General features: G+C 46.3%; 41 protein-coding genes, 11 tRNA genes, 2 rRNA genes, 1 pseudogene and 1 riboswitch (1 of these 56 cut by a window edge). Of the genes and pseudogenes, 19 read left to right on the forward strand and 36 right to left on the reverse strand.

What is annotated here, in order from left to right:
- On the forward strand, positions 1-603 hold the 3' end of the coding sequence (locus gpAD87_RS22660; protein WP_064640654.1) for a sugar efflux transporter. It extends 612 nt beyond the left edge of the window; the window shows 603 of its 1,215 coding nt (coding positions 613-1,215); its start codon lies beyond the left edge, outside the window; it ends in the stop codon at positions 601-603.
- Positions 604-730: 127 nt separating this feature from the next.
- Here gpAD87_RS22660 and gpAD87_RS22665 read toward each other — a convergent pair whose 3' ends face one another.
- The 3 genes from gpAD87_RS22665 to gpAD87_RS22675 all read right to left on the reverse strand — a co-directional run bounded on the left by gpAD87_RS22665 (position 731) and on the right by gpAD87_RS22675 (position 2,573).
- Entirely contained in the window at positions 731-1,180 is a 450-nt protein-coding gene (locus tag gpAD87_RS22665; RefSeq protein ID WP_064640655.1) for a nuclear transport factor 2 family protein, read from the reverse strand.
- Between the two features lie 39 nt (positions 1,181-1,219).
- The gene (locus gpAD87_RS22670) at positions 1,220-1,627 is read right to left on the reverse strand and encodes an Rrf2 family transcriptional regulator (protein ID WP_063567075.1); all 408 of its coding nucleotides are present in this window, start codon (positions 1,625-1,627) and stop codon (positions 1,220-1,222) included.
- A gap of 109 nt (positions 1,628-1,736) precedes the next feature.
- Positions 1,737-2,573 (reverse strand): AraC family transcriptional regulator, encoded by an 837-nt coding sequence (locus tag gpAD87_RS22675; RefSeq protein WP_063567074.1) that lies wholly within the window; start codon positions 2,571-2,573, stop codon positions 1,737-1,739.
- Positions 2,574-2,691: 118 nt separating this feature from the next.
- Here gpAD87_RS22675 and gpAD87_RS22680 point away from each other — a divergent pair, with 118 nt between their 5' ends.
- Positions 2,692-3,696: a Gfo/Idh/MocA family protein gene (locus gpAD87_RS22680; protein WP_064640656.1), complete on the forward strand. Its 1,005-nt coding sequence runs from the start codon at positions 2,692-2,694 to the stop codon at positions 3,694-3,696.
- A gap of 21 nt (positions 3,697-3,717) precedes the next feature.
- Positions 3,718-4,665 carry an aldo/keto reductase gene (locus gpAD87_RS22685; RefSeq protein WP_063567072.1) on the forward strand — a complete coding sequence of 316 codons (948 nt, stop codon included), beginning with the start codon at positions 3,718-3,720 and terminating at the stop codon, positions 4,663-4,665.
- Between the two features lie 331 nt (positions 4,666-4,996).
- Here gpAD87_RS22685 and gpAD87_RS22690 read toward each other — a convergent pair whose 3' ends face one another.
- Together gpAD87_RS22690 and gpAD87_RS22695 are read right to left on the reverse strand one after the other, a co-directional pair.
- Entirely contained in the window at positions 4,997-6,016 is a 1,020-nt protein-coding gene (locus gpAD87_RS22690; RefSeq protein WP_063567071.1) for a Gfo/Idh/MocA family protein, read from the reverse strand.
- A 27-nt stretch (positions 6,017-6,043) separates the two neighbouring features.
- Positions 6,044-6,820, reverse strand: a complete 777-nt coding sequence (locus tag gpAD87_RS22695; protein ID WP_064640657.1) for a sugar phosphate isomerase/epimerase family protein — start codon at positions 6,818-6,820, stop codon at positions 6,044-6,046.
- Between the two features lie 144 nt (positions 6,821-6,964).
- On the opposite strand from gpAD87_RS22695, the gene gpAD87_RS22700 reads away from it, so the two are divergent.
- The 8 genes from gpAD87_RS22700 (at position 6,965) to gpAD87_RS22735 (ending at position 16,229) form a co-directional block, all read left to right on the forward strand.
- Positions 6,965-7,783, forward strand: coding sequence for a helix-turn-helix domain-containing protein (locus gpAD87_RS22700; protein WP_082935232.1), 819 nt, complete (start codon positions 6,965-6,967; stop codon positions 7,781-7,783).
- 199 nt (positions 7,784-7,982) lie between these two features.
- Positions 7,983-8,687: a response regulator transcription factor gene (locus gpAD87_RS22705; protein WP_064640658.1), complete on the forward strand. Its 705-nt coding sequence runs from the start codon at positions 7,983-7,985 to the stop codon at positions 8,685-8,687.
- 21 nt (positions 8,688-8,708) lie between these two features.
- Positions 8,709-10,151 (forward strand): sensor histidine kinase, encoded by a 1,443-nt coding sequence (locus gpAD87_RS22710; RefSeq protein ID WP_064640659.1) that lies wholly within the window; start codon positions 8,709-8,711, stop codon positions 10,149-10,151.
- Positions 10,152-10,275: 124 nt separating this feature from the next.
- Positions 10,276-11,034, forward strand: a complete 759-nt coding sequence (locus gpAD87_RS22715) for an ABC transporter ATP-binding protein (protein ID WP_064640660.1) — start codon at positions 10,276-10,278, stop codon at positions 11,032-11,034.
- Between the two features lie 3 nt (positions 11,035-11,037).
- The gene (locus tag gpAD87_RS22720) at positions 11,038-13,440 is read left to right on the forward strand and encodes an ABC transporter permease (protein WP_064640661.1); all 2,403 of its coding nucleotides are present in this window, start codon (positions 11,038-11,040) and stop codon (positions 13,438-13,440) included.
- A 139-nt stretch (positions 13,441-13,579) separates the two neighbouring features.
- A complete protein-coding gene (locus gpAD87_RS22725) occupies positions 13,580-13,813 on the forward strand; it encodes a hypothetical protein (RefSeq protein ID WP_017692142.1) in 234 nt (77 codons plus the stop codon).
- 266 nt (positions 13,814-14,079) lie between these two features.
- Positions 14,080-15,045 (forward strand): hypothetical protein, encoded by a 966-nt coding sequence (locus tag gpAD87_RS22730; protein WP_157258509.1) that lies wholly within the window; start codon positions 14,080-14,082, stop codon positions 15,043-15,045.
- A 32-nt stretch (positions 15,046-15,077) separates the two neighbouring features.
- Positions 15,078-16,229, forward strand: a complete 1,152-nt coding sequence (locus tag gpAD87_RS22735) for a PQQ-binding-like beta-propeller repeat protein (RefSeq protein WP_064640663.1) — start codon at positions 15,078-15,080, stop codon at positions 16,227-16,229.
- A 165-nt stretch (positions 16,230-16,394) separates the two neighbouring features.
- On the opposite strand, the gene mmuM is transcribed toward gpAD87_RS22735, so the two are convergent.
- The 7 genes and pseudogenes from mmuM to gpAD87_RS22770 form a co-directional block, all read right to left on the reverse strand.
- Positions 16,395-17,435 carry a homocysteine S-methyltransferase gene (mmuM, locus tag gpAD87_RS22740; protein WP_064640664.1) on the reverse strand — a complete coding sequence of 347 codons (1,041 nt, stop codon included), beginning with the start codon at positions 17,433-17,435 and terminating at the stop codon, positions 16,395-16,397.
- A pseudogene (mmuP, locus tag gpAD87_RS22745) lies at positions 17,413-18,826 on the reverse strand (S-methylmethionine permease). Before mmuP ends, mmuM begins: the two are co-directional and overlap by 23 nt.
- A gap of 94 nt (positions 18,827-18,920) precedes the next feature.
- Positions 18,921-19,023, reverse strand: a riboswitch (SAM riboswitch).
- A 65-nt stretch (positions 19,024-19,088) separates the two neighbouring features.
- A complete protein-coding gene (locus gpAD87_RS22750) occupies positions 19,089-20,288 on the reverse strand; it encodes a Ger(x)C family spore germination protein (protein ID WP_064640665.1) in 1,200 nt (399 codons plus the stop codon).
- Positions 20,285-21,385, reverse strand: coding sequence for a GerAB/ArcD/ProY family transporter (locus gpAD87_RS22755; protein ID WP_072735605.1), 1,101 nt, complete (start codon positions 21,383-21,385; stop codon positions 20,285-20,287). Before gpAD87_RS22755 ends, gpAD87_RS22750 begins: the two co-directional genes overlap by 4 nt.
- Positions 21,386-21,438: 53 nt before the next feature.
- A complete protein-coding gene (locus gpAD87_RS22760) occupies positions 21,439-23,157 on the reverse strand; it encodes a spore germination protein (RefSeq protein ID WP_064640666.1) in 1,719 nt (572 codons plus the stop codon).
- Positions 23,158-23,316: 159 nt separating this feature from the next.
- Complete coding sequence (locus tag gpAD87_RS22765) at positions 23,317-24,267, reverse strand: methyl-accepting chemotaxis protein (protein ID WP_064640667.1); 951 nt, start codon at positions 24,265-24,267, stop codon at positions 23,317-23,319.
- A 304-nt stretch (positions 24,268-24,571) separates the two neighbouring features.
- On the reverse strand, positions 24,572-25,405 hold the full coding sequence (locus tag gpAD87_RS22770) for a MurR/RpiR family transcriptional regulator (protein ID WP_064640668.1): 834 nt from the start codon (positions 25,403-25,405) through the stop codon (positions 24,572-24,574).
- Positions 25,406-25,609: 204 nt separating this feature from the next.
- Between gpAD87_RS22770 and gpAD87_RS22775 the strand changes: the two genes are divergently transcribed.
- The 4 genes from gpAD87_RS22775 to gpAD87_RS22790 are packed head-to-tail and all read left to right on the forward strand — an operon-like array spanning position 25,610 to position 29,999.
- On the forward strand, positions 25,610-26,497 hold the full coding sequence (locus tag gpAD87_RS22775; protein ID WP_064640669.1) for a hypothetical protein: 888 nt from the start codon (positions 25,610-25,612) through the stop codon (positions 26,495-26,497).
- On the forward strand, positions 26,490-28,376 hold the full coding sequence (locus gpAD87_RS22780) for an ABC transporter ATP-binding protein (RefSeq protein ID WP_082935233.1): 1,887 nt from the start codon (positions 26,490-26,492) through the stop codon (positions 28,374-28,376). The genes gpAD87_RS22775 and gpAD87_RS22780 overlap by 8 nt, the downstream gene beginning before the upstream one ends.
- Positions 28,351-29,178 carry an energy-coupling factor transporter transmembrane component T family protein gene (locus gpAD87_RS22785; RefSeq protein WP_064640670.1) on the forward strand — a complete coding sequence of 276 codons (828 nt, stop codon included), beginning with the start codon at positions 28,351-28,353 and terminating at the stop codon, positions 29,176-29,178. The genes gpAD87_RS22780 and gpAD87_RS22785 overlap by 26 nt, the downstream gene beginning before the upstream one ends.
- A 41-nt stretch (positions 29,179-29,219) precedes the next feature.
- Positions 29,220-29,999, forward strand: a complete 780-nt coding sequence (locus gpAD87_RS22790) for a PHP domain-containing protein (RefSeq protein ID WP_064640671.1) — start codon at positions 29,220-29,222, stop codon at positions 29,997-29,999.
- A gap of 89 nt (positions 30,000-30,088) precedes the next feature.
- Here the strand turns inward: gpAD87_RS22790 and gpAD87_RS22795 are convergent, their stop codons facing one another.
- Complete coding sequence (locus tag gpAD87_RS22795; protein WP_064640672.1) at positions 30,089-30,532, reverse strand: VOC family protein; 444 nt, start codon at positions 30,530-30,532, stop codon at positions 30,089-30,091.
- Positions 30,533-30,620: 88 nt separating this feature from the next.
- Between gpAD87_RS22795 and gpAD87_RS22800 the strand changes: the two genes are divergently transcribed.
- Positions 30,621-31,625 carry a helix-turn-helix transcriptional regulator gene (locus tag gpAD87_RS22800; RefSeq protein ID WP_064640673.1) on the forward strand — a complete coding sequence of 335 codons (1,005 nt, stop codon included), beginning with the start codon at positions 30,621-30,623 and terminating at the stop codon, positions 31,623-31,625.
- Positions 31,626-31,730: 105 nt separating this feature from the next.
- On the opposite strand, the gene gpAD87_RS22805 is transcribed toward gpAD87_RS22800, so the two are convergent.
- A complete protein-coding gene (locus tag gpAD87_RS22805) occupies positions 31,731-32,924 on the reverse strand; it encodes an MFS transporter (RefSeq protein WP_064640674.1) in 1,194 nt (397 codons plus the stop codon).
- A gap of 160 nt (positions 32,925-33,084) precedes the next feature.
- Between gpAD87_RS22805 and gpAD87_RS22810 the strand changes: the two genes are divergently transcribed.
- Both gpAD87_RS22810 and gpAD87_RS22815 read left to right on the forward strand, forming a co-directional pair.
- Positions 33,085-33,966 (forward strand): LysR family transcriptional regulator, encoded by an 882-nt coding sequence (locus tag gpAD87_RS22810; protein WP_064640675.1) that lies wholly within the window; start codon positions 33,085-33,087, stop codon positions 33,964-33,966.
- Between the two features lie 22 nt (positions 33,967-33,988).
- Positions 33,989-34,663, forward strand: a complete 675-nt coding sequence (locus gpAD87_RS22815) for a VOC family protein (RefSeq protein ID WP_064640676.1) — start codon at positions 33,989-33,991, stop codon at positions 34,661-34,663.
- A gap of 43 nt (positions 34,664-34,706) precedes the next feature.
- Here the strand turns inward: gpAD87_RS22815 and gpAD87_RS22820 are convergent, their stop codons facing one another.
- Positions 34,707-35,072, reverse strand: coding sequence for a MerR family transcriptional regulator (locus gpAD87_RS22820; protein WP_064640677.1), 366 nt, complete (start codon positions 35,070-35,072; stop codon positions 34,707-34,709).
- A gap of 129 nt (positions 35,073-35,201) precedes the next feature.
- Here gpAD87_RS22820 and gpAD87_RS22825 point away from each other — a divergent pair, with 129 nt between their 5' ends.
- Entirely contained in the window at positions 35,202-35,852 is a 651-nt protein-coding gene (locus gpAD87_RS22825; protein WP_064640678.1) for a nitroreductase family protein, read from the forward strand.
- A 366-nt stretch (positions 35,853-36,218) separates the two neighbouring features.
- Here gpAD87_RS22825 and glmS read toward each other — a convergent pair whose 3' ends face one another.
- The 21 genes from glmS to gpAD87_RS22930 all read right to left on the reverse strand — a co-directional run.
- On the reverse strand, positions 36,219-38,051 hold the full coding sequence (gene glmS / locus gpAD87_RS22830; protein WP_063567048.1) for a glutamine--fructose-6-phosphate transaminase (isomerizing): 1,833 nt from the start codon (positions 38,049-38,051) through the stop codon (positions 36,219-36,221).
- 244 nt (positions 38,052-38,295) lie between these two features.
- Positions 38,296-38,463 carry a hypothetical protein gene (locus tag gpAD87_RS22835; RefSeq protein ID WP_170867960.1) on the reverse strand — a complete coding sequence of 56 codons (168 nt, stop codon included), beginning with the start codon at positions 38,461-38,463 and terminating at the stop codon, positions 38,296-38,298.
- Between the two features lie 330 nt (positions 38,464-38,793).
- Positions 38,794-40,134 carry a phosphoglucosamine mutase gene (glmM, locus tag gpAD87_RS22840; RefSeq protein ID WP_064640679.1) on the reverse strand — a complete coding sequence of 447 codons (1,341 nt, stop codon included), beginning with the start codon at positions 40,132-40,134 and terminating at the stop codon, positions 38,794-38,796.
- A 74-nt stretch (positions 40,135-40,208) separates the two neighbouring features.
- Entirely contained in the window at positions 40,209-41,690 is a 1,482-nt protein-coding gene (locus gpAD87_RS22845) for a CdaR family protein (RefSeq protein ID WP_064640680.1), read from the reverse strand.
- Positions 41,683-42,522, reverse strand: a complete 840-nt coding sequence (cdaA, locus tag gpAD87_RS22850; RefSeq protein ID WP_063567044.1) for a diadenylate cyclase CdaA — start codon at positions 42,520-42,522, stop codon at positions 41,683-41,685. Before cdaA ends, gpAD87_RS22845 begins: the two co-directional genes overlap by 8 nt.
- Before the next feature lie 424 nt (positions 42,523-42,946).
- Positions 42,947-43,561, reverse strand: coding sequence for a zf-HC2 domain-containing protein (locus gpAD87_RS22855; protein ID WP_063567043.1), 615 nt, complete (start codon positions 43,559-43,561; stop codon positions 42,947-42,949).
- A 135-nt stretch (positions 43,562-43,696) separates the two neighbouring features.
- Complete coding sequence (gene sigW / locus gpAD87_RS22860; protein ID WP_017692117.1) at positions 43,697-44,263, reverse strand: RNA polymerase sigma factor SigW; 567 nt, start codon at positions 44,261-44,263, stop codon at positions 43,697-43,699.
- 254 nt (positions 44,264-44,517) lie between these two features.
- Positions 44,518-47,310, reverse strand: coding sequence for a phosphoenolpyruvate carboxylase (gene ppc, locus gpAD87_RS22865; RefSeq protein ID WP_064640681.1), 2,793 nt, complete (start codon positions 47,308-47,310; stop codon positions 44,518-44,520).
- A gap of 575 nt (positions 47,311-47,885) precedes the next feature.
- Positions 47,886-47,956, reverse strand: a tRNA-Gly gene (locus gpAD87_RS22870).
- Between the two features lie 9 nt (positions 47,957-47,965).
- Positions 47,966-48,039, reverse strand: a tRNA-Pro gene (locus gpAD87_RS22875).
- Positions 48,040-48,055: 16 nt separating this feature from the next.
- Positions 48,056-48,132 (reverse strand) — tRNA-Arg (locus tag gpAD87_RS22880).
- Between the two features lie 20 nt (positions 48,133-48,152).
- Positions 48,153-48,227, reverse strand: a tRNA-Gly gene (locus tag gpAD87_RS22885).
- Between the two features lie 8 nt (positions 48,228-48,235).
- Positions 48,236-48,317 (reverse strand) — tRNA-Leu (locus gpAD87_RS22890).
- Between the two features lie 10 nt (positions 48,318-48,327).
- Positions 48,328-48,400: transfer RNA gene (locus tag gpAD87_RS22895), tRNA-Lys, on the reverse strand.
- 16 nt (positions 48,401-48,416) lie between these two features.
- A tRNA-Gln gene (locus gpAD87_RS22900) sits at positions 48,417-48,491 on the reverse strand.
- 10 nt (positions 48,492-48,501) lie between these two features.
- A tRNA-Val gene (locus tag gpAD87_RS22905) sits at positions 48,502-48,577 on the reverse strand.
- Positions 48,578-48,699: 122 nt separating this feature from the next.
- A tRNA-Glu gene (locus gpAD87_RS22910) sits at positions 48,700-48,771 on the reverse strand.
- 10 nt (positions 48,772-48,781) lie between these two features.
- A tRNA-Thr gene (locus tag gpAD87_RS22915) sits at positions 48,782-48,854 on the reverse strand.
- Positions 48,855-48,857: 3 nt separating this feature from the next.
- Positions 48,858-48,933 (reverse strand) — tRNA-Asn (locus gpAD87_RS22920).
- Positions 48,934-49,017: 84 nt separating this feature from the next.
- Positions 49,018-49,134 (reverse strand): 5S ribosomal RNA (gene rrf / locus gpAD87_RS22925).
- A gap of 80 nt (positions 49,135-49,214) precedes the next feature.
- A 23S ribosomal RNA gene (locus tag gpAD87_RS22930) occupies positions 49,215-51,847 on the reverse strand; the annotation flags it as partial.

Consider the following 51,847-nt stretch of genomic DNA (forward strand, 5'->3'; position numbering starts at 1 on the left):
TCTTCGGGTAGCATACACATGAAATTACATCAGGATGCAAGAATCTATATGCCTTTTCTCATTACCACACTTCTGTATATGGCACATTGGATGAATAACCTGAATGCATCTCTGTTCATTATTCATCATCTGGGCGGGGGAACCCGGGAAGTTGGCTGGATCTCCAGTTTATGCGCGGGGCTTGAAATTCCCATTATGCTAGGTTTGGGTCTGCTCGCCTCAAAATATCCCAACCGCTCACTCATGTTATGGGGCTCCTTGATGGGTGCCGCTTATTATGTAATTGTTTTGTTCTCCACGGAACTGTGGCACTTGCTGGCAGGACAACTATTACTCGCATTCTTTGTCGCCGTCATCTCTGCTATCGGGATCAGTTACATGCAGGATCTGCTTCCGTCCATGCCCGGCTATGCGTCAACACTCTATTCCAATGCCTCCACGTTGGGAAGATTATTTGGTAGTCTGGTCGGGGGATGGACAGCCGGAGCGTGGGGGTACCGAAATTCCTATTGGGTATGTCTATTCCTTGTTCTGATTTCATTAGGTATGCTTGTTGTCACACAACAATTATCAAAAGAAAAACGTCAGACCCTTTCACTCTAAGCAGATCCTCGGATGCAAACCTGAGTGAACGTAACAGCTTGAACAAAACAAAGCCCCAAGGACGCAGCTATAGCGCTCTTGGGGCTTTCGTTATTATCGTTTTAATATTCTTATATGAATACAAACATTATTCAAACAGATCCAGACGAAGACGCTTCAGGCTAGTATGCTGGATGAGCCATTGACCATCAATTTTGACAAACGTTTCATGGTAGTGTCCAAATCCGTGAAAGGATTTATTGTCATTGCCTTCAGGAAACGTCACCCAATCTTCCATTGGAGAGATGACTTTGGCTTCATTCTCGGATACAAATTCAACTTCCGCGCTATGTACATGATGCACAGTTACGGCAACATGCACCAAATCCCGGAATACTTGAACTATGGTGTCGCGACCTGTTAATACCGGGATGGGATTGCCTTCTGTACTGAAATCAGCTACGGCATCCGGAGCGAACACTTCACCTAATGTATCCCACTGCTTCGTATCAATATAACGGCAATAGCGAGCTTTGGTGTTCCGAATGTTTTCCAGTGCAAGCAATTGTTCCAGTCCTGTGATGGTTGTTTGGCTCATGTGTTCTCCCTCCAGAAATCTAAGATGTAAGCGAATAAATTATACGGAATGTGCAGCTTTCATCTGGGCAGCCAGCTCAGACATTTTTTTATTGTTCAAATAGCTTTCCATCTCTTCTTCCGCACGAACCATCACCTGCTGAATCAGACAGCCTTCGTTATGATCCTGCGAGCATTCGAACAGGGAAGCCTGTCCTTCAATGGCATGGATAATCTCCAAAAATGAAGGGTCCGGATTCTTCCGGCTAAGCCGATAACCACCATTGGCACCAGAAGTTGATTCGATCATGCCGGCTTTAACCAGCTTGGTCAATATTTTAGATAAGTAGGTTGGAGATACTTTCTGCATCTCAGCTAATTGATGTACACTGACCAGTTGTTCCGGTTCGGTCGCAACCAGAAAAAGCATGGTGTGCAGGGCATAGTTTGTAGCTTTCGAATATTTCATGAGGGCACCTCATTATATACGGATTTAATTTATCTATAATAGACTTGATTGAACGCTCTGTCAAACGTCGAAGATTTCCACAGAATCAAACAAACGGACATCATTACATTTAACTGTGGTAAAGCCCGCGATAATCCGTTGGAGTCATTCCCTCATGGGCTAAGAACTGGCGGTTAAAATAACTGGCATTGGGATACCCCGCCTCTTCTGCGATCTGTCCAATGTTGGCCGTTGGCCGTTCCAGCAGCCACTGCTTCGCCATCTGCAACCGCGAACGGGTTATAAATTCCATCGGGGTCATTTCCACGGCACTCTTGAACATTTTGCAAAAGTAATACGAACTCACACCCGCCATATCTGCCCAATCCTGTAACAAAAACGGTTGGCATGCCTCCTGCTGCATCTGTGGAAGAAGTCCAAGGATACGGCTCTCAGCCTTGCTTGTGCGTGTGCTTTTCAGTGGAACAGCATGCTGCACGAATTCGGCCAGCACAGCGTAGGTCAGGGTAGATAGTTGGGCAGGACGCAGCATCCGGTTCTGCTCGGCTTCATTCAGTAGGGCCATATGTGCTTCTTCCCATGGAGCCTGCTGCCGCAGCGTCCACAACAGATTGCGATGCAACCCCCGCTCAATCATATAATCATGCAGCCGTTCACCGTAAAAATGAACCCACCGCACATCCCATGGATCATCTTCGCTGCTGTAGTAATGCTGACGCTGCTGTGGGAAATACAGTACAGCCTGACCCGCACGAAGCTCATGCACTACCCCCTCCACTTCCACGTACCCCTTGCCCGCAGCAACGTAGTGAATATTGAAGTTGTTAAGTGCGCCAGCCTCTCTTAATACGGTGTGCTCAGGGTGGTCGACATAAAGTCCAACGGATTCTGGATAACAAAAATACGGAATATCCTGTAGGGTTAACAATACAGTCTGTCTCATCATGGCCCATTCTCTTTTCTAAACAATATTGTGTTAACTCATTTCAATATATTATCATTTTAATTCATTCATCTATTACTTATAATCACAATATACATTCATTCATAGGAGGAAACAACAAATGAATTCAGATCAAAAACTGCGCTGGGGAATTCTTGGTAGCGCTAGCATTGCCGTAGGATCCGTTATTCCAGGTTTGCAGCAATCCGAGTTGAATGAAGTGACTGCCATTGCTAGTCGAGATGAAGAAAAAGCAAAACAAACTGCTGACAAACTCGGCATTCCTCAAGCTTATGGCAGCTATGAAGCTTTGCTTGCTGACGATTCCATTGATGCGGTCTACATCCCGCTTCCGAACCATCTGCACCGGGAGTGGACACTTCGTGCCGCAGAAGCTGGTAAACATATTTTGTGTGAGAAACCACTGGCACTGACGGAGCAGGAAGCTCAGGAGATGGTGCAAGCCTGCGAAGACGCTGGTGTGCATCTCGCTGAAGCTCTCATGTACCGACATCATCCACGTTATGATCAGATTAAAGATATTATCGCCAGCGGAGAAATTGGTGAGATCCGCGGCATTCATAGTACATTTTCGTTCAACAGTTCAGGCTCAACAGGTAATGTTCGCTTTCGGCGTGATTGGGGCGGCGGCGCGCTGTATGATATCGGCTGTTATTCCATCAGTGCAGCACGCTTGATACTTGGCCAAGAGCCTTCGGCGGCAACCGTCATTGGTATGTTCTCCCCTGAACATGATCATGTGGATATGATGGCTTCCGGCTTGCTTGAGTTCGACAATCATATTGGCGTCACCTTTGACAGCAGCATGTGGGCAGCCTTCCGCAACACACTGGAGGTACTTGGAACAGATGGGATCATTGAGGTTCCTTCTGCCTTTATCAGCAATAGGGATCGGAGCTCCAACTTCTTCGTAACTGTTGACGGTGAGCGTAAGGAGATTGAAGTCCCACAGGTCAATCACTACTCCCTCCAGGGCGACGATATGGCACGAGCTGTGCTTCAAGGTAAAGCTCTGCGCTTCGATCCATCCGATGCTATAGCCAATATGAAAGTACTCGAAGCTTGTCTTCGTTCAGCGGAAGAACGTGCACGTATTACACTATAAGTAGAGAGGATGAACTGAATTATGGAATACATTGAAATTGCTGGTGCAGGTAAACCTATCTCCCGACTGATTAAAGGAACCGATTATTTTTACCATGATTCCTATGAGAAAGCAGCTACGAACATGGATGCATTCCTGGCGATTGGCGGTAATACCGTTGACTCCGCGCATATTTATTGTGGCGGGCAGAGTGAAGAAGTGCTCGGACGTTATATGCAGGAACGGGGTAACCGTAACGAGATCGTTATTTTGACCAAAGGTGCGCATCATGACCAGAATGGCCCACGCGTTAACGCTGATGCTATCCGCAGTGACCTTCTAACCAGTCTGGAACGGTTGCAAACGGAACATGTGGAGCTATATGCCCTGCATCGGGACGATCCCAACACACCCGTTGGGGTGATTCTCGAAGCATTGAACGAACATATTGAATCCGGCAAAATCGGCGCGATCGGCGCCTCCAACTGGACCTGGCAGCGGCTAGAAGAAGCTAATGCATATGCAGCTGCTAACGGTCTGAAAGGTTTTACATTCAGCAGTCCGAATCTCAGTCTCGCCAAAGCGAATGAACCGTTCTGGGCCGGCTGTGTATCGGCAGACGATGAAACACTGGCATGGCATGAACGCACCAAACTTCCTTTGCTGTCCTGGTCTTCCCAGGCTCGCGGCTTCTTTACCGGAAGGTTTACACCTGAAGTGCGGGATAATGAAGATCTGGTTCGTGTATTTTACAGTGACGGCAACTGGGAACGTTTGCACCGGGCGGAACAATTAGCCGAGTCGAAAAAGACTTCCCCCATCCAGATTGCTCTCGCTTATGTATTAAATCAGCCGTTTCCAACCTGTGCGTTGATTGGTGCCCAGAATCAGGCAGAATTGCTCTCCTGTGACGAAGGTTCTCGTATCACACTAACTCGTGAAGAACTCGATTGGCTGGATTTGGGCAGTAATGTGAAACCAAGCGTGTAAAACTGGCATACACTTTTAATTCAATCCTGATGGTGAAAGGACTGACTCTTCCGCGATGTAGCGGAGTGGTCAGTCCTTTTTGGAATGCCAGCTAATCATTCAACCATTGTAGCCATGCCGCAGGCAGGATCAATAATCGCTTTTCGCTAGGATCAGCATATCGCCAAACTTCGGGTCCAGACTTTTCCTCTATTACGGATTATACCCATCTGGCTGTCATGAAAAAGTAATAAAAAGAGACTACCCACCAGAAATATTTCTCTGGAGGTAAGCCCCTTTTTAATATGAGATAGTCACACTAATTAAAGTAATGACGATGATATCGTTACGATTACAGCTTCACGATCTGACCAGTCTTCTCGGATTCAAATGCTGCCAGAATCACTTGCAGGGAACGCAGACCTTCTTCACCGGAAATGCTTGGAGGTGTTTGCGTTACAATCGACTCGACAAAAGCGTCAATAACGCCGCTTGGTACTTGTTTCTCGTTGGTAGACATTGCGCCAACTTTATATGTTTCAACCGTACCGTTAGTCAGCTCAACGATAACCTCGTCACCATCTACCGTTCCGATCTTCATCACACCATTTTCACACCACAGAACCGTACTGTTATCTCCTGCTCTGTATTGTGTCCAGCTCGCTACCAGCGTACCGATTGCACCGCTCTTCATGCGAAGCAGGCATGTTGCGTTATCGTCCACTTTGGTGTTTTCCTTGTGCAGTGTGCTGATGAAACCAGCAACTTCGGATACTTCATCATCCAGCAAATAGCGGATAAAGTCCGATTTGTGCACGCCCAGGTCACCCATGGCTCCCATAATGGCTTCTTCTTTGCGGAAGAACCAGCTTTCTGCACCGTCTACGCTCCAGCCTTCCGGACCTGGATGACCAAAGGAAGTACGGAAATTCAGGACTTTACCGAGTTTGCCGGAGTCCAGAATTTCTTTGGCTTTTACGTGTGGAGGCATCAAACGTTGGTTGTGTCCGACCATCAGATACACACCGTTTTTCTTGGCAGCTTCAATCATTTGCTCGCCTTCTTCGGTTGTAACCGCCATCGGTTTTTCCACCAGTACATGTTTACCGGCATTCGCAGCAGCAATGGCCATCGAGGCATGCAGGTAGTTCGGCGTACAAACGCTGACCGCATCCACTTCTTCGCTTGCAAGCAATTCTTCGTAGCTAGAGTAAGCTTTACCGCCGTAAGTTTCGGCCATCTTCTCCGCGCGCTCCACGATCGGATCGGCAAAAGCGACAAGTTCTACGTTCTCATTGGCAGCGTACTCTGGAATATGTCTGCGCTCGGCAATGGCTCCACAGCCGAATACAGCAACTTTAATTTTACTCATGTACAAATGTCTCCTTTGACAAATAAATTAGAATTGATTCAAGTAATTCTGCTTCAGCCAGTTATGGCTGTTGGCTACGCTTTCAAGCGGTGGATTCTGGCAAACGTCCTGTTCCACGATCAGCCATTCTACACCTGCACTTGTAGCCGCTTCAATAACAGCTGGCAGATCAACCGAACCTTGTCCCAGTTCCAATGTCTTCATTTGGCCCTGTTCGTCTTTATTGAAGTCTTTCAAGTGAAGCAACGGCAGACGACCTGCATATTTGTTGATATACTCAATCGGATTTTGTCCGGCAAATTGTACCCAACATACGTCCATTTCCACTTGAACCGCTTCAGGTGTCGTTTGAACAAACATTGCATCAAAGGCATTTTCGTCGCCAACCTGACCGTGGAATTCGAAATCATGGTTATGATAACCGAAGATCAGACCTTGTTTAGTCGCTTCTGCACCATATTGTTGCAATTCGTTGAACAGTTTGGTCCATCCTTCTGCATTCTCTGGACGATCTTCAGGCATCAGGTAAGGGCAGATCATATATTGAGCCCCAATAGTTTTGAGGTAGTCGATTTGTTGTTGCAGATCTTCACGCATAGCATGTAATGAAACGTGGCTGCTGAAACCTTTCAGTCCAAGCTCATCCAATAGCGCTTTCATTTCTTCGGCAGGAATGTCACCATATCCGGCGAATTCGACACCTTCATAACCAAGTTCTGCTACTTTGCGCAAAGTTCCACGGAAATCTGCTGCAGTTTCATCACGGAGTGTAAACAATTGCAAACCAATATTAAGTTTTTTCATAATAGATGCACCTCTGCTCTCAAATTTGCTTTCATTGCTCTATCTGGTATCATCCTAACGCAAAACAGGCTAGAATGAACATATACAATATCGTCAGAACATGAACTATCTGATCAAATTTTTAAATTTGGAGGATTACATCTTTTGGAAACCTCAGTACTGATCTGTGACTATTCCTATCACTATAAGGCGTTTAACCATAATATGAAGGGCGAGTTGCAGACTTATCTGTTCCGTCTGCAAACCGAAGGATCTTGCAAGGTATATGTGCAGGATGAAGAATTTAAGATGACTGGTGGGGATTTACTGCTACTCAAACCCGGAGACGACTACTATCTCGTGGTTGAAGAACCTCACAAGGAGGGCCGATTGTCCAGCGGAGACTATTATTTGTTCTGTGAAGGGGATTGGATTGATAGCTGGTGGAAGCGTTACCATCGTTCCACAGTGAGCCACATCGGGCTGGATGATAAATTGGTCAGTCTCTGGCGCAGTATGCTCCTGGAGAAACGCCGTGGACCGCTGGAGGAAAATATAGAACTGAATGACGTACTGCTGCGCGGTTTGTGTCTGTATATCGATCGGGCCATCAAGGAGAATATCCAGACGGATCGTTCTGTTTCCTCGACACTGAAGCTGAAACGATTCATTGAAGAGCATGCCACTGTGACCTTCAAACTCGAAGAAGCCGCCCGCTACGCAGGACTAAGCCTGTCTCGTGCGGTCCGATTGTTCAAGGAGCACTATGGCCAAACGATGATCCAGTATGCGATTGAGATTCGGCTGAACGCTGCCTTGGAGCGTATGAAGTACAGTGATATGACTCTAGAGCATATTGCCGAAACATGCGGTTTTGCAAGCTATTCCTATTTTCACAGGGTATTCCGATCCCACTTTGGAATGTCCCCGGCTGAATATCTCAAATCCCAGGCCCATCAATCCATCGATTTGGAGCACTTATAAGTATAGTTGTGGCTCGATCCTCTTCTTTCTTCATGATGAAAGCAGCTGATTTTCAATCGGCTGCTTTCTTTCAAAAAAACCTCTTCTAGTTCCCATGACTTCACGAAAACAAACCTGTATAGTTAAAATATAGTATTCTTACAGATTCATACATAGATCAATCTTATACTCTACCACTCTACTATTTGGAGAGATTTCAATGGAAACTAAACGTAAAATCTTAATTATCGAAGACGAACATGATATTTCGCGCATTTTACGAGACTATTTGACCAAAAATCAGTATGAAGCCGCAGTGGCCAGCAATGGACAAGACGGGTTGCATATGATGGATATGCTCCAGCCGGATTACATTATTCTAGATATCATGCTTCCAGATATGGACGGGATCGAAGTATGCCGGGAAATTCGCCGGAGAAACAACGTTCCAATTCTCATATTGAGTGCACGAGGCAGTGATACCGACAAGGTGCTCGGCCTGGGATTCGGGGCGGATGACTATATGACCAAACCCTTCTCCCTGAGCGAATTATTCGCACGGATTAATGCCCACTTTAGACGATATGACAGTTTATCTTTAGCGACCGAACGAGACGGAACAAATCTACTACGTTTGGCTAACCTGGAGATTGATAAGAAAGCCTATAAGGTCACTTTAGACGGTAACGAGGTTTCTCTTTCCGCCAAGGAATTTGAGCTGCTGCATTATCTGGCGAGCAATAAAAACCAGGTCTTTTCCAAGTCTCAGTTGCTCGATGCAATCTGGGGATATGCTGCATACGGGGATGAAAATACGGTAACTGTGTATATTCGCAGGCTGAGAGAAAAAATCGAGGCAGATCCCTCCCATCCGTCTGTTCTAAAGACCGTTTGGGGCGTCGGATACAAATTCAATCATGAATAGGCAAAGATCGGAGGAGGCAACATGTCACTGAACACCTGGTCGGCACGATGGCTCAAAGCATCGTTCTTCCTCCTGTTTATTCTGATCGGATGTAGTCTGGTTTTATTTCTTAATCTGCTAGAAAACCGAAATTCGACTGAGTCTACTGTGTCCATCCAGCAAGTTCGTCTCCGGGTTAACCCCATCCTGCTTAACCTGGAACAGAATATTCATCTCCTGCAGGAAACAAGAGTACGAGAAAATCTTCTTTCTATCGTTAAGGAAAACGGGGTAGAGCTTTCTTATGTTGGATTGGATGGGACTATATTGCTGTCCTCTTCTCCCACCTCCGAAGGAAAACAAGTCAATCTGCGATCAGCCCTGCATTATGATATGAATCATGCCGTACAGGCCATGAACGGAAACGATTCGCTTAACATCGCTTTCCCTGTTATGGCTGGTCCCGAAGGAAGCCAGATTGGCAATGCCCTCTTCACGATTCCTAAGGCAATGGTTATGGTGAAAGAAACGGTGATATTCGCTTTTTTTATTTTTTGTATGCTTTTGATCACCTCTATGGTTCTTGGCATTTATCTGGTGCTGATGAAGAGAAAATTTAAGACACAGCTGCTCTCCCCCATTCATCAGTTGAAGCAACATGCTGAATCCATTCTCAAAGGGAAATATAGTGAACCGATACAGTATAACCGCATGGATGAGATGAGCGAACTATACGCCATGTTTGATCTGATGCGTACAGAAATTATGCATTTAAGCGAACTTCGTATCCGGCAGGAAACTGCGCAAAAAGAACTCATCACCAATATTTCTCATGATATCAAAACACCGATTACAACAGTAAAAGCCTACATAGAAGCTATTCTGGAAGGAATATGCTCCGATAAAGAAACTCTGATGGAGTATATGAAAGTCATGCAGACCAATACGGACAAAACAGCCCGTCTTGTCGAGGACCTGCTTGTTCATGCATTGCAAGAGCTGGGCCAGATATCGGTGGAGCCGCGTGAGGTTTACAGCCGTTCGGCATTTGAAACGATGTTGAACCCCATTGGACATAGCGTACGAATGAACGGTCTGAAGTATGAGGAGCCGGAGTACATTCCCAATGTTCTTATCCGAATGGACCCCATACGAATTGAACAGGTTCTGTCCAATCTGGTTTCCAATGCGCTCAAACATACCGTCCCGGGAGATTCTATTCGGATTAACGCGGAACTCGACTTAGGTAAATTGAGGATCAGTATCGCTGATTCAGGGCAGGGAATTCGAGCTCAGGATATGCCTTTTGTGTTTGAACGATATTTTAGGGGGAATTCCTCACCTTCCGCAAGGAATATTCATGAGGGAACCGGTCTCGGTTTGTCCATCTGCAAAAGTATCATTGAAGCCCACGGAGGACATATTTCCTTTTCCAGCAAAGAGGGTCAGGGCACCTTGTTTCAGTTTACTCTTCCAATCTGCTGAGCAGTAAAGTGTATTTTCTATCCATTTACCAATAAGGCTGTAATACTTTATTCATAATTTGATAAGTCTTTCTCAACATCCCCCTATTAGAATGAATCGTAAACTGCCATAGGGAGTGATCTGCTTGACCAAAACATCCATTATCCGCGCTCAAAACTTATGCAAGACATATAATACTGGAAGCGAGCAATATCATGCCATACGCAATGTTGATCTTGATATTTATGAAGGGGATTTTACCGTCATCATGGGTAATTCCGGATCAGGCAAATCAACGCTGCTCTATCTGTTGAGCGGACTGGACCAATTGACAGCCGGCGAGGTTTATTTTCAGGATCAGCGTATTGACGCCTATAGTGAGCGGGAAATGTCCGAATTCCGTACCCGCAGAATCGGCTACATCTACCAAAGTATCAATCTGGTGCCCGATCTTTCCATCCAGGACAACATCGCCTTGCCAGGTTACATTGCCGGAGGCAAAAAAAGTGAGGTCAAGGCACGTGCCACCCAACTCATGAAGGCAATGGATATCGACGGCCAGAATAGCCGTCTCCCCTCCCAAACCTCGGGTGGCCAGCAGCAACGAGCAGCTATTGCACGTGCGCTGATCAATTCACCAGACATCATCTTTGCAGATGAACCCACGGGAAGCCTCAATTATGAACACGGAAAAGCGGTGCTGGATATCCTGACCGATATCAACCGAAAGGGACAGTCTGTTGTGATGGTTACGCATGATATCAAGGCAGCCTGCCGGGCTGATCGTCTGATCTTTATCCGGGATGGCAAGGTTGGAGGTATTCTCGAGTTTGACAAATATGACGAACACCAGATCCAGGATCGGAAATCGATGGTCTTCGCGTTTGTGTCGGAAAAGGAGTAATTTATGGCTGCTATGTTGAAACTGAGCCTTTCCTACCTGAGCAAAAATAAGACACAGAATCTGTTTATCACCCTGCTCATTTTGCTGTCTACACTTCTGGTATCCACTGCGGTTATTATTCTGGCCAACACGGGTAATCTGTTCAACGAAATGCACAGCCGGACCAACGGGTCCCATCAAATATTGACGTTTGATAAAGGACTGAATGACCCTAAAGCCGTCTATGAATGGTGGGCTGAACAGGACGGAGTTGAGGTTTCACCTTTGCTCACGTATCGTACCTTGTCCGGAATCGCCTTCAAAGGCATGGACATTCCCAACCTTTATCTGTACATGATGAATACCCCTCAGCCGCCCTGGGCCGTCGATGAACTGATCTTTTCGAGTGGTGCGCAGAGTTCGGCTCCCGAACAAGGGAGCGTATGGATTCCCACTTCAATGGCGAATGCCTATGATATAGCCGTAGGAGATACCGTTAATTTCAAAACAGGGTCCTCCGCGCTTGATCTTCGGGTATCCGCGATTGTAGTCGATGTTCCTTACGGTGCACCATTCACCAATGCGGCAAGGGTTTGGATGAACGGTATAGACTACCAGAATGACTTCCAGACACTCGCAGGAAAAGATAATTATATGATGGGTATCCATTTTGATGATTATCGAATGAACTCCAGCTATTGGGATCGTTATACCAGTGAGACCAACGTCCCCTTTTTGGAAACGAAGATGGAGTTTGAGAGTATCTCTTCCTTCTATCTGATTATCAATCAGATTATTGGATTCATTATGATTTTCCTGGGTGCTGTCATGATGGTTATCGCTCTCATCACCATTGGATTTACCATTTCGGATGCCATTCTGGCCAACTACAAAACAATAGGGATTCTGAAATCACTGGGATTGACCTCCGGGAGAACAATCGGTACCTATGTTATTCAATATGCTTTACTGTCCATCATTGCCGTTATTCCAGGACTGGCGATGAGCGTGTTTGTATCTAAATTCATTATCAACATTTCTGTGTCTTCTCTGCGAACTGGCAATGGAGATGTACCGATGGAAGGCATCGGAGCAGCCATGTTAGTCGCCATACTGCTGTTTGAGCTGGTAATATTATTCGTTGTGTTATACGCCAAAAAGGCGCGCAGCATCGAGCCTGTTCAAGCCATCCGCTACGGTATGTCGGAAACAGAAAATACCCGGTTGGCCCGACGCATGAATTCGCCTCTAGCCAACCGGGTTGGATTTGCCCGGCTGCCAGTAGCCGCCGTCATTGGCATACGAAATCTGATCAAGAATACCAAGAGCTCTGTTCTGATGCTGCTGTTAACCACGATGGCTGCCTCTGTGCTTGTCCTTGGATATGTTGTACTGACCAGCATTACCGGAATCTATCAGACGGCGGCCAAATGGGGTTATGACAATGCTAACATTGCCGCAGTCGTTGTAAACAAAACTACGTTTCCGAGAGCAGAGCTGCAGAACGTATTGGAAGAAAACCCTCGCATCAAAAATGTGGGCTGGCAAGGGAACATGACCGGAGTTATCCTTCCAGATGATTCAACCGACGTGGCCAGCCAGTCTACCAGTCTTTATCTAAGAGTAATGGATGGAAGCTATCAAGATCTTGGTTTTGAGACGTTGAGAGGAAACAATCCGGAACTCGAAAATGAAATTTCAATTGGGGTTAGTGTTGCCAAGATGTTCAACAAGGATATGGGAGATCTCATTGATCTCTACATTGAAGGAGAGAAGCGCACGTTCATGATTTCGGGCATCTATCAGGCCATCTCCGACTTGTCGGTATCCGGAAGAATCACAGCTCAAGCGGTTCGAAGCGTGAATCCGAATTACGGAGATGTAGATGTCGCGTTTATCAATGTCAATGATCCTTCACAGGCAGGAGCCATTGCTAACCAATTGAATGAGCGGTTCAAAGACTCTGCTTCCATCGTCACACAAAAAACGCTGCTGGATTCTGTTTATGCAGAAGCTGCAAGCATTTTTGTGTACCCCATGGCTCTAATTGGTCTGCTGTTCATTTTGGTTACATTTATCATTATCTTCAGCACCTGCCGGATCAGTATTCGCAAAGAGAGCAAGACGTATGGCATTTATAAGTCGATTGGAATGACATCCGGCAGTATTCGGTCCTCTATTACATTGGGAGTTGTATTGTTATCCCTGATCGGTTCGATGTTTGGCGTTATTGCAGGTGTGTACCTTCTTCCATTGTTACTTGAAAAGGTGCTCTCTGGATACGGTATCGTACAAATCCCGTTGGTTCTGAATTGGTGGGGGATTATACTTTTCTCTTCTCTGAGTATCCTTGCAGCAGCTTTTGGCTCCTGGAGATCAACCAAGGTGATTCGTCAGGCATCCCCGCGCATTCTTGTTATTGAATAATATGCAGCAGACAGACATTAAAACACATGACAATATATTTCAACAAAACTCTAAATCCGACACAAAAATAGTCCTATATACCTAGCAATGATAGATATGATAGACTTAATGGCATACTATGGTAAAGGAGTTAATTTCTTTGTACAACAAAAATAAAACGAGTAAATTGTTGAAGTGGATCGCTTGGATTAGCATCATTCTATCCATTATTGCCGGTATCCTCGTTGGGCAAAATGAGTTCAATGGCTTTCAATGGTCTTTGGCTCTTCCAGTTATGATGAACGGTATTATAGCAGGACTATTGTTACTAGGTGTTGCGGAGATCATACGGTTGGTGCAGGATATTAAAAATGAAACGGTAGGTCCAGATTAAGTTTGACCTCGATCTTTGTTAAGGGGCTGTTTATTTTGAAATGGTTTTGTATTCGAATTTGTTTATTGATCAGCATCCTGAGTGTAGGATTGTTGTCGATTGGCACGCCTTCGGCCTGGGCTAAGACCGTGCCACAACTTGAATGGGTCAAGCAGGTCGATTCTGGCCAATGGGGGGATGGATTCACTCCGCATTACTTCAGACTGGATTCATCCGGCAACCTAAACATTCTGGTGAGAAAGGTTGTGAATGAGGACCTCATATATGTGGAGAACTTTAGTGGTGAAACCGGGGACATCCGATGGTCCAAGCCAGAATCTGATTATGGTTCAACCATTGATGGTTACATGTATACTTTCAAACCTGCTGAAACTGATGACTATGAAAGAAGATTTGATGATATTATTACGGTCTCGGATCTGTCAACCGGTAAACCGATATGGTCCTCAATAAACCCTTACTTTCGTGAAGGTCAGTCCTCAGATTTCACCAAAAACGGAACAGTTTATTCTTTTACTTATCACAAAAACAAATATGTATCTCTTTATTATTATGATGAACAGGGACATCGAAGCAAAAAGCTTGTTCTCCCCTATATGCAATACTACACAATAGAAGGCAATTTTATTTTAGGTCAACCGGGCAACAAAAGTCCGTATACTCATGTTTTTGATCTTTCTACAGGTAAGAAGCTAACGGTGCTGACCAATGAAACAACCTTGCCCTACGGGAATAGGGTTACGGACGATGGAACCCTAATAACCCGGAAGTTTATCAATAACCGTGAACTTGAGTTGAGGGCGTACTCGCCTACGGGAGCTTTGAAATGGAAGTATGATTTTTCTTTTAAAAAAGGGCCTCCCCAGATATTTATCATCCATAATCGTGTGCTGTATCTGGAACAAACCGCAGGCAATATCATGCTTATGAATTCGGATGGAAAATTCATTACAGGAGTCAATGAAAATCCCTTCTACATGCAAGGTGATCCAAATAGCCCTCTGAAAATGGCAATCGATTTACAGAGTTTTATGTACATCCAATACACGGAACAGGGAATAGAACTCGTGATTAGAGATTCAAATAATCTGAGAGAGCTCTATCGGGTGACACAGAACGATTGGAACGATGTAAGGTTTAATCGAGATGAATTGTTCCTCAATAAGCAAAATGAATTATTTTTCCTGCCTCCCGACGGGCAGACGATAAGAAAGTATCAGTTACTTCCATAATCCAGAGAACATTACATAAGGAGTCTACCAATATGAGTTTAAAGCGAATCAACTATTGGCTTATAGCCAGCCTATGCTTCTTCCTTGCAATCCCATCCGAGCCAGCTCTGGCTAAAGATCTGCTGCAATTCCAATGGGGGTATGATATTACCAACGGTGGACAGAGTGCAACAAGCTCATATTCAATGAAGAGTGTTACAGATGGCATGGGGAATGAAAGTCTTCTCGTAACTAAAGTAGACAAGAATAATGATTATTATATCGACAGTGTAGATGCCAAAACAGGGGAGCTCCTTTGGTCGATTCCAACGGACAACGAGTACACGCTTTCCGATGATGGATACATGTTTATTTTTGCCGATAATCAAGTGAGTGCCAAGCATATAGCCACAGGTCAGATCCGTTGGACAGCACCTCTGCCCGGGCCGCCAGAAGATTGGAGACTATACTCGGCTGAATCAGCCATTCCAGGCGAAAATGGAAGTCTATATTTGATTTCAGTCTCCCATGATAATAAAAGCAATGTACTCTACTATTACGATGCTAGTGGAAATTTAAGTCGAAAGTTCAAGGTTCCATATTTTATGCAGCAGATTCATGGTGATGTGATTGTCGGCAGTAAATTTGGCGATAATCCCGATTTTTACTTGATTAGCCTGACCAGCGGACAAAAAATTAAAACGATTACTGGTGGTAAAGGTTACAATGGGATTAAGAGTCTATCTGACGGCACATTCCTGCATTATAATATCTACAAAAAAACAATAACGCTTAAAGGCTACAACAGCACAGGGCAGCTAAACTGGACAAAACAACTTCCTTATAAGGAATATTCAACAGAGCTTTTTGCATTGAAAGGTCGTTTTATATTTGTGGATTATAAAAATAAACGAATCAAGCTATATTCATCTTCAGGTAGATTAATTGCTGAGAAGGCATACCTGCCAGTATCATATCCCAATATGGCTTTGGATGGCACAAGTTTGATGTTTAAATCTGAAAAGAATGACGCAGATGAACTAGAACTAATAATTATGGACACAAACAACCTGAAGGTTTTGTACACTTACAAAAATGGCGAATTTGATCTTCATAAGGAACGTCTATTTCTCAATAACACAACGGGTCTGTACATCCTAAGCGACGAAGGTCGTACCTTAGTTAGCACTCAGTTAATTAAATAGCATAATCAGAAGCATCAAAAGCATCACAAGAGGAATGTCCTCATGTTGATGTTAACGCTAAATCACACTGAAAAAGCCCTCACCAATCCAGTAATGGGTCGTGAGGGCTTCTTTATATTTGGTTGTATCTCTAGCTTTTCGGGGTACAACTCTACATCAAGTCTTTTAATTCCGCCACTTCTTTGCAAGTTCACCAATCTGATGTGGCGTCGTGCGGCAACAGCCGCCAATAATTTTTGCACCCGCAGCAACCCACTGTTCCGAAGCATCACTCATACTGCCACACGTTCCCTGTCCACTCCACGTCTTCGTTGCAGCATCGTATACTTCTCCCGAGTTCGGATACACAATAACAGGTTTGTCGCTGGCACGGCTGAGAATACTTACGGCTTCTGTCACCACTTCCATGGGAGCACAGTTCAGGCCAATCGCAGCAATCTGCGGCTCGGAACCAAACAATCGTGCACATGTCTCAATCGGCGTGCCTTCGCTGATTGCCGTCCCGTCTTTTAAAGAAAAAGATAACCAGGCATACGCATGAGGAAACTCCTTCAGTAAATCAACCAGCACCTGTGCTTCCTGCAACGAAGGAATCGTCTCAAACGCCAGAATATCAGCACCCGCTTCAATCAGCGCCGCCATACGCGGACGATGGAATGCAACCAACGTCTCATCCGACACGCCGTAGTGACCGACATACTCCGATCCATCAGCTAGATAAGCGCCGTAGGGCCCAACGGATGCAGCAACCATCGGTCGTGGCCGAGCCAAGACCCCTGTCTCCAAGACATCAGACGTTTGTTGTGCCGTTCCGAATACCAGATTGCCCTCCGGTTTGACTGCCGTGTTTTCAAATCCCCCGTCCTGCACTTCTGCCCATACGTCATCTCTCGCCTGTGCAGCCAGTTCCACCGTCTTGCGAATAAGGTCCAACGCTGCTTGCTCGCCGATTCCTCTCTTGCGGAACCCCTCCACCGTCGCCTGATAACTGGATGTAATTGCACAGTCGGCTCCTGCGCGGAAATAATCCGCATGGACCTGAACGATAACATCTGGATTCTCGAGCAATACACGAGCCGACCATAGTGGATCATCCAGATCACACCCATGCTGTTCGAGTTCCGTGGCCAGCGCTCCATCCAGAATCATGACCGGATACTCACGCAGGATCTGTTCTATGGGATTAGTCTGTTGTACTTGCGTCATGTACTTGTCCTCTTTTCTTATTCACACGTTCTGTCAGATAATAAACTGCGTAACACACTGCGATGAATGGAACTCCGCAATACAGCGCTATTCGCTGTGTCGGGTCAAAAGCAATGCCTATACATGAAGCCAGACACAATATAAACGAGATAATAGGCACCGCTGGATACAGTGGCGTACGATAGACAAGATCTTTGACCGCATGTCCTTCCCGGATATACTGTCTGCGGAACATATACTGTGAAGCACTGATGCTCATCCATACCGCAACGACAGCCAGACCTGAAATGGAGACCAGTGTAATATACACGGTACCTGGCACAATGATGCTGGACAGCAGAGCCAGTGCACCACCCACCATACTGATCAGAAGCGCATTCAATGGTACTCCGCGTTTGGTCAACTTGGCAAACCACGGAGAGATCGTTCTCTTGTCAGCCAGAGACCAGAGCATCCGTGAAGATGCATAGAGGCCCGAATTGGCAGCAGAGAGAATCGCCGTCAGAATAACAAAGTTCATAATGTCTGCTGCATAGGGCTACTCCCACCCGCTCCATTACCGCTACAAACGGACTTTCCAATACACTGGCAACCGACATCGGCAACAAGGCCGAGAGAATAACAATCGTTCCGATAAAAAAGATAATTAAACGCCACAGTGTGGTATGGATCGCTTTTGGAATCGTCTTCTCCGGATTCTCTGTTTCCCCGGCAGCAATCCCAATCAATTCGGTACCCGAGAACGCAAAGTTTACGGCAAGCATCGTCATTAGTATCGCAGTAGCCCCATTGGGGAACCAACCAGATGCTGTAATATTGGATAGAAACGGTGCAGGTTCCGAATCTGCCATTGGAATAATACCGAACATGGCTGCGCCCCCAAGAATAATGAAGACTAAAATTGTAAGGACTTTAACTGCGGAAAACCAGAACTCCGATTCCGCAAAAAATTTGACGGTCAGCGCGTTGAACAGGAAGATCATAAGAGCAAACAATGTGCTCCAGATCCAAACATTCACTGAAGGAAACCAGCGCTGCATCAACAGCCCGGCCGCTGTAAATTCGGAACCGAGGGCAACCGTCCAAGTGAGCCAATACAACCAGGCTACAGTGTATCCTGTTGCTGGTCCAATATATTTTGCCGCATAGCTATGAAACGCCCCTGTCTCTGGCATATGAACAGAAAGTTCACCTAGACAGAGCATGACCAGCTAGACGACAATCGCTCCGATCAGATAAGACAGAATGGTACCGATCGGTCCTGCCTGCTGGATGGTATAACCCGAACTAAGAAAAAGACCTGTACCAATGACACCACCAAGTGAGAGCATGATTACATGACGTGCCTGCATTTTGCGCTGAAAATGCCCTGTATCTTTGTTGTTATTCATGTCTGCTCCCCTACTTCTTCATCCAGAAAACAACAAAACAAAAAGACACACTCTTCCTGAAGAGTGCGCCGTTACTGACAAATAAAAACAAACGCTCCTATCTATCAGGCTGTTCACCCGCTGGAATTAGCACAGTATCCTTCAGATCTGTTGCTGAGGTTTCTAAGGGCCAGTCCCTCCACCTCTCTGGATAAGAAAATGATTTTTTATAAATATAGCGATCTATCATGTTTGTGTCAACTATTAAAAAGAAACGTCTCTCTTATTCCGTCGATGATCCCTGATTTGTGATTTTAACTTTAATATCATACGTGATCGGAATTTCACTAAACGTTTCGTCCCAGTTATTTTTAATTTTCTTCCATACCCGTGGATATTTGATTCGCAGCTTATCGCCAAACCCTGCTGCATCCACCTTGTAGACATCCTGCATTTTGTGAAGCAATTGATCTACCTGTTGTTCAGCCATATGACTGAAGTCCTTCTCTAGACCATCCAGATAATGCTCGGAACCATGCGCTTCCGGAGCTGTCCAATTTTCCATAAACCAGCCGTCTGATTCAATTTGAACATGAAATGAAATATCGTCGCCCTTAACTGTGGGAATAATTTTCGATTTTATGTGTTTAATCTCGTAGGTTATGGTGCTGCCGTCTTTGTGTGTATACGTCTTAACGACGCCACCTTTCGCTTTTCCTTGTACCCAGGATAGTCCCTCCATGTCCGTCTGATTCAGACTTCCGATCCATCGGTTCGTTTTCCCGCTAAAAATGGCCGCTCCCGAAAACTTGTGTTCCCCCTCATAGGAGATGACATTTTGCAGCAAATAGCTCGACCCCGATTGCATGGTTGCATCCAATTTGGCGAGTGACACTGGTGGCAGAATTTTATTGGTACGATACACATTGTCCACAAGTCCGGTAAGGTAGAATGAAGGAATCTCACTGGGATCGTTGGACGTCAATGCATCCAGTGCCCTGCGATCACTGACAACAACCAGACAGCTTGGCCGAATATCATTATCACGCAACACAAAATCAAGCAGTTGATCCAGTCTGAATTTCCGGGCCACCTCGGAGGACACCACGATGACTTTCAGATGATGTCCAATCAGCGGCCGGTCTCTTCTCAGAGAGAACTGACGAAATATCTGTATAACTGAATCGCCTGTTAATTGTTCGTTAAAATAGGACTTCCCTGCTCCAGGTGATCCTTGCTGGCTCTCTTCCTTGGATGATCCCTTAGGAACAATCTGAACCGTAGCTGTGATATTATTCCTTTTCGGATAGTGTCCACCCTGTTCATTCACACTCTTCTCAAATTCTGTCTCTTTGGCAACATCAATACCCAGTCCCACGTACACACTAAGATCCTCAATCTCTTTGCTGCTCCAGCATCCAGAGGTAAACAACAGCAGCATTAATCCAGGCAGCAATAGCGCTAATCTGACCTTGCGACTCATGCATACTTCCCTCCTTTTTTGCGGAGGATGCTAATCAACAGCAGGACTGTAGGCAGAATTCCAAATAGGTAAATGGATAAATTACCCACTGCATCCCCCAGTTGAAATGTTTCGTTCACATCCTTGGGAATTAAGGCGATGATATAAATTACAGGTAGCAGGATAAACATGGCGGGTAAAATTTTCTTGCTTTTGAACAACTGGGCACAGCCAACGGTAGCTGCATAGTGTGTGATCGAAAAGGTCGAGAAGATTTGCATGATCCAGATCACGAGCAGCAGCGATTCAAAACGCTCAAAGATCAATCCCTGTAGCTCAAAGCTTCTCATCAGATCCAGGGTAGGCCACGTTCGAGTTTTCATGCCTTCAATGGAAAGACTTCCGATTACCATAACTACCGTAATTAAGTAGATGCCTGTCGGAACGAGCGTACCCCACATTACCGCTTTGATCCCTTTTTGCGGGTGCTGCATATAAGCCATGATGACAAACATCACTTCATAGCCTGTATACGCAAGCAAAGTTGACTTAAGTCCCTTGAATACCGGCATAATCCCTTCTCCCAATACGGGCCTCAGGTTATTAATTTCAAACAGTTTGCTGCTAAGCAAAATGGCAATAACAAAAATGATAAGTGTGATGGGCAAAATAATCTCGAATAGACGTGCTACTGCACCCAGGCCACCTGAGTTCAAATAGATGCCCACCCACATGAAGACCATAACAATAGCCCAGACCGGTGTTCCTTCCAGCAGATAAAGTCCGGTTACTTCTGCCATAACCCGAATTTCAAATGCCGAAATGACCAGAAAATAGATAATCGCAACCGCTCCCAGTATAAAAGCAATCCATGAACCTGTTATTTCCTGAACAAACTGAAAACCCGTTTTGCCAGGAAATCGTCGGCACAGGATGACGAGCATAATGCCTATAAACGTGGCGATTAGCCCGGATATGATGATGGAGATCCAGACATCCGGTGTGTCTACTGCCTCAACCGTAGTACGCGGAAGTGTCAAAATCCCAGCGCCCAGCATGTAATTGATAATCATGACTCCGGTCTGGGTTGTCGTCAGCTTATCCGTGGGACGATTCACGTTATCACCTCTTTGCTCTGGTTTAAAATGTTTATGTTAATCTTGCTATTCATCTATTTTTTGCGATCCGGATCGGTAGGGTTCATCATGCGCGGACGCCGCCTCATCATTTTTAATGGTGCACGGATCAGCAAGTCCTTCCATTCGCTCAAGCTATACGGAACCACTGGGCTGACATAGGGAACCCCAAAGCTTTTCAGGCGCACGAGATGGCTGCAAATAAGCAGGAAGAACATAATCACCCCGAATAATCCAAGCGCCGCTGCACTGAACATGCCTGTAAAACGCAAAATTCGCAGTGTAATTCCAGCACTATAGGTAGGGATGGAAAATGAGGAGATCGCCGTTACCGCAACTACGATGACGAGAAATGGACTGACAATACCGGCCTGTACGGCTGCATCCCCGATAATGAGACCACCGACGATGCCCATCGCCGGACCGATCGGTTTGGGCAGACGGATACCAGCCTCACGCAATATTTCAATGGCTGTCTCCATAATGAGTGCTTCAATAATGGAAGGAAACGGTACACCATTTCGCGTCTCAATAATGGTCAATGCCAACTTCGTGGGAATCAGACCAGGATGAAATGAAATAAAGGAGATGTACAAGGCAGGAGCAAATAGCGCAATCATGGCTGCCAGAAAACGAAGCATGCGCAGAAATGTGCCTGGTATCCAGCGCTCATAATAATCCTCTGGAGATTGCAGCAGCATGCTGAAGGTTGCGGGCACAATTAAGGCAAACGGTGTACCATCAAGCAGTATGGCAACACGCCCCTCTAACATTCCGCTGATTACGCGGTCTGGCCTTTCCGTGTTTTGGATCTGTTGAAACGGACTCAGCTCATCGTCTTCAATTAGCTGCTCCACATAACCGGATTCCAGCATGACATCCATATCCAATCCTTCTATGCGCCTCCGGACCTCTGCCACAAGCTCAGGATCGGCAATATCCTCTATATACGCGATAGCAAGATCCTTCTTGATCCGGGTACCCACTTCAAATTTCTGAATAAACAAACTCTGATTGCTTCCGAAGCGTCGCAGTATACCTGTATTGTCACTGAGATGCTCCGTAAATCCAATTCTTGGCCCGCGAAGCAATGCTTCGGACAAGGGCTCTTCAATGTTGCGGCTTATTCCTTTGGGTGTACCAATCAGCAGTGCACCTTGCATGCCATCCACAAGAAGTGCATTTTTACCCCCAAGTACTCCCAAGGCCAGCTCCTGTAACGATTCGGTCTCCTGTATCTGGCTGACAGGCAGAAGTTGATTACTTAGATAGTTCTTAATCTGATGTATATCGGCTGGATGAAGGAAGCTCCCCTGTTGCAGTTCTGGTACACCCCTTATCATCAGAGGTGTAATCAGATGCTCATCAATCAATTGCTGGTCCACAAGACCATCGATATACATGACCGCTGCCCTTGTATTCGTGCCTCGTATCGTAAACTCTCGAATATGTACATCAGCATTCTGAGCAAAGGTCTCCTTTGAGCTAATTAAATCGGTAACATAATTCCCGGTAAGCTTGATATTGGCATAACGTCCTGTTTCTAAACCCTGGTTCTCATCAGATCCTGATGATACAGATTGCTCGTCGTTATTGCCTTGGTTTTGATCTGTAGAAATTGCGAAGCTTCCCTGATCCACGGAAGAGCGAATCCAACGGGTTATTTTCAGAATCGATAGCGGAATGACACATAACAAAAAAGCCTGTAACCATATGGGCCACTCCGGCACGTACGACCAAATCGTTGACCACATCACCCTCACCCCAACATTTCTCTGCACTATGAACTTGCAGGTATTCCAGAGTATTGTTTCCCCGATTGCTCACAATAATTCCCGTTTTTTTGAACAACAAAAAAGCAGATGCCTCTATTGGCACCCGCTTCCCTATGGGGTTATTGGAGTTTACCTTATCTATACGATTTTGGTTACGTGTTGCGCCTTCGCATCAAGTAGATGTGCAGACGCCGCAATGGTTGTAAAATCATTCAACGCCACCTCGATCTGCTGCTGACTTCGCTCCACGTAGCCTTCAACCTTCTGTGTTCCGCCAGAGATGTTCGTGATCTCTTTGGTTATCCCATTCACACTATCCCGAATCTCATTAATGGAATTTTCGACCATGGCCGATAGTTTACGTACTTCCTTGGCTACAACATCGAACCCGCGCCCATATTCGCCTGCATGTACCGCTTCAATCGCAGCGTTCAGGGCCAGAAGCTGGGTCTGCGACGCAATTTCGCGAATCGTTTTAACAACTCCCTGGATAGAACGTGCCTGTTCTTGCAAATGATTCAGTGTCGCTCGGTTGTGGGCGGAAACTTCAGATATATACGTGATACTGGACATCAGCTCACGGCTTCGCTCAATGCCGATATCAGCATGTTCGTTCAGATCATGTGACATCGTCTTCAGTTCATTAACTACAGCTGAAATATTATTCTGACGGGTCGTGATGTTTGTAGCTATTTTGGACACACCCAATATATTCTGATTCAATTCATCATAGACGGGCATATATGTCGCTTCAAGCCATACGGGATTTCCCTTTGCATCCTTGCGTTCAACCTTGTCCTGGAAGCTAGTACCGTTAAAAATACTACTCCAAAACGCATTATAGTCAGGGCTTTTCACGAATTCGTCGAAACAAAATTGCTCATGCTGCATGCCATACATCTCAGCTACGGAATAGCCCATCGTCTGGGCAAAAACTTCATTTACATACGTAACCCGTCGATCCATATCGAATCGAATGATAGCCAAACTTTTCTCCATGGCCTTAATGACCAGCGCATCGGTAACAACATCTTTTTTTTCCACATCTACTATAGGCAAAGCGATCCCCACTCCCTGACTTCTTCCCATGATTAAACCGTTCTCATTCTGGCAGTTCCTGTTGTAGTGCAATTATGTATTCAACTGAATAGAGACGACTCTATTATTGTATACTCCAATTGCAGTCAATTGGATCACTCCCAAATCAATTTCTAACAATTCGTTACGGCTTGACTTTTTATACCCAATAAACTAACTGTCTAAACATTATGTTTCATGAGCAAATTCTAACACAAAAAGGAGCGGATTAACCGCCCCTAATTATGGTATAACCTTCCATAGCTTTGATGTTATCAGTAGTCGTCTCTGTATATTACGCTACCTGTTTCATCCATCAGTCTCGCGGCAATTTATCTGCGTACCGACTGCGCAAGTCAGCGAGCCGCTCCAGCTTAGACAGCGCATGGTCCTTCTGCATCAATCCCACCGCCAGCACCAGTTGTTCCATTAACAGTAGTGGAGTAACCATGGAATGAAATTCGCCAAGCTCCCCTCTACTAACGTAAAAAGATAACTCCGTCCCCAATCCATATAAGAGGTCTTCCCGATCTGTTACAAGTACGGCTTTACTGCCTGTATCTCTGGCATAATCCAGAATGACCTCTGCTTCAGGCAAGAGTCTTGTAAAACACATCAGCAGCACAACATCCTCCCGTTGCATATGCATCAATGATTCCAATAATTCATGGCCACCTCCGGCGAGGTGGATGACCGTCAATCCGAATCGGGATAGCCGAAAGGACAATAATTCCGCCAAACCAGCGGAAGGCCCTGGAGCATACACATATACTCTTCGTGCTTCAGCAAGGATGGCTGCTGAATGCTCCAGATCCCCCTGCTTCATATGGGATAACGTCTCCTGCAAATGGCTGACAGAGGCCTCCAGTAACTGAACGGGAAGGCTGTCCGTATCCATGCGGGATATGGTTTTATTTAATTTAAGGGCAGGTGTAGTGTCTTCGGATGTACGAAGCCGGATTTTGAACGCTTTGGCATTATCATATCCAACCGCACGCCAGAAACGGGATACGGTCGCAATACTGACCCCCAGCCTGTCGGCAATCTCCTGTTCCGTCATGAACAGAATCTCTTCGGGATTGCGTTCAACAAAATCAGCAATTTTCAGATGACCTGGTGACAGCTGTTCTTTATGAGTAAACAAATTCATTCCGTATGCACTCCTTTTCTCGCTCTGCACTCAGTATATCAGTTGAAAGGAAGAGAAGTGGGCTATGTATGTAATATTTTTTTCATTAAAATCTTAATGTGTAATAAAAATTACATTTGATTTACAAATGTCTTCTTTCCCGTTAATACTCTGCCCCTAGACTGTGGCTATGATGATCACCAACTTTCAGGGAGGTATGTATCGATGAAGAAGATGACTGAGCGTTATACGCTGACGTCTTCACAGAAAATGATGGTGTTTGTGCTATCCATGTCACTGTACGGCTTGTCCAACATGTTCACAGAGCTTATTCCCAAGCTCCAACTTGGACCGATTGAATTGTCTGTTGAGTACTTTGCCTTCATTCCGCTGACACTTTGCATTTTGTTCCACCCCATGATTGCTGCCCTTGGTGCGGCTCTTGGCGAAGTGATCTTCGGTGAGCTGATGCTGGGGCAATTCGGCGGACTGGGCGAGCTGGAGAAATTCCTTACCTTTTCCTTTGCCATGTATGTCGCAGGACGTATGGTAAGTGATCCTCGCAATCGCAGACAGGTCGGAATCGCTGCTATGACAGGCGTCATCATTCATCAGTTCCTTAGTTCACTGGTGGATATCGGTAAAGTGTGGATTGGTGTGGAGCAGCTGGAAGCCGTCCCTGGACTTGCGGAAAGTGTTGTGCTGATTGAAGGAGTTGGCTTTCTGAATGACGTACTGTTCTCAGGTATCCTGTTCGCTCTGCTGCCTACGCTGTATCTCGTACCCTTGCTCTATGGCAAAATTGAACCACTGCTCGGCATCAAACCTCGTAATCCAGGGATGAAGTATGAAGGCATCGGCTTCTTCCGTCCGAAACTGATCCTGATCGGTGTGCTGCTGCTTGGGCTGGCCTTTGGTGCGGAATCCCTGTCCGAAATGGATATCAACTTCGCTGTTTGGGAGACGGACTATGCAGATCAATATGGTTCGGCTTCAATATGGATTAGTATCGGAGCTGCTGCATTGGTTGCCGTGGTGACATTACTGATCATGCGCGCTAAACGGAACAAAAATAAAACGGTACCCGGTACGGAGAATCACCCTTATGCATAATGAAATGTCCACATCAGCTTCTGTTTCCGCATCGGATTCTGCCATTTCCATTCAAAATGTCATCTTTACCTATCCTGGCTCGGAAGAGCCTGTCCTGAACGGAGCTTCGCTCGAACTCCCACGAGGCAGTTTTACAGCCATTATCGGGGGCAACGGTTGCGGCAAATCCACCCTGTGCAAGTTGTTTAATGGCCTTATTCCTCAATTCTATACAGGGGACTTCTACGGTGAAGTCCATGTACTTGGAACGCCTGCCGAAGGACGAAGTGTTGCAGACCTATCCAGAAAGATCGGTTACGTATATCAGGATTTCGATAACCAGCTCGTGCGGCCCACCGTTTTGGACGAGGCTTGCTTTGCACCACTCAATTACGGACTGCCCAACTATCGGGAGCTCGGTGAACGCGCACTTGCCATGTGTGGTCTGGATACCATTCATAACCGATACATCTGGGAATTAAGTGGTGGGCAGAAACATCTGCTCGCTCTGGCCGGAGCTCTGTCGCTCGACCCGGATATCCTGATCGTGGATGAACCTGTCTCACAGCTTGACCCACAGCATGCAAGACTTATCTATGAGTGCCTTTCGAGATTGAATACGGAATATGGCAAGACGATTATCGTCATCGAACACCATACTGAATTTATCGCCGACTTCTGCGCAGATGTGGTATTGATGGACAAAGGCCGGGTCTTGTGGAATCTTCCTGTTAGGGAAGGTTTGAATCACATTACCGATCTGGAACGGCTGGGCATTCAACCTCCTGAGGTTACACGGGCAGCTATTCAGGCTGCGGAGATATCGCAGGGAGAAAGAGCAAATGCGGACCTCTCAAGTTCAGGACAACGCTTCCCAATTACTGTGGAAGAAGCAAACGTTTATTTTGCCGAGCATTACCCATCCATTCCATCCGCTTCTTTGCAAAATGGACCTTCATCCTATTCGAACTTGGCACGCGACGTTTCTAGCCAAATTGCAAATACAAAGCGTTCAACGGCTGCCTCGGCTGCTGAACCGTTGATCCCTATTGTACAGTTTCATCAAACCCGGCTGCGTTACAGAGGACTGGGCAAAAAAGAACATGAAGTCATTCGTGGTGTTAATATTTCACTCCATGAAGGAGAACGGATTGCCTTGATTGGCAACAATGGTGCGGGCAAATCCTCCTTACTGAAGATGATGGCTGGCATTAGTCTGCCCCAGGAAGGCAGTGTCATTGTTCTGGGTGAAGTTACGCACCGCTCCTCTTTGGAGCAGCTGGCGGGGAAGGTCGCCTATATTTTTCAGAACTCTTCCGAAATGTTTATCGAGGACAGTGTCCGCAAGGAAGTCGCTTATTTCCTGAAGAACCGTCGCATTCCGGAAGCTGACCAGCAAATTGCACATGTACTGGAGCGTTTCCGGCTTACTCCGCTGCAAGAGCGGGATGCACGGCTTCTCAGTGGTGGACAACAGCGGCGTGTCACACTTGCCATCGGTGCAGCCATGAAGCCTTCACTTATGCTGCTGGATGAGCCTACCGCCAATCTGGACCTTGCCACCCGCGAGGAACTGATAGGTGTACTGGATGAGCTGGATCAGCATGTGCGAACAACCGTCATTGCCACGCATGATATGCAGCTGGTTACCCAGTGGGCTAGTCGCGTTATCGTGCTTCACAATGGACAGGTGGAAGCAGACGGCACACCTGCCGAAGTGTTTGCGGATGAATCCCTTCTGCGCCGCTCCGGACTTGCGCTTACACAGATCATGGAGCTCTCCCACCGGATGGGACTGCCGACACTTTCACCGACAACCGAGGCTTTTGTTGATACTCTCTTGAATCAATCACTCACCAAGGAGGATATGCATCATGCAGCTTGTCCGCAACTGGTTTGACAAAATATCCATTGAACGCATTCAGCTTGAGCTGATGAATACCGTATATGGCAGCGGACATGCCAGCCTGTCGCGGATTGATCCCCGTGCCATGCTGATCTGGTATCTCTTTTTTGCCATCGTTCCCTGGTTTGTTCATAACGGAACTGTGCTGCTCGGCATGTTTCTGTTGATGGTGACTACCACCATATTGTCCAGAGCCGCTCCTTTTATCATTATCATTCTCTGCTTAGGATTAATCGGCCAGGTCGGGTGGATGTTTATCATCTCGCTGTTCTTCGGTGGCAATCTGGAATCTGCATTCCCCCTGCTGCTGCTTACTTTGAAGCTGTCCATCGTCTCGCTGGCGAGTATCACCGTCTTTTCGGGCATGGACCCGGAACGGATCGGCGATGGGTTACTTGCGCTCGGCATGCCTGCGACGTTTTCTTTCAGCCTCTCTTATGCTTACCGCATATTGCCGGTGCTGTTCGGTGAATTCCGCAACATCATGCTGTCTTACAGACTGCGGGGTCAGGTTCCCTCCCGGCACGGATGGCTCTACTGGCGGCTCGTTGTCTACTATATGAAGCTGTTCGTTGTGTCCTTCTTCCCGCTTATGCTGGCTACCGCCAAACGTTCCCGCACAACGGTGGAAGCCCTGGAGACACGCGGTTTCTCGTATGGCATGAAACATCCTGAGTCCAAACGCCTGAAGCTGGCCCATCTGAAAATCACCTCACGCGACCTCGGATTTCTCTCCGGATCGGCAATCTATGTTGCACTGTTGTTCTGGGTCGGGGGGCATTACGAAATACTTTAATTCAACTCATTAACCATTCATGGAATAAAGGAGTGTCTTCTATGCGCATTGATCTTCATACACACGGCAAATTATCCAAAAACTCTGATTTCTCGGTCGATTACTTCACCGAAATGGTCAACGAAGCCAAAGCAAGCGGGCTCGAAGCCCTCGCGCTTACCGAACATTTTAACACTCGCAACTTCTACGAGGTCTACGAGACGCTGGATCGTCTTTATCCATACAACGGAGAGTACTACGATGCAGATGGACTGCGCATTTTTCCCGGCATGGAAGTGGATATTCAGGAGACAGGACATATTTTGCTGGTGGGTCAAAAAGAACATATCCTTGCCGTCCGCAGCGGCCTGGAGCAATATACAGCCAAAGGTTCATTCATTCCTTTTGCTGAGCTGATGGATATGGCCGAAGCCTGGCCGCTTCTCAAAATTGGCGCACACCCTTTCCGCGAGTCCACCCCACTGTATCAGTTGGACCGTGATTTATTGGGACGTCTAGACGCTTTTGATCTGAACGCCAAGGATATGTACCAATACGGCATCGAGACGTGCCGTGGGCAGGTTGAACCATTCGCCCAGTCCCTCGGTAAACCCGTCACTGCCGGAAGCGATACCCACCAGTGCCTGCAATACGGTAGTCTGTTCAATGTGCTGGATCGTCCATGTGCATCAGTTGCCGAGCTCAAAGAGCAAATTCTCGCTGGTACGTACAGCATCGAAATATCCAACGATCTTCCTCTCCGTGTCAAAGCTTCCGTTATGCTGAAGAAAGTGATGAAACGTCTTGCCAAGCTGGAAGCTACCCGTTTGCAAAAAGTATAGGGAAAAGAAGATCACAACTTCTAAAGAATTCAAAATGAGCCCAAAGGATATACATCCTCCAGGCTCATTACGGATTCACTTTTACCTAATTAAAAATCATGCACCGTCACACAAAGCTGAATCACGATTCCGAACGGATCACGGACGATTCCATACCCCGGACTAAACTCGTTTTGCTCATAAGGCACCAACACCTTAACCTGCTCATGTTGTACCAGCGAATTATACAGCTCCGTCATCGTACTTTTATCTTTCGATTGAATGCATAATGACGTGCTGTTTCCCAGCTGCCACGGTCGACCCGTATCCATTTCTTCCTCAGCAATCATCAATTTATTTACCCCTATCTGGAGTACCGAATGTGTAATATATTCATCCTGTCCTTCAGGATACTCAAACCCCGGATTCATTTCCTTCATCTCTTTGTAATTTTTCTTGAATAACACATTAGCCCCCAGGTACTTCTCATAAAAAGCAATGGCTGCCGCAGCATCACCATTCATCGACAGAAACGGGATCACTTCAAAATTCATTTGTATTGCCTCCTTCGTTTGATTGGATTACACTGTTTACTATAACGAAAAAAGGTGCCAATCTATGGCACCGTTGAGAGGTTTTTTTATGAAAAAATCAGAACGCATGAACCAGATGCTGCGCTTTATCAATCAAAAACAACACTTCACCCTGCAAGATCTCATGCAGGAGTTTCAGATATCCAAGAGAACCGCATTACGAGACATCGCGTCATTGGAGGAAATCGGTGCTCCCATTTATGCCGAGTATGGACGTTATGGGGGATATCGTTTGCTTCAGCAAATGCAGCTGCCACCCATTTCATTTAATACAAGTGAGCTTCATGCCCTCTACTTTGCCATGCAGGCATTGCGCAGCTTTACCAACCTGCCCTTTCAGATCTCTTTTCGTTCCATTCACGAGAAGTTTCTAAGTGCCTTATCCGAAAACCAGAGACAGGATATTGAACAAATCCAGCATCGGGTCTCTTTTCGACACACCGAGCAAATCCGGGATAGTGAGCATTTAGAGTTTCTATTAATGGCCGCTGTACAGAATATAGTGATACAGATTACGTATCACTATATTCGCAGTAGTAGCAGTAACCCAGATACCAGCTCAAATCCCGATAAAACTAAGCCCAGCATACGCACCATTCAGCCAATCGCCCTCTATGCCATGAAAGGCTACTGGTATTGTCAGGCGTATGATCTCGATAAACAGGCGTACCGTGTGTTCCGATGTGACCGGATCACCTCATCCGAGGCGACAGATATCGAACCTATACCACATATTAATGAACTCAATCTACAGGATGCCCACTCGTTATGGAAACCATCAGAGAACGCTATCCCATTCAAATGTCTGATCAATGAAGCCGGGGTTGAGCTGTTCCAGCAAGAACAGTTTCCATCCATGCAACTTATCACCGAATCCGGAACTGATACTGGACAAACTGGATACGCCTATTTAGTCGGGTCGTATGAATTCCATGAGCTTGAGTTCATCATTCGCTATATCGCAAACTTTGGCAAGTCCATCAAGATCATGGAGCCTGAAACCTTAAAGGAATCCTTAAGACAGCACTATCTGGATTTACTCGACCATGTTTAACTACCGCCACCAACTAACCATTTGCAATGTGTGCCCGCAACAGGAACCAGCATGAAGGTGATACCTCCAGAGACCTCATTGCACATCGATATCTATCTTTTTTCGTCAAACTCTGGACTCTGATTTATGATGAACCGCTGGAGAGCTTTTTTTATTGCCTATCGCCAACTGAACTATGATTTGCAGCACGATGATTATAGCCAGACCATAGAACGCTTGGACAAAACTGCCCGTGGTATCATGGAGCCAACCGATCGCCAGTGGACCGAGAGCCCCCAGAATGTAACCGCCCGATTGGGTCATGGCTGACCAAGCGCTGGCTTCCTGAGCGTTATTCGTCTCATCAATGGGCAGCATAAGAGCGATCGGGAATAGTCCCCCGGCCCCAATGCCGAGTGGGATCGCGGCCAGCCAAGGACTGACGGACAGGTTCAGCATTAAGACTCCTATCAACTCCATTAACGCACATCCAACAAGCCAGAATACACGTCTTTGGTAACGGTGAACGAGCATTGGAATGAATAACGTAGACGGCAATGAAATTAACGTAAATAACGTTTGGATGCTGCCGGCAGTCTCTTTCGTATATCCCTGGCTCTGGATCGCAGGCGCAAGCCATGCAGTCAATGAATAGAAGATTGCTGCCATCAGTCCGAAGAACAACGTCAGCACCCATGCTCGACTATTTTTCACTGGAAGAGCTTCAACATTCACAGCTGAAACCTGCCCGGATTGTCGATCCTTTCGTGCTGACAAGGCTAATTTTATCCAGATCGGCAAAGCAATGACGGCGAGCAATGCCCACATCGCTAATGATCCCTTCCACGAACCCCCCAGGAGATTTTGAAGGGGAACCGATAATCCAACGCTAATGCTAGCCCCCACGACCATAGCTGTAGAGTAGATCCCCACCATGGCAGCAACTCGTGTAGGGAAGTACTGCTTGATAAAGCTGGACAACAACGGACCAGCCAATGCAATCCCAACACCGGATAGAAATGAAGTAAACATCATCAGAGGCGTTGCACCCACGAACAACCGCAATGCCGTACCTATTCCAATGAGGATTAAAGCCAAAACGATCGCACCTTCATTCCCCCACCTCCTGCTTAGCTTTACGGAAAATGGAGCGAATATACCCATACATAATACGGGAAGCGTGGTTAACAGACTTGCAGTAATTCCGCTAATACCCAGATCACTTTGTATGGTACTCATTAGTGGAGAAATGGATGTAATGGGTGGTCGCAAATTCAATGAAGCCAGAATAAGTGCCAGAACGATATAAAACAGTTTCACTATAGATCACCTCATGTATGTTATATAGTTGCATTCACTATTGATCCAGGCTGTAGATCTTTTTGTGGTGCAAGACTAGTATAGAAGCATTATAATGATTGAACAATACAATAGTTTCTATTAAAATGATTATAAAAATCAATGATTAGAGGGAATGCATATGGAAATCCGTCAAATGGAGAACTTTATCGTCGTTTGTGAGGAACTCCATTTCACACGTGCAGCAGATAAAATTGGCATTTCTCAACCTACTTTGAGCCAACAGATTCGAGCGTTGGAGGATGAGTTGGGTGTTCCCTTGTTCGACCGGGTGGGTAAAAAGATTGTGATGACGCAGGCGGGAACGCTATTTCTGGAGCACTGTGTACAAATGGTTCGGCATTTACAGAATACCCAAGATGCATTAGCTGAATTCCGCAATGATCAGCGAGGCAAGCTGGTGATTGGAGTCCTACCGTCCGATTTGGACTACCGTCTTACTCCATTGCTCGTTAATTTTCATGCCCATTTTCCCAAGGTGAAATTAAAGGTTGTTTCTTCGATTTATGTATTGAATCAAGTGTTGGATAACGAAGTCGACATCGGCATCGAGCTTACTTCGATTTCTGATGACCGTCTTATACGCATTCCTTTGTGCAGCGAAGAATACGTACTCGTCGTTTCGGAGAATCACGCTTGGGCTGAACGAAATGAGATTGGGATTAAAGAACTGCGCGATATTCAGACCGTAATGTTCCCGGAAGGGTTCACAGGCAGAGAACTGGTTGATGGCTATTGCCGGAAATATGGTTTCACCTTGAATACAATTATGGAGACAAGTTCGGCAACCTCCATTATTAGTCTGGTCAAAGCTAACGTTGGCGGTACGATACTGCCCTATCCACTGATCAAGGCAATGAATGAACCGACACTACGCATCATCCGAATCACGGACGATGCCCCTTACCGTCACTTTGAGATCATTCATCGGTCCGACCGTTACCTGACCCAATCTGCCAAAGCATTTATTGAGAAAACCATTGATTATTTTAATCAAGGATAAGATCAGAGGGAGAGTGACTTGAATGCAAATAAAAGAGGTTAACTTGTTCACAGGTCAAATGGAGGCCATGAAGCAGTTTTACGGTACGTTATTGGAGTTGGAGCTACTGGAGGAGAGTACATCGTCCGTATCGCTTCGCACAGGAAATTCGGTCCTTTCATTTCAGCAAGCTCCTGGTCAGGAAGAGCCCTTTTATCATGTCGCATTTACGATTCCGACAAACCAACTCGCTGAAGCCAAGAAGTGGGTTCAAGATCGAAATATTCCTTTGCTTTCCAAGGACGATAAAGATGAGTTCTATTTTCCCTACTGGGATGCAACAGCTTTCTATTTCTATGACCCGAGTGGTAATTTGATGGAGTTCATTGCTCACCATTCGTTAGATAATGCAGTCGAAGAGGACTTTGATTCTAGGCAGCTTCTATGCATTAGCGAGATTGGCCTGCCTGTCGAAGATGTACCCGGTACCATAATCAAAATGAATGGACAGTATCACCTTGAACCCTTTGCCGGAGACGGAAAGCAATTTGCCCCCATCGGTGACGCAGAAGGCATGTTTATTGTAATCGATAAAGAGATGCCCTGGTTCCCAGACGGACGTATGCCCGGCGTTTTTGCCACTGAGGTGAAGGTTGCAACGGGGCAACCCGGTAGTCTACGTATACAGGATGGTCTGTATTCCATTGTTTCGATTTGATGTTAGAGTGTACTGAATGAAAAGCTCAAGAGGGACGTGCGGCTCAATACTTACCAAAACCATCCTCACAAGTGATATCCGCCTTAAGAATATCGTACAGATTTTGTTTGGAATTCTCTAATTTTTTCTGTGCATCTTCAATTTCTGTTATTTTCGCTAGGATAATGCTCGCTTGTTCATTACTTGAAAATCCCTGTTTAGAGATCATAGATTGGATCTCATGGATCGTAAAACCAACAGCTAAACATTGTTTAACTACATCCAGATGCTGAATAATGCTCTCGGCATATATCCGATAGTTATTTTGATCTCTCAGCATATGTTCATCCGTGATAATACCTATCTTCTCATAATAACGAATAGTGGATATCGGAAGGTTTACACTCTTGGCTACTTCACTAATTTTCATATGGATCGCCCTCGTTTCTTTTTCTTGCTATAAAGTATACTTCATAGTTTACAATCCTCATAGTGAGACGAATTGAGGTAATCCCATAACCCACTCTCACCAATATCAGATATGAGGAGAGATATCCATATGAATACAATTACTGGCCAATTCAACAAAACAAATGATTTTGATACCATCGTCTTGGAGCGCCATTCCGTTAAAGTCTATGACCCTGAAGTCAAAATCAGCCGCCAGGAGATGACCGAGATACTGGCGAAAGCTTCACGTGCCCCTTCGGCGATTAACATGCAACCGTGGCGTTTTCTTGTCATCGACAGTGCTGAAGGCAAAGAGAAGCTTGCACCACTAGCCTCTTTTAACCAGACACAGGTACTAACGTCCTCGGCTGTCATTGCCGTGTTTTACGATGCCAATAACGTTGAATACATGGAAGAGATTTTCAGTAAATCAGTGGAACTTGGATACATGCCACAAGACATCATGGATATGCAAATGCAGCAGGTAAAACCTTATTATGCGAACATAAACGCATCCGAACTACGTGATATTAATCTCATTGACTCAGGTCTCATATCCATGCAACTCATGCTCGTTGCCCGTGCTCATGGCTATGATACCAACCCTATGGCCGGTTATGACAAAGGCAAGATCGCTGAAGCCTTCGGCTTGGATAAAGAGCGTTTCCAGCCCGTCATGTTGATCTCCATAGGTAAAGCAGCCAAAGATGGCTATCCTTCCTATCGTCTCCCGGTTGAAACGATTACGACTTGGGCGTAAGCAACAATAAATTTCAACACGAACATGCCAATGGAGAACTCTATTTATGAGCATCATTTTTAGACTCATTTCAAATTATCCTGTTGCTCGTGGGCATTACCAGTTAGAAATTAATCGTGTAGAGAGTCATTACTTTCATTCGAAAAATAGATAAAATCTCTGTGCGGTCCTTATAACCAGAGTGCTTACCCTATGGACTTGGCTTCAGTCAAAGGATTTCACAAATGTGCCCTCCACTGATTTCGACATAGGAACTTTAACGTTAGATTCATAATGGAAAGGTTCATAACAAAAAAGGTCCTAATGACAACTGTCATCAGGACCCTTTTTAATTAAACTTAAATATTATAAGAATTTAACAATCCCTTACTCTACCGTTACGCTTTTCGCCAGGTTACGTGGTTTATCCACATCGTGACCCAGTGCCAGGGAAGCGTAGTATGCAAGCAATTGCAATGCTACAACGGACAGAGCCGGGCTAAGCAGTGGCAGCGTCTTAGGAATTGCAAACGCTTGGTCAACGGATTTCAACAATGGTGCTACGTGCTCTTCGTACGTAATTGCCAGTACGTCTGCGCCACGTGCTTTCACTTCTTTGATGTTGCTCACGGTTTTCTCCAGAACGTTCTCCTGCGTTGCCAGAGCAATGACAGGGATACCGTCCTCGATCAATGCGAGCGTACCATGTTTCAACTCACCCGCAGCATACGCTTCGGAGTGAATATAAGAGATCTCTTTCAGTTTCAACGATCCTTCTTGTGCTACTGCATAATCCAGACCGCGGCCGATGAAGAAGAGATGTTCATGTTTGGAGATTTGCTCTGCATATCCTTTAATAGCTTCCGCTTGCTCCAGCATGGATTCAACTTGCTCAGGCAATGCTTGCATTGCTGCCAGCATGTGAGCAATCTCTTCTGCTGTTTGCGTGCCACGAACTTGTGCAAGGTACAGACCCAGCAGGTTGAACGCGATCAACTGCGAAGTATACGCTTTGGTAGAAGCTACTGCAATTTCCGGTCCTGCCAGTGTTGCAATTACATCGTCCGCATCACGTGCAATGGAGCTACCTACAACGTTAGTGATGGCGAGTACATGTGCACCATTTGACTGTGCTTCACGCAGTGCAGCAAGTGTATCAGCCGTTTCACCGGATTGGCTCACCACGATCACAAGTGTATCTTTGCTTACGATCGGGGAACGATAGCGGTATTCGGAAGCAACATCTGTTTCTACCGGAATACGTACCAGTTGCTCGATTACAGTACGTCCAACCAGACCTGCATGGTACGCTGTACCACATGCAATGATTTGAACGTTACGGATATTTTTGATTTGTTCTTCAGTCATTTTCAACTCAGGAAGTTGAACCTTTTTGCTTTCATTGTCGATGCGACCCAGCATTGTATCACGGTATGCTTTTGGTTGCTCATGAATTTCTTTCAGCATGAAGTGCTCGAATCCGCCTTTTTCTGCGGTTACAGCATCCCAATCGACACGAATCATTTCCCGAGAAATAAAGTTACCTTCAATCGTCATTAATTCGACAGCATCATGTGTCAATACAGCCATTTCACCATCATTCAGAATGTACACGTTACGTGTATGTTCCAGAATTGCCGGGATGTCGGAACCAATGAAGTTCTCGCCTTCACCAATACCAATAATCAATGGGCTTGCTTGACGCACAGCTACGAGTTTCTCAGGCTCATGCTCTGTCAATACACCCAGTGCGAATGCGCCACGCAACAACGTGATCACTTTTTGCACTGTTTTAACGATATCACCATTGTATTCACGTGCGATCAGGTGAGAAATAACCTCAGTATCTGTCTCGGAAGTGAACGTGTGACCTTGAGCCATCAATTCGTCCTTCAGATCCAGGTAGTTCTCAATAATACCGTTATGCACAACAGAGAACTTCTGGCTTCCATCCGTGTGTGGATGAGAGTTCTCATCCGATGGTTTACCATGAGTTGCCCAACGTGTGTGTCCGATTCCGGCATTACCTACCAGTGGTGCACCATCCAGCTTAGCTTCAAGGTTCGCAAGACGACCAAGAGCTTTCGTGATTTGTAGACCTTCCGGTGTGAATACCGCGATACCTGCAGAATCATAACCACGATACTCAAGTTTCTTCAATCCTTCGACCAATACCGACTGAGTGTTCTTATTACCAATATATCCAACAATACCGCACATAGTTTATTTCCTCCGATTGTATATGAATACTGTGTCACGAAGAGAAACAGGCTGGCACGGCATATCGAAAAAATGAAAATGATTGCCTAACGTATCATGAAAACTTTCAATTATTCAATTATCAATGATCAGAGCAGCCTCTTGCCGCTCCGCAGTCATAAGCTGTTATTAGATGCAATCATGAATGTACATCATTTTCCCGTCCGCGCACTGTTCACGCTCTTCGCGCACATTCATTTGAATTTTAGTTGAATCTTGCACCTACCGGCGCGTTGTGTGGACAGTCACCCATCCATTTTCCGCAATCCGGTTCACGGCTCTGGTGCATCACCGGGAGGTCCCCGCCGAACAATCCGAACACCTCCACCTCGTCAGCTTGATTGCCGTCGATCTTGCTCAGTAGCATCTTCATTATTTCAAGATTCATACCGATCAAAATCCTTCCCGCGCAACTTCAAGCTCTGGCGCTTGTGTAACTAGTACCTTACGATCCTCACTTTCTGTGTCTGAATGACGACTCCACTCATTATATGCACGTCAGGTTCATTTTGCAATGGAGCAAAGTACCTGTGACAATTTCGGCATATTTACCCACAATCCCGACCGGATAAACAGACCCATGGTCTCACTAGGCCGGGACGTAGGAATATGGGTTTGTATGGCATAAACCCTGTTAGATTAAACCTTATGAGACAGTGATTCCCTTGATACAACCGTGTTTGGAAGGCCTATAGATCAGGTCCTATACCAGTTCTTTTTGCACAACATCTGCAATTTGAGATACGAATTGTTCAAGTTCATCCTTATCTGGTCCTTCCGCCATAACGCGAATCAGGGATTCGGTCCCGGACGCACGAACGAGTACACGTCCATTATCGCCCAGATGCTGCTCCACTGTAGCAATGGCTTGCTCAATCGCCGAATTGCCCTCGTATTTGCTCTTATCTTCAACGCGCACGTTCACCAATACTTGTGGATACTGGGTCATCAGCGCCTTAAGTTCACTCAGTTTTTTACCGGAAGCTTTCATCGTGTCCACGAGCTGAATCGCTGTCAGCATGCCGTCGCCTGTTGTATTGTAATCCAGGAAAATAACATGACCGGATTGCTCTCCACCCAGGTTATAACCCCCACGGCGCATTTCTTCCATCACATAACGGTCACCCACGGCAGTCTTTGCTGTTTTCAGTGCCAGTTTCTCCGTTGCTTTGTAGAATCCGATGTTACTCATTACGGTAGATACCACAGTGCTGTCTTTCAACTTACCTGCGCGATTCATCGCATCACCACAGATGCACAGAATGAAGTCACCATCAACCTCAGCTCCTGTCTCGTCAATCGCAATCAGACGATCCGCATCCCCGTCAAAAGCAAGGCCCAGATCCGCATTATGTTTCAGCACCTCTTGTTTCAAATGCTCCGGGTGAGTTGATCCGCATTGCTCATTGATATTCAGGCCGTTAGGCTCAGCGCCAATGGCAATGACTTCTGCACCAAGTTCTCTGAATAATTTGGGTGCCAGCTCATAAGCTGCTCCGTTAGCACAGTCCAGAACAATTTTGAGTCCTGAGAACGATTCATTTACCGTTGTTTTCAGGTAGTCCAAATAGCGATAACGGGATTCTTCATCCACAATTACGGTTCCCAAACCACCACCCACAGGGCGCGGCAATTGATCCGTTTCTGCATCCATCAATTCTTCGATCCGGTTCTCCGTCTCATCCGACAGTTTGAAGCCATCTCCCCCAAAAAATTTAATTCCGTTATCCTCAACCGGATTGTGGGAAGCCGAGATCATTACCCCTGCATCAGCTTTCAGCAGACGAGCAATATACGCCACTCCAGGAGTGGATACAACGCCCAGACGAATTACATCGGCGCCAATGGACAGCAAACCTGCAACCAGTGCGGATTCCAGCATAAGCCCCGAGATTCGGGTATCCATACCGATAACCACTTTTGGTCTTTCCACACCACCAGCAAGTACATAACCACCACAACGTCCGATGCTGTAAGCCAGCTCCGCCGTTAACTCTTTATTGGCAACACCTCTTACGCCGTCTGTACCAAAATATTTCCCCATGATCTAACTCCTTCTATTCGCATCATATAAGAGCATAAACGTTATTTTTAAAATTCTAATCTGAACATTTTCTTTTACGGATTGGAGCCACTATTACTGCTACCACTGTTATTGGAGTTACCTCGACTGGTATTCCCCTGCTGGTTCTGCTCCTGATTGTCCGTATTCGATTCTGTTTCTTCTTCTCCAGGAGCAGTTTCGGTATCCCCATTCTCGACTTCGGCTGGTGAAGGATCAGGCCCCACCGTCCCTTCATCATTCGGATCTTCGCCAGGAGCAACCGTCGTATCATCAGCCTTTTCGCTAATTTTGACGGTAGCGCTCAGATCAACTGATGATTCATCCAGTTTGGCAAACCGAGGCAAGTCAGCCTCAAGCTTTATTTCATGCGTACCTACCGCAAGTCCAGCAAGATCCGCAGTCAACTTGATATCATCGCTACTTAGACCTTCAAGCATCGTTGAAGAACCTCTAAGCGTAATATTCAAGCCGCCACTTTTGGGAGTAACCAGTGTCCCTTCCAGCCCGTTTCCCGCGCCAGTAAGCGTAATGGGTACGTTCGGAAAGACTTTGGTCGTCTCCTGAAGCTCATCATAAGGCGATACCGTCACCTTAAGCTGAATCGAACTAGGCTCGATTTTCTCAAAACCGGGCGGCGGCGTCAAGTCCACGTTAACTGTCGACGTCCCTGCCTCATCGAACTGTGTAAGATCAAGGGTTACTTGGTCGTAGGACTGTATACCCGCAAGCGCATCCTCTGTTCCGTAAACCGAGACTTCTTTCACGCTTGGCTCAACCGTGGAGAGCACCATTCCCTCCGGCAACTGTCCCGAATATTTGATTCTTAAGGGCACAGTTGTATAGGGCTGACTGACAGGAATACGGACTTCTACGGTTTCTGGTGTAACAATCGCATTTTCAATGACCTTGCCTTCCGCATCATATGCCTGAAGCTTCACTTTTTTCTGCGTCACGTCATCCTTCGCATCTTTCACACTCACACTGCCCTGAACCTTCGCTACGGCGTCAAGCTGCCCTTCCGGCAGAGTTACCTTAACTGGACCTGAAGGTTCAACAACGGGCGTTCCAGCGTTATATCCGGCGGATGGTTCTCCTTCGGGTACAATATTCACATTGAAGGATTTGGTGCCCAATTTCTCCACGTTGACCGTAACCATGGAAGGCTCCATGCTGACTACCTCAACCCCGGAAGGCAGATCGGGTACTAGCGGTAACGTATTGGACCCATCTTTCACCTGACTAAGATCCACTAGCACCTTATAATCATCATTCGTAAAAATCGAAGTTAACATCGAACGCTGCCCTTTAATCTCCAGACGTACCTCATCCGTACTTAATGAAGTAAGTACATAGGAGTTACTGTCGAGTCCATAAGGCTGAACAGGCACAGTACGCTCCACAACCTTATTAGTTGTCCCTGTCGTGATCGTTGGCGTAGTTGGTACTTCATCCAGATGTATCATGAACCAGAGCAACAAACTCACCGCTAAAGCGAGAATCTTGGCAAAATTGTTGTTATTGAACCATTTATCCATTTTTACGTCCCCCCTTCCGTTTCCAGAAGGTAGTCCAACCATTCTTTTTAGTCAGATTGGATGTTGGACGCAGTTCTTCGTACAGTTTGGCAATCAATGATTCTTCCTTAATATCACGAACAACCTGTCCATTCATCGCAAGCGACACTTGTCCCGTCTCCTCCGAAACAACCAAACAGATCGCATCTGCAACCTCGGTAATCCCAATTGCTGCACGGTGACGCGTTCCTAGCTCTTTGCTAATAAACGGATTCTCGGACAAAGGCAAATAACAGGCTGCCGCCGAAATCTGTTTGCCCTGTATAATGACGGCTCCATCATGGAGCGGTGTATTCGGAATAAAAATGTTAATCATCAGCTCTGAGCTAACCAGAGATTGCATCTGAATGCCGGACTCCGTGTAATCGTTCAGACCTGTTTCTCGTTCAAATACAACCAGTGCACCAATTTTACGTCGTGACAAATAATTTACGGACTTAATAATCTCACCAATTAAAACCGTTAATTCTTCATCACTTGCTGCTGCCGAGCGTCCAAACAGTTTACCTCTACCCAATTGCTCCAGACCACGGCGCAGTTCCGGTTGAAAGATAATAAAGACCGCAACGACACCAAACGTAAACATCTGGTTCATCAGCCATTTGAGCGTATAGAGATTTAGCCACGTACTTAGTGCCCAGATCACTACAAGGAACAGAATACCTTTAAGCAGCTGAACCGCACGGGTACCCCGCACAAGCAAAATCAATTTGTACATAATATAGGTAACGATCAATATATCGATAACGTCCTTAATGGACTCTTTCCACGTTAAGTCAGCAAAATAGTTCATAAGCCAGCCCCCGCTATCCCCATTGATGAGTAAACCCTGCTCTCATATTAACCCATTAGGATTTAATTAATCCTTTATCGCATTTGCATAATCCATTCAGACTCACTCTCAGGTACAAAAGTTGGCCAGAAACGAGCACTCTGATCTAACCAGCGTAAAGACGAACAGAATCATTTCCATCTATATTTTGCTGATTGAAAGACACTCTTTGGATTTATGCAAAAAGCTTATCTATATGTAGTAGTATGTTCTCTTTAGTATCTAGGTTATAACGTTAACGTTCATGTTGCAAGTTACGGGAGTCACAAACTGCGCATAAACAACACAAATCCCATAAATTACAAAGTTATCAGATAAAAAAAGAGTACCCCAGCAATCTGGAGGTACCCTGCTTGGTATATACCATTGAAGAATTTACCCTGTTTTAGCGATAAGCCACTTCATTTACCATATTGGTTATTTTGTACCAGAACCAGTCCAGCGCCTGATCAATACTTTTCACCTGACCGGAAATATGTGCCGTTGAAGCCTGATACAACTGTCCGTCGATGACCGTTAGATTGCCATTTACATCACCGTACACCTGAGCAGTTCCATTCTCTATCGTAAGATCGCCAGCAATGGACTTGCCCTCCGGAACAATAACCGTGTTTCCTTCAATCACGATCTGGTCCAGATTATTTCCCTTAACGACCATTTCGTTATTCTGATTCCAGAAATTCCAGGCGCTAAAGAGCATCACGACCAAAAAGAAGGCTGCCGCCGTCAGCGCGGGATGTCCTTTGACCCATTTGAGCCATATTTGCTGTCTCTTGGGCTGGGGCAGAGCATTCATAATTCGATTGGTCAGCTCATCCGAGGCAGACGGTGAATAGTGTTTCATGGCAAAGAGTAGCATTTCCGTCTGTTCCAACTCTTTAAAGCGCATGCGACAATCCGGACAGGTCACAAGGTGACTTTTCAGTTCAACCTTCTGGGCCGGGGACAACGACTCATCCAAACATTCATGCATTAAAGAGACGGCCGAGTTGCAATCCATATGAGAGCCAATCCTTTCTTAGATCACTTAGTCCTTGCATCGCCAAAAAGCACGCATAAGACTTGCATACATTACATACGTATCCGTTTCGGATATGTTTCAAATAAATTCGCCCAAAATAAAGACGTTTTACATTTACAACTTATACTCCAGTTTTTTACGCAAAAAATCACGCCCGCGATGAACACGAGTCTTAATCGTTGTTACGGGCATACCCGTCACATCACTGATTTCCTGTAGCGACAAGTCCTGTAAATATCTCAAAATCATGACTGATTTATACTTGGCCGGCAAACTGTCAATCGCTTCACGGATTAGTGTCTGTGTTTCAGACAAAAGTGCTTCACTCTCTGGTGTACGATCATCGCTTGGAAGCATCGCATAACCATCAGATCCTTCCTGATCATTCAGTTCTGCATCCAATGAATAAGAAGGTTTTTTCCGCCGTAAGCGGTCAATACACAGATTGGTTGCAATCCGGTATATCCAGGTTGAGAACTTCTGGTTCGGATCATACTTCTCCATATTGCGAAACACACGCAAAAACGTCTCCTGTACAACGTCTTCGGCTTCATGACGATTGTTCAGCATCCGGTATGCCAGATGAAACAGCTTGTCCTTGTATAATTCAACGATTTCTGCAAAGGCCCGCTGGTCACCCTTCAGTACCAGCTTAACAAGCCTGTTCTCCAAATTGTCCACCCTTATTCCCCCAGACATGCTGATGGGTCTTCCGCCTTCTGATACCCGTCCACACTTGTAATTCACCAATCAAATCGTAAATCAACTTTGGTCAAAAATCAAGACTGTGCCGGAAAATATCCGCCAAAAACAGTAAAAACGGGAACTCCCGAAGGAGTCCCGTTTCATCTCTCACTCAAGCTGAGGAAAGAATTAAGCTTTTACTATCTATACGGCTGGAAAATTCACTTCATATATTTTAAGCAGATTAACGATCAACCCGTATTCCGAAGTCCTGCTGCAATGCCGTTAATCGTAAGCAACACTTCACGCAGTAACTCTGTGTCATCCTCGCCACGCTCACGCATATCTCTGAGCTCACTCAGTAGTTGGACCTGCATGTAGGACAAAGGATCGACATACGGATTACGAAGTCGGATCGACTCTTGAATCACCGGTACATCATCCAGAATTTCAGCTTCTCCGGTAATTTTCAGAATCAGCTCTTTGGTGAGCTTGAATTCCGATTCAATCTGACCATAGATGCGATCACGTGCTTCCTCATTGGAAGTCATAGCCGAGTATTCCTTCGCAATGACTAGATCCGCTTTGGCAACAGCCATCTGCACCGTATCAATTAGTGTACGGAAGAATGGGAAGTTTTCATACATTTCTTTCAGGACAACCAGATTTTCTTCTTTATCCTGATAGTAACTTTGCAGTCCCGTTCCTGCCGCATACCATGCGGGAAGCAGATAACGACTTTGGGTCCAGGCAAATACCCAAGGAATCGCTCTCAGATCCTCGAACTTGTCGCTGTTTTTCCGTTTGGATGGACGTGAACCAATATTCAGTTCCCCAACCTCAGGTAGCGGTGTCGATTCCTTGAAGAAAGTAAAGAAGTCTGGATCACGGAAAATGAGATCCTGGTATTTCGTCAGAGATACTTCGGAAATATCTTTGATGATGCTGTCCCACTGACGCTCTGATTCCGACTCTTGCGGCTCCAGACCGTTTAGTGCAGCTGTAATCAAAGCCGATGTAGCCTGTTCAAGACTGCGGTATGCAATTCCCTGAAGGGAATAACGGGAAGAGATAACCTCACCCTGCTCTGTAATCTTGATTCCTCCACCAATGGTGTGTGGTGGTTGAGCAAGAATACTGCGGTTGAGAGGCATGCCTCCACGTCCGAGCGCCCCACCTCTACCATGGAAGAACTTCAGCTTAACGCCGTGTTTATTACCAACAGCGGTGATAGCATTCATCGCCACGCGCAGCTCCCAGTTGGCTGTAACCACTCCGCCATCCTTGTTGCTGTCCGAGTAACCCAACATGATTTCATGCAGTTCATTCCGTCCACTCACACTTGCGCGATATACCGGAAGGTTGAACAGCTTCTCCATAATTTCCGAAGCGGCATGAAGATCATCAATCGTTTCAAACAATGGAACCGCTTGAAGCGTAGATACTACTTCACCGTTATGTTCTTTGCGGAACAAACCTACTTCTTTAGCAAATACCATAACCTCAAGCAGGTCACTTGCCCCTTGGGTCATACTAATCAGGTAGCTTGTGATACAACCGGCCCCAAACTCGCTCTGAGCACGCTTGATCGTACGGAATACGTCCAGACACTCTTTGGTCCCCTCTGTGTATTGGTGATAAGGGGAAGTCAACGGACGAGGATCATCCAGCAAACGAGCCAGTAAATCGATTTTGCCATCTTCCGTCAAACGAGCATAATCTTCTACGATGTTCATCTTGGCCAAAATCTCTGACATCGCATTTTCATGCTCTTTGCTGTGCTGACGCACATCCAATGCAGCTGTATGGAAACCGAACAACTCCACTTGACGAATCATTTTGCGAATGGTCGTATCCGCTACATAGTCTGCAAAGTGATGACGAAGGCTGCGATCGATAATCATCAGATCATCCATCAGTCCTTGAGCGCTGTCATAGCGATCAGGCTGTCCTACTTTGTTCTCATCCAGGACATTGTTCAGCTTGGCAATCATATATGCCAATTTAATACGATATGGCTCTTTTTCATTCCGCCACATATCCACTTTTTTCAATGTTACACAACTACGGTCTTGCTCAATCGACTGTACCAGCTCATCCGATACGTGGATGATGTTCGTACTGAAGCTGAGATGTCCCATAAGTTCAATCATAATCCGTTGATACTCACGTAAAGCGAGCTTACGCTGCATCAACAGTGTCTGCCATGTTACATCTGAAGTTACCGAAGGATTTCCATCCCGGTCTCCACCGATCCAGGAACCGAACCGCAAATACGTCGGCACATGCCAGTCATGGTCAGGATAAAATTTATTCAGGCAGCGTTCAAGCTCCTGGTATACATCCGGAAGTACATGGAACAACGTTTCATGAAAGTAATACATTCCGTTCCGTACTTCATCAAGCACAGTCGGTTTACGGTCACGAAGCTCATCAGTCTGCCATAGTGTAATGACTTCGTTCAGCAGCTTCTCCCGCAACTGTTCACGTTCACGCAACGTCAGCGTAGGATTATCAAGTGACATGACATCTTCGGATATCCGTTTGTGGATGTCCAGTATAACCCGACGCATGGCTTCGGTTGGATGAGCTGTCATCACCAATTCCAGCGATAACTCGTCTAGAATATCCTCTACTTCCGTGTGAGACAGTCCGCGTTCCTTCAGATCTTGTACTGCTTTTTCAATCGATCCTGGCTGCACAGCGTCCCCTGCAGAACGTTCATAATCCCGTTTACGCCGGATCCGATGGTTTTGTTCAGCAATGTTAACTAATTGAAAATAAATCGCAAAAGCTCGAATCACCTGATGGCGATTTTCCGAGTCTAATTCCTGGATCATCGTTTTGAACTCTGCATAAAGTTCTGGCAAGAACTCTGCACGCAACGATTTGCTCGTTTCCCGAATCTTCTCAACGATATCTAGAAGCTCCGTGCCTCCTTGATGGACAAGAACTTCTCCGAGTATATTGCCCAGGAACCGCACGTCTCGCCGAAGCAGGTTGTTGGATTGGCTTTTGCTGGCGGTTACCATAGTTTCAGTCATGCTTATCCTCCCATCTGATCGTTCCATTCGTACACGTAAATTTGACACCTTCATAACATCATACAATAAAATGGTACGAAAATCTTTATTTTTCTACTAGTAAAAATGGGGATTTACCCTGATTTACAGCACAAAAACACGCTTTATTATTCATTTTCTTGTTCTGCTTCGATTAATGGTCAAATGCTGTCGCATGATACCTTTTTCACGTACTTTTCATTACTCGAATAACTCATACCTATTCTAAATTTTTCATAAATATACAGTTAGACTGGGAATGTTTGTTGTACCTGAATCGATTCGTATCTGCATGATTTCCATTGTTACAAACCAGACGAAACATAAAGAAACATGACCGGCAAAGCAAGCTTTTGTATACTTTATCACAGTGACGCAATAAATTAAAGAGTGTATTTATAATTTTTTGATTCTTTTAGCAGAATTTAATGAAGGAGTTCGGAGGTATTCTTTCACTTAACAAACGAATATAGAGGAGATTGGTATTATTAATGAGGTGTTGTTTCTATGAAAAAAACAAAAGCCTCTGTATACAGAGGCTTTCTAATGAAACATGAAGCGGGTGATGGGAATCGAACCCACGCTATTAGCTTGGAAGGCTAAAGTTCTACCATTGAACTACACCCGCAAATAAAAATCGGGATGACACGATTTGAACATGCGACCCCCTGGTCCCAAACCAGGTGCTCTACCAAGCTGAGCTACATCCCGATACTTATGAAAATAATGGCGCGCCCTGAGAGATTCGAACTCCCGGCCTTTTGATTCGTAGTCAAACGCTCTATCCAGCTGAGCTAAGGGCGCATATAAAACTTTAAAAAGATTGGAGCGGACGATGGGAATCGAACCCACGACCCTCGCCTTGGCAAGGCGATGCTCTACCGCTGAGCCACGTCCGCAAAACCTATGCGCGTGGAGGGACTTGAACCCCCACGTCGTGAAACGCTAGATCCTAAGTCTAGTGCGTCTGCCAATTCCGCCACACGCGCATGTGAAAAGTGAGTCATGAAGGGCTCGAACCTTCGACACCCTGATTAAAAGTCAGGTGCTCTACCAACTGAGCTAATGACTCAAACTAAAAATTAAAATGGCTGGGGATATAGGATTTGAACCTATGCATGACGGAGTCAAAGTCCGTTGCCTTACCGCTTGGCTAATCCCCATTAAGTTAAGTGGTGGAGGCTGAGGGGATCGAACCCCCGACCCTCTGCTTGTAAGGCAGATGCTCTCCCAGCTGAGCTAAGCCTCCATCCTATGACCCGTAGGGATACTCTCACTTCGTTCGAGACTGCGAAGCCATTGCTAACGAAGTTTATCCTCCGACGAACCTTTGGGATTCTCATCCCTTTTTTAAGCTAATAAATATAGCTATGACCCGTAGGGGATTCGAACCCCTGTTACCTCCGTGAAAGGGAGGTGTCTTAACCCCTTGACCAACGGGCCCCATTTCCAAAGCTCTCAACCGGGATCGAACCGGTGACCTCATCCTTACCATGGATGCACTCTACCTACTGAGCTATGAGAGCAAATGGCTCCCCGAACAGGGCTCGAACCTGTGACAACTCGATTAACAGTCGAGTGCTCTACCAACTGAGCTATCAGGGAATAATATGCATTTGCAGTGCAAATGCAATTCATCATACAACGTTAACATGCAGAGCCTGTTTTCTATGTAGGATGAAAGAGTTCGCTTGGCGGCGTCCTACTCTCCCAGGACCCTGCGGTCCAAGTACCATCGGCGCTAGAGGGCTTAACGGTCGTGTTCGGGATGGGTACGTGTGGAACCCCTCCGCCATCGCCACCAAACGCATAGCATAGCTTACATTCAGAGTTTATTCTCTGAAAACTAGATCCGAAACGAAATGTGCGATTTACAACTTGCATATTTGGATAAGCCCTCGACCGATTAGTACTGGTCAGCTCCATGCATTGCTGCACTTCCACCCCCAGCCTATCTACCTCGTCGTCTTCAAGGGGTCTTACATACTGGGAAATCTCATCTTGAGGGGGGCTTCACGCTTAGATGCTTTCAGCGCTTATCCCTTCCGTACATAGCTACCCAGCGGTGCTCCTGGCGGAACAACTGGTACACCAGCGGTACGTCCATCCCGGTCCTCTCGTACTAAGGACAGCTCCTCTCAAATTTCCTACGCCCACGACAGATAGGGACCGAACTGTCTCACGACGTTCTGAACCCAGCTCGCGTACCGCTTTAATGGCGAACAGCCCAACCCTTGGGACCTACTTCAGCCCCAGGATGCGATGAGCCGACATCGAGGTGCCAAACCTCCCCGTCGATGTGGACTCTTGGGGGAGATAAGCCTGTTATCCCCAGGGTAGCTTTTATCCGTTGAGCGATGGCCCTTCCATGCGGTACCACCGGATCACTAAGCCCGACTTTCGTCCCTGCTCGACTTGTAGGTCTCGCAGTCAAGCTCCCTTATGCCTTTGCACTCTTCGAATGATTTCCAACCATTCTGAGGGAACCTTTGGGCGCCTCCGTTACTCTTTAGGAGGCGACCGCCCCAGTCAAACTGCCCACCTGACACTGTCCCCGCACCGGATTACGGTACCAGGTTAGAACCTAGATACGATCAGGGTGGTATCCAACGGTGCCTCCACGCAAGCTGGCGCTCACGTTTCAAAGGCTCCCACCTATCCTGTACAGATCGTACCCAAATTCAATATCAAGCTGCAGTAAAGCTCCATGGGGTCTTTCCGTCTTGTCGCGGGTAACCTGCATCTTCACAGGTATTAAAATTTCACCGGATCTCTCGTTGAGACAGCGCCCAAGTCGTTACGCCATTCGTGCGGGTCAGAATTTACCTGACAAGGAATTTCGCTACCTTAGGACCGTTATAGTTACGGCCGCCGTTTACTGGGCTTCGGTTCACAGCTTCGGATTGCTCCTAACCGCTCCCCTTAACCTTCCAGCACCGGGGCAGGCGTCAGCCCGTATACTTCGCCTTACGGCTTCGCACAGACCTGTGTTTTTGCTAAACAGTCGCTTGGGCCTTTTCACTGCGGCCCCCTCGTGCTATTCACACTACCGGGGCACCCCTTCTCCCGAAGTTACGGGGTCATTTTGCCGAGTTCCTTAACGAGAGTTCTTCCGCGCGCCTTAGAATTCTCTTCTCGCCTACCTGTGTCGGTTTGCGGTACGGGCACCATCACCTGGCTAGAGGCTTTTCTTGGCAGTGTGAGATCATGACCTTCGCTACTATAATTTTCGCTCCCCATCACAGCCCAGCCTTAACGATGTGCGGATTTGCCTACACATCAGCCTCACTGCTTAGACGGACATCCATCAGTCCGCGTCACTACCCTGCTGCGTCCCCCCATTGCTCATAACGGCTTACGGTGGTACAGGAATTTCGACCTGTTGTCCTTCGACTACGCCTTTCGGCCTCGCCTTAGGTCCCGACTTACCCTGAGCGGACGAGCCTTCCTCAGGAACCCTTAGCTTTCGCGGATCAGATTCTCACTGATCTTTTCGTTACTCATACCGGCATTCTCACTGTGGTATAATGTCCAGCGCTCCTTACGGTACACCTTCAACCCTTATACAACGCTCCCCTACCCCTGATGCAAAGCATCAAGCCATAGCTGTCGGTGGTGTGTTTAGCCCCGTTACATTTTCGGCGCAGAGTCACTCGACCAGTGAGCTATTACGCACTCTTTCAATGGTGGCTGCTTCTAAGCCAACATCCTGGTTGTCTGTGCAACTCCACATCCTTTCCCACTTAACACACACTTGGGGACCTTAGCTGATGGTCTGGGCTGTTTCCCTTTTGACAATGGATCTTAGCACTCACTGTCTGACTCCCGGAAGTAAGTCTATGGCATTCGGAGTTTGACTGAGCTTGGTAACCCTTGCGGGCCCGCACCCAATCAGTGCTCTACCTCCACGACTCTGTTTTCCGAGGCTAGCCCTAAAGCTATTTCGGGGAGAACCAGCTATCTCCGAGTTCGATTGGAATTTCTCCGCTACCCCCCACCTCATCCCGCATTTTTCAACATGCGTGGGTTCGGGCCTCCAGTGCGTGTTACCGCACCTTCACCCTGGACAGGGGTAGATCACCCGGTTTCGGGTCTACGTCCACGTACTATGTCGCCCTATTCAGACTCGCTTTCGCTGCGGCTCCGGCTCTTCACCTTAACCTTGCACGGGAACGTAACTCGCCGGTTCATTCTACAAAAGGCACGCCATCACCCCTAAAACGGGCTCTGACTTTTTGTAAGCACACGGTTTCAGGTTCTATTTCACTCCCCTTCCGGGGTGCTTTTCACCTTTCCCTCACGGTACTGCTTCACTATCGGTCGCTAGGAAGTATTTAGCCTTGGCAGATGGTCCTGCCGGATTCATACGGGGTTTCACGTGCCCCGCACTACTCGGGATACATCTCGGAGAGAAACCAACTTTCAAGTACAGGGCTTTTACCTTCTTTGGCGGGTTTCCAGACCTCTTCGTTTAACCGGTTCCTTTGTAACTCCATGTGAGATGTCCCACAACCCCAAA

The organism is Paenibacillus sp. AD87, from assembly GCF_001659845.1.
Lineage (GTDB): Bacteria > Bacillota > Bacilli > Paenibacillales > Paenibacillaceae > Paenibacillus > Paenibacillus marchantiae.

Bases quoted from the DNA above. Each gene is read 5' to 3' on its own strand.
- gpAD87_RS22665 (WP_064640655.1), bottom strand. From the start codon at position 1,180: ATGAGCCAAACAACCATCACAGGACTGGAACAATTGCTTGCACTGGAA.
- gpAD87_RS22670 (WP_063567075.1), bottom strand. From the start codon at position 1,627: ATGAAATATTCGAAAGCTACAAACTATGCCCTGCACACCATGCTTTTT.
- gpAD87_RS22675 (WP_063567074.1), bottom strand. From the start codon at position 2,573: ATGATGAGACAGACTGTATTGTTAACCCTACAGGATATTCCGTATTTT.
- gpAD87_RS22680 (WP_064640656.1), top strand. From the start codon at position 2,692: ATGAATTCAGATCAAAAACTGCGCTGGGGAATTCTTGGTAGCGCTAGC.
- gpAD87_RS22685 (WP_063567072.1), top strand. From the start codon at position 3,718: ATGGAATACATTGAAATTGCTGGTGCAGGTAAACCTATCTCCCGACTG.
- gpAD87_RS22690 (WP_063567071.1), bottom strand. From the start codon at position 6,016: ATGAGTAAAATTAAAGTTGCTGTATTCGGCTGTGGAGCCATTGCCGAG.
- gpAD87_RS22695 (WP_064640657.1), bottom strand. From the start codon at position 6,820: ATGAAAAAACTTAATATTGGTTTGCAATTGTTTACACTCCGTGATGAA.
- gpAD87_RS22705 (WP_064640658.1), top strand. From the start codon at position 7,983: ATGGAAACTAAACGTAAAATCTTAATTATCGAAGACGAACATGATATT.
- gpAD87_RS22710 (WP_064640659.1), top strand. From the start codon at position 8,709: ATGTCACTGAACACCTGGTCGGCACGATGGCTCAAAGCATCGTTCTTC.
- gpAD87_RS22720 (WP_064640661.1), top strand. From the start codon at position 11,038: ATGGCTGCTATGTTGAAACTGAGCCTTTCCTACCTGAGCAAAAATAAG.
- gpAD87_RS22735 (WP_064640663.1), top strand. From the start codon at position 15,078: ATGAGTTTAAAGCGAATCAACTATTGGCTTATAGCCAGCCTATGCTTC.
- mmuM (WP_064640664.1), bottom strand. From the start codon at position 17,435: ATGACGCAAGTACAACAGACTAATCCCATAGAACAGATCCTGCGTGAG.
- gpAD87_RS22750 (WP_064640665.1), bottom strand. From the start codon at position 20,288: ATGAGTCGCAAGGTCAGATTAGCGCTATTGCTGCCTGGATTAATGCTG.
- gpAD87_RS22760 (WP_064640666.1), bottom strand. From the start codon at position 23,157: ATGTGGTCAACGATTTGGTCGTACGTGCCGGAGTGGCCCATATGGTTA.
- gpAD87_RS22765 (WP_064640667.1), bottom strand. From the start codon at position 24,267: ATGGGAAGAAGTCAGGGAGTGGGGATCGCTTTGCCTATAGTAGATGTG.
- gpAD87_RS22770 (WP_064640668.1), bottom strand. From the start codon at position 25,405: ATGAATTTGTTTACTCATAAAGAACAGCTGTCACCAGGTCATCTGAAA.
- gpAD87_RS22775 (WP_064640669.1), top strand. From the start codon at position 25,610: ATGAAGAAGATGACTGAGCGTTATACGCTGACGTCTTCACAGAAAATG.
- gpAD87_RS22780 (WP_082935233.1), top strand. From the start codon at position 26,490: ATGCATAATGAAATGTCCACATCAGCTTCTGTTTCCGCATCGGATTCT.
- gpAD87_RS22785 (WP_064640670.1), top strand. From the start codon at position 28,351: ATGCAGCTTGTCCGCAACTGGTTTGACAAAATATCCATTGAACGCATT.
- gpAD87_RS22790 (WP_064640671.1), top strand. From the start codon at position 29,220: ATGCGCATTGATCTTCATACACACGGCAAATTATCCAAAAACTCTGAT.
- gpAD87_RS22795 (WP_064640672.1), bottom strand. From the start codon at position 30,532: ATGAATTTTGAAGTGATCCCGTTTCTGTCGATGAATGGTGATGCTGCG.
- gpAD87_RS22800 (WP_064640673.1), top strand. From the start codon at position 30,621: ATGAAAAAATCAGAACGCATGAACCAGATGCTGCGCTTTATCAATCAA.
- gpAD87_RS22810 (WP_064640675.1), top strand. From the start codon at position 33,085: ATGGAAATCCGTCAAATGGAGAACTTTATCGTCGTTTGTGAGGAACTC.
- gpAD87_RS22815 (WP_064640676.1), top strand. From the start codon at position 33,989: ATGCAAATAAAAGAGGTTAACTTGTTCACAGGTCAAATGGAGGCCATG.
- gpAD87_RS22820 (WP_064640677.1), bottom strand. From the start codon at position 35,072: ATGAAAATTAGTGAAGTAGCCAAGAGTGTAAACCTTCCGATATCCACT.
- gpAD87_RS22825 (WP_064640678.1), top strand. From the start codon at position 35,202: ATGAATACAATTACTGGCCAATTCAACAAAACAAATGATTTTGATACC.
- glmS (WP_063567048.1), bottom strand. From the start codon at position 38,051: ATGTGCGGTATTGTTGGATATATTGGTAATAAGAACACTCAGTCGGTA.
- gpAD87_RS22835 (WP_170867960.1), bottom strand. From the start codon at position 38,463: ATGAAGATGCTACTGAGCAAGATCGACGGCAATCAAGCTGACGAGGTG.
- glmM (WP_064640679.1), bottom strand. From the start codon at position 40,134: ATGGGGAAATATTTTGGTACAGACGGCGTAAGAGGTGTTGCCAATAAA.
- gpAD87_RS22845 (WP_064640680.1), bottom strand. From the start codon at position 41,690: ATGGATAAATGGTTCAATAACAACAATTTTGCCAAGATTCTCGCTTTA.
- cdaA (WP_063567044.1), bottom strand. From the start codon at position 42,522: ATGAACTATTTTGCTGACTTAACGTGGAAAGAGTCCATTAAGGACGTT.
- gpAD87_RS22855 (WP_063567043.1), bottom strand. From the start codon at position 43,561: ATGGATTGCAACTCGGCCGTCTCTTTAATGCATGAATGTTTGGATGAG.
- ppc (WP_064640681.1), bottom strand. From the start codon at position 47,310: ATGACTGAAACTATGGTAACCGCCAGCAAAAGCCAATCCAACAACCTG.